The organism is Enterococcus sp. LJL51 (genome assembly GCF_054871795.1).
Genome location: NZ_JBTXLW010000018.1, coordinates 1 through 55,934, shown reverse-complemented (window position 1 = coordinate 55,934; position 55,934 = coordinate 1). Strand labels below are relative to the sequence as shown.

Below are 55,934 nucleotides of genomic sequence, written 5' to 3'. Positions count from 1 at the left end.
TCCGTCGGATGAGCCAATCGTTATTTTGTATGAGGATGAACATTTTTTAGTGGTTGATAAGCCGGCAGGAATTGCGACTATTCCAGCTCAGTATCATCCCAACGGTACAATGGCAAACCGGGTAAAGGGATATTATCAGCGGATGGGCTATAAGGATCAGGTAATCCATGTAGTTACAAGACTGGATCGGGATACTTCTGGAGTTATGCTGTTTGCCAAACATGGATTTGCTCATGCGATGCTGGACCAGCAGCTGCGGCAGAAAAAGGTAACGAAAATCTATCATGCACTGGTTTCAGGCGATATTGCTAAGCTGTCTGCCCATGGTCAGATTATTGCGCCAATCAGCCGGGAGCGGACCTCTTTGCTGAAACGCACAGTTTCTGAAGATGGGCGCTATGCAGAAACTGAATACTGGCTGACTGCAGTGTCTGATAAAAATCAGGGGATTGCCTTTGTGAGAATCCAGCTTCATACAGGTAGAACGCATCAGATACGGGTTCATTTTGAAAGTATCGGATGTTCGCTTCTAGGAGATGAGCTTTACAATGGCGCCTTGGATAAAGGAATAGAGCGGCAGGCGCTGCACTGCAGTCACTTGAGTTTTAAGCATCCATTTACCAATGAAGAGCTGTTTTTTGACTCCCCATTGGCAGAAGATATGCAGCGGCTGATTGATAGAAAATAAGAAAGAAGGAGGTTGGGAAAAGTGAATGAAGGACAGGAAATTGAAGAGCAGTTTGAAAGCTTGCTGGATTACTTGAGAAATGACCAGATGAATGAATTCCGGGAAGCCTTCTTAACGCTCCATATTTATGAACAGGGTCAATTTTACCAATCTCTGGAAGCGCAGCAGCGGGAGCAGATATATAACTATCTATCGCCTAAAGAGCTGGCGGATATGTTTGACGTTATTGAAGAAGATAATGAAGATATGAAAGACTACATCTCGGAAATGCGCCCAAGTTACGCAGCGGAAATGCTGTCTGAGATGTACACAGATAACGCAGTAGACTTGCTGAATATGCTGGATAAAAGTGAAATGGCGAAATACCTTAGCTTGATGAGTACAGAAGACGCTAGCGAGATTAAAGAGCTGCTGCACTATGAAGACGATACTGCCGGCTCCATCATGACGACAGAATACGTATCGATTGTTGCTAATCAAACGGTCCGCTCTGCGATGTATGTGTTGAAAAATCAGGCGGATGTAGCAGAAACTATTTACTACGTGTATGTTGTGGATCAGGAAAACCATCTGGTGGGGGTTATCTCTCTTCGTGATTTGATCGTGAATGATGATGATACACTGATCAGTGAAATTCTAAGCGAACGTGTTATTTCTGTTCACGTGGGAGATGACCAGGAGGATGTTGCTCAAACGATTCGGGATTACGACTTTCTGGCACTGCCGGTTATTGATTATGATGAGCATTTGCTGGGGATTGTTACCGTAGATGATATTATTGATGTTATTGATGATGAAGCAGCCAGTGATTACTCCGGACTGGCTGGGGTTGACGTGGAAGAGGTTAGTGAAAATCCCCTCAAAGCGGCTTCCAAAAGACTGCCATGGCTAATTACCCTGCTGTTTCTGGGAATGTCTACAGCGACTTTAATCAGCCATTACGAAGCTTTAGTTAGTGAAGCAAGTATCCTAGCTGTTTTTATCTCGCTCATTACTGGTACTGCTGGTAATGCGGGAACACAATCGCTGGCAGTAGCAGTACGCCGGCTAGCAGTAGCAGATGACAAGGACAGCAATTTTAACCGCTTGATCATCAGTGAAGTATTGACTGGTCTTGTTACTGGCGCAATTACTGGTCTGACAATAATGATTGTCGTGGGTATTTGGAAGCAGAATTTTCCCTTAGGGTTTGTCATTGGAATGGCGATGCTTTGTGCAATTACAGTCGCAAATCTGGCTGGAAGCTTAATTCCAATGCTGATGGATAAGCTGGGCTTTGATCCGGCAGTCGCCAGCGGACCGTTCATTACAACATTGAGTGATTTAACAAGCGTCTTGATTTATTTTAATATTGCCAGTATTTTTATGGCATACTTTATTTAAAAACTTCTATGTCCAATTGTGTTGGCAGGAGAAAAACTGAATGAAATCTTAGAACTTGAAACAAGAAGCAGGAAATGACTGGTTTTTTTTCAGGTTCTTTTTTGTATAAGAGGTATTTCGCTCCATAGCTGGATAACTAAGTGTTGTTTTACCCAAGTAATGGACGGAATGTGCTGTCGAGATTCACGAAGTTCAGCTGTCAATTTCACCTTTGCCTGCGGAGAGATTGGCAACGTTCTTTCTATTTATATTTAAGTACTTAAAATTTCGCTGGCAAAAATAGTATGTCACTATTTAAAAAACACAGAATCAGTCCGCTCTCGAACTGATCCTGTGTTTTTTAGTTAAGTGAAACGATTTTTGTGCCATGTGCTTCGCTAATAGCCAAAGCGCTGACTATTTCATCAACATTAGCGGCAGTAATTCCGCCGCCCGGCAAAATGATAATACGGCCGTCTGCATAATCAATGAGTTCTTTAAGATGAGCAAGATTTTTGGTGATTGGGGTACCCGCTGGACCGCCATGAGTTAAAATGCGCTGAACATTTCGCTCAGCCAGCCAATCAATTGCTTTGAACTGATTTTCTTTTGAAAGCTGGTCAAAAGCCATATGGAAAGTAATCTGCAGTCCTTCTGAAGTTTCTATCAGAAGATCAAGAGCTTCCTCATCCAGCCAGTTATCATCAGTAAGGCAACCAAAAACCACGCCATCAGTTCCGATTTTTTTTGCTTCAATTAAATCTGTATGCATAATTTTTAGTTCGATATCATTGTAGACAAAATCACCACCACGGGGACGAATCATGGTCATGATGGAAACAGGATGTTCTTCTGCAAAATGAACAGCTTCTTCAATAACTCCTGTGCTAGGTGTAGTTCCGCCTACCGCCAGATTATCACATAATTCAATTCGTCCAGCACCATTTCTCACAGCTGCGGGAATATCCGTAAAATTTTCTGCACAAAATTCTTTAATCACAGGTACCACTCCTTTAATTTCTTCATAGGCATTGTAACATATTTTCAAGTGTTGCCAAAGGAACTCTTCCATTGTAAGATAGAGCAGATGAAACTAGTTGAAGAGAAGGAGCCGGTTATGCTTAAGAAAAGAGATAAGGCTAGAGAATTTCTGGAGGCGAATAGTTCGCTGTTCCGCTGTCCGTTGTGCCATGAAGCAACGGATGTAAATGACTACACATTGACTTGTAGAAAAAATCATCAGTTTGAGCTTTCAAAAAAAGGGACACTGTACTTTTTAAAAACGCATACTCAAACCGAATATAATCAGAAAATGTTTAGTCACCGTCAGGCGATGATTAAAAGCGGTATGTATAAAAATATGCTGGCAGCAGTCTTGCCTCAAACAGCTGAAGGCAAAGTGATTTTGGACGTGGGCTGCGGCGAAGGTAGTTTTCTTTCTGAGTTAGCATTTCTGGGGATGGAAGGAACTAAAATTGGTTTTGATATTTCTAAAGAAGGGGTCTATTTAGCCAGTAATCAGCCAATAGATGCGTTTTGGTGTGCCGCAGATTTAACCAACCTGCCCTTTGCAGATCAGTCTGTAGACTGTATTTTGAATATTTTTTCTCCTTCTCACTACGGAGAGTTCCAACGGGTGCTGACACCAAAAGGACGTGTGATTAAGATAATTCCGGAAGAGGGATATTTAAAGGAATTGAGAGCCGGGTTTTTCCCGGAAGATTTGGAAAAACAACATTATTCCAATCTGAAGGTAGTTGAAAAGTTCTCGCAATCTATGAAGCTCATTGAGAATCAGCGGATTACTACCATTTTTGATGTCCCACAAGAACGTCGCTTAGACTTACTGGAAATGTCGCCATTGGAATGGCAGGCTACAACTGAAAGAAAAGCGCAGCTTCAAGAAAATCCTCTTGAAGAAATAACGGTTGACCTGCGCATGTTAATAGGAGAGATAAGATAACGCTTACAAAAAAGAATTTCACAAAAAACTATTGCAAAGCTCTGATATTGGTGTTATATTACATACAAGTTGTTTTTTCATTGGTTTTTATCAGGTTCCTGTTCTGATAAAAGTTAGTGAAAAGAATCTTCACTAACGTAGTGGCTCGCAGTGATTAACACCGAGACGGTACGTTTTTTTGTTGTTCTAAATAAGTTTTTTAGTGAAGGAAAGGAATAATAAAATGACAAATCATATTGTTTTATTTGAACCTCAGATTCCTGCAAATACAGGCAACATTGCCCGGACATGTGCGGCGGTTAATGCGCCCTTACATCTCATCGAGCCGTTAGGTTTTTCAACGGACGACAAGCAGCTTAAAAGAGCAGGGCTGGATTACTGGCATGATGTAGCAATTACCTACCATAAAAGTCTGGAAGATTTTCTTGCATTTTTAGGAGATCAGCCGCTGCATTTGATTACTAAGTTTGCTAATAAGATATACAGTGACGAGAATTTCTCAGACGGACAAGACCATTATTTTATGTTTGGTAAAGAAACAACCGGATTGCCAGAGACGTTTATGAGGGAGCATTCAGACAAATGTTTAAGAATTCCGATGAATGATGAACACGTCCGTTCTCTGAACCTTTCTAATACGGCTGCTTTAGTCGTTTATGAAGCTCTGCGTCAGCAGTCTTTTCCAAACTTGGAGCTGCAGCATCACTATGATAATGATAAGCTGGATTAAAGGTGTGTTATCAGGACAAACAAGTAAATAAAATTGAAGAGCTTGGAACAAAAGCAGGAAAAATGGCTGATTTTGTTTCAAGTTCTTTTTTCAGAAAAAAAGAGTGAAAGATCTGTGGCTTTAGAAAAGATTTCTTTCATCGGTCAGGCGTTCTCTTATAGTGCTTGAACGCTCAGAAAAGAGCTCCTAGCGTTTTTCTTTTAAATTTTTACTAGAATCTGTCTGAAAAATAGAATGACATCCGAATTTTTCAGGGATTTTTGTGGAAATCAAGCAAAACCACAAGCTAGCTCATTTCAGAGTAGTCACTTTTACTACTATTGATTGAAAAATGACGTTTACTTTCGTACGCATACCATTCTGTTAGCAAGTCTTTAGGCAAACAGAACTGGCAATGTGGTGCATAAGTGAGTATTTCTGCCGACGAGTTCCATAACAATCTCGAAAATATTCGTCGCTAGAGTTTTCAGACACATGCTAATACAAAATAGTATCATTTAAAATTAAAAGCTACCCTAAAGCATTCCATCGCTGGATTCCTTTAGGGTAGCTTTATTTTTCAGTAAAGCAGTTTGACAGCTGCTATTTTTGCAGCTGAGAGTACAGATTACTTAATTCTACGCTTTTTGTCAGCATATCTGTATAGATTTTTAATGCTGCAGAAGCAGTCATGTTGTCGCCCGCATCGCTTATTACACCGCTTAGCTCAGTATACTCAGCCATCAATCCCATATAGTCAGCGGCAAAAGTCAGGCTAGTAGAATCAGTATAAGTACTAGGATTGTCTACATATCCCTGAGCTTTTTCAATCATTTCATCATACTTTTCATCAACTTTTTTGATTGCTGCTTCTACATCTTCGATACTCTTCGTTGAACCAGAACTTTTCTGTTTGGTACTGGAAGGCGTTGTGCTGGAAGAACTGGATTCTTTTGTTTTTGAACTTGAGCTGCTAGAACTGCTGGAACTAGAAGAGCTGGATGAACTAGAAGAACTAGCTTTAGAATTGTTTTTTCCACCAGTTCCGTCAAAATCATGGTCGGAATAGCCAACAATAACTGTTGCTCCTTTGTCGGCGTAAAAACCATGACGATCACCAACTTCTTTTGTACCATAATACGTTACTGCAGGCTGATCGCTTGAAATATCATCACATTCATCCTTACGAAGATAACGCTTGTTTGTTGTTGCTTTGTGGTCAAAATTTGAAACAACAAATTTGACCTTTAATCCAGCAGCATCAAATTTTGCTTCTACCTCTTCTTTTGTATCAAAGTACGTATTAGGCACTTCGGCTTTACCTGCTAGAAGTTCATCTGCCCTTTTTTCTTTTTGCTTCTCAGATTTACTAGCTTCACAGCTGGAATAACTAACAAGAAGGATAATCACCAAAGCAATCCCCAAAACCACTTTCCCCAACCTACCTAATGATTTTTTCATTTTTTTCTCCTCATTTCTATGATATAATTTTTTCATCATATGGCTTCATGTAAATGAGGCAAGCCGGCTGATTAGTATCTCCCATACTAATCAGCTTTTTTGCATTACCAATACTGTAGCATAATTCTATAAGGAATAGAAGCAGAGATTCGTAGCTATAGGATAAGGAGAAAATTATCTATACAATAGATACAGGATTGCCTCAGAGAGAGAATCGTTATATTCGTAACCCCTTTTTTCCTGCTATATAATAAAGATAACAGGCTTGTTAAGGAGGAAATAACTTATGGAAAATCAATTTGATGTAATCATCATCGGCAGTGGTCCGGGAGGAATGGCAGCAGCCTACGATTTGGCAGCGGCAGGGAAAAAAATTGCTGTAGTAGAAGCTGACAAATGGGGAGGAACCTGTCCAAATAGAGGCTGTGATCCTAAAAAGATTCTGTATCATGGCGTTGCTGCCGGAGAAGCTGTTGCACAGCTAAAGGGTGCAGGCTATGCTGGAAAACCTGCTGTAAATTGGGAGGAGCTGATGGCCTTTAAAAAAGATTTTACAGATGCTGTGCCCAAGGAACAGAAAGGCGGTTTGGAAGGTGCTGGAATTACCGTTATTGAAGGAACTGCTGTATTTGAAAACGAGCATACAATTATAGTTTCTGAAAAAAGCTACACAGCGGATACATTTATTTTAGCGACTGGTCAGCATTCAGCTTTGCTTGATATTCCTGGAAAAGAGCATTTAGAAACCAGTACTGAATTTTTGGAACTGCCTTCACTTCCTGAAAAAATGGCATTTATTGGCGGCGGATATATTGCTTTTGAATTAGCAAATATTGCTCACAGCAGCGGCAGTGAAGTACATATCATTCACCATAATCAAAAGCCGCTGAAAGGATTTGAACAAGAACAAGTAAATGCATTGATTCAGCTCATGAAGTCCAAAGGAATTATTTTTCATTTTGATGAAGAGGTTGAAAAAATCGAAAAGACCGATGATCTTCTTGAAGCCACGCTTGCTTCTGGTGATGTGCTGGAGGTCAATCGTATTTTCTGCAGTACGGGGAGAATCGCAAATGTAGAAGGAATGAATCTCGAGGGAATAGGAATTAATTATTCTGCAAGAGGGATTGAGGTTGACAGCCGGCTGCGCACTAGTGTGAAGAACATTTATAGTCTGGGAGATTGTTTGGCAAAGAAAAAACCGAAGCTGACTCCAGTATCCAGTTTTGAGGGCGGCTATTTGGCTAAACTGCTGAGTGGAAAGATAGATGAAGAAATCAGCTATCCTGAGATTCCAACTATTTTATTTGCTTCACCGAAGCTGGCCCAGGTTGGAAAGACAGAGGTTACACCAGATGAAACTGAGCACTATGAGGTGCAGGACTTAGATGTTTCCCAATGGTTCACTTATAAATACAGAAAAGAGCCTTTGGCTATGGCAAAAGTTGTTGTAGATAAGCAAACAGGTTTATTAGCGGGAGCGTCCGTATTGAGTAATGAAGCAGATGAGCTAATTAATTTACTTACTTTAGTTATTAATCAAAAGCTGCCTAAAGAAAACATCAACCAGCTAATCATGCTTTATCCGACCGTTGCCAGCGATATCAGCTATTTGTATTGAAAATTAAAATCCATAAAAAAACGACGAGTTTCCAGTATCTTGGGAAATTCGTCGTTTTTCAAATCATCGTACGTATTGAGCTGGTATTATTCAATAGGCAGTCTTTTTTCAAGATAGTATTTTGTTGTCCCGTGAAAGGGAGAATCAGTTAGTTGACCAAAAACTGAATAGCCGTGCATTTCATAAAATGTTTTTGCCTGATAATCTTGTGTATGGATAGTAATAATCTCTGCGTTCTGGCTCTGAGCAAAAGCTTCGCCCTCTTTTAACAGCAGCGTACCCAAACCGCTCTTACGGTAATTTTTATCCACAGCGAGGAGGGAGATATGGGTAGTGTTCATCCAATTGCTGGCGGTAATGCCTCCAATATAGCGGTCATCATCAAATAGGCCCTTAGAAAAATTGCTTGATTTTTTTTGAGCTATACCAGTATTTTCCAGCTGATGTTCTTCCAGAAAGCGAATCAGCTTATCTTCATTTTCTTTGAGCTCAAGATTTTTAAAGTGAATCATGGTTTACCTCCTTTTATTAAGTATTATATAAAAGGAAGTAATAAATAGGAAGCCGCTTATTTGGAGGTATTTTAGCTAAAAGTTAGTGGAAAGGGAGAATAGCTAGGATAGAAGCACGAAGAAAAAAGAAAGTGAAAAAATATGAAAGACTTTCTTTTCCTGTTGGTAGTAATGAACTAGACTGAAACTATCAACCCAATGTAGAAGGGCGCTTTTCATGAAGGTCCTCTTTGTTTTTTTATCTCAAGTCACCGATTCTTGTCAAGCAAACAAGGTGGTTCATTCATTATCAGCTAGTGTGATGTTTGTTTTTTTCGACCACTGGGCAAATTGTAACGAATGGGAAGAAAGTCATTTTTTCGCTTTGCGTAATAAAACGATTTTGAAACACTTCATTGCTCTGGAAAATGATGCTCCTTCAAAAGACACCATTTGTCGAGTTATGGGAATGATTTATCTTTATCGAGTCCAGTGTTTTCTCCAATAGGAAGGAACCAGTAAAGAATTGAAGCAGCTGTAGAAGCAAATAGGGAATTACTTGCTGTTAGCATAAGAAATACAGCGAGTTTGACGCTATTTAGGAATGGAATCGGCACGATTTTAGCCGAGTCGCTTCCGGCTAGCTGTCTCAATTCATTAGTGTGGTCTCCGGATTTCTGTTTTGCCCTTGACTAAGTATCTATAATCAAGAGAGTTATTTTCATGCTTTTGTCGTGGTGAATGGTCGGGAAACATAGAAATTTTTCATTGAAAATGATAAACTGAAAAGGATTGAAAATCGATAATGTTCATTGATGGAGGTATTTAAGGTATGAAGCTGTACTTTACTAGACATGGAAAAACAGAATGGAATAAAGAATTACGCTTTCAAGGGATGACAGGCGATTCGCCCTTGCTTCCATCAAGTTATGATGAAATAAAAAAATTGGGAGAACAGATTAGAGAGGTGCCTTTTGAAAAGATTTATTCAAGCACTTCCCTGCGTGCTCGTACCACAGCTGAAGGAATCAATGCCGAGCTGATTAAGCCTGTAGAAATAGTGTATACAGACGATTTAAAGGAGCTGGGATTAGGGAAGCTTGAAGGGCAGTCAATTGCCGAAATGCGGAAAATTTATGGTGAACAGCTGGACAACATGAGATATCATCTTGATAAATATGAACCGGAAATCTTTGAAGGAGAGCGGATTGAAGCAGCGATAGAACGTATTTCCAAGGTAGTAAGAGAAGCAGTAAGTAATGGAGAAGGCCCCTATCTGTTTGTGGGGCATGGTGCATCAATGACCGCTAGTGTTCAGCATTTGTCCGGCAAAGAAAAGAAAGAGCTTCGGAGTATGGGCGGGCTGATGAACAACAGTTTGACTATTTTGAAAACTCAGGAACCTGAAAATGGATTTCCCTATGAACTGCTGCTTTGGAACGATGATTCTTTCCTTCAGTAGTAAGAAATCAACGGTAGAAAGGCGGTGAATAGAATGTTGATGCAGGAGGAAGAAGCGAAATTCATAGTCGGAAAAGTTGAGGCAATCTTTTTTCAAAATCCCAGCAATTTTTACAAGGTGATGCTGGTGACGGTAACCGATACGAATACAGATTATTTGGAAAAAGAAATTGTCGTAACCGGCAGCTTTGGAGACATTCAGGAGGAAGAGCCCTATCGTTTTTTTGGTGATTTTGTAGATCATCCCCGCTATGGCCGACAGTTTCAGTCGGAAAGCTACCGGCAGGAACGTCCAACCTCAACAAACGGAGTCATTGCTTATCTTTCAAGTGATAAGTTCCCAGGTATTGGGAAAAAGACTGCTGAGAAAATCGTTGAGCTATTGGGAGATGAGGCTATTGACCGAATCATTGAAAAACCAGAGCTTCTAAAACAGGTTCCGCAGCTAAATGAGAAGAAACGGGCTCAGATACTTGATACGATTCGTCAGAATCATGGTATGGAGCAAGTCATTATTGGCTTGAGCCGCTATGGGTTTGGGAGCCAGCTGTCTTTTACGATATATCAGACATATAAAGAAGAGACGTTAACTATTATTCAGGAAAACCCTTATCAACTAGTTGAAGATATCGAAGGAATCGGCTTCAAGCGGGCAGATACAATAGCTGAGCAGCTGGGGATACGGGCGGATTCTGACCAACGGATTCGAGCTGCTGTTACCCATGAAGTCTTTCAGCATTCTGTACGAACCGGCGACACCTATGTGGAGGCTGAGGAACTGCTGAAGAATACTATCCAAATACTGGAAGCCAGTCGGCCTGTTGAAATTTCGATGGATCAGGCAGCGACACAAATTATTCATCTTGTTGAAGAAGGAAAAATTCAGCAGGAAGGCACAAAGCTGTTTGAAAACAGTCTCTATTTTGCTGAATGGGGGATTGGCAGTTCGATTCAGCGGCTATTGGCAAGAAAAAAAGAAATCTCCTATGACCAAGAGGAAATTGAAAAGACCATCCGAATTGTTGAAAAACAGTTGGGGATTGTCTACGGAGAGTCGCAGCAGAGAGCAATTGAAGCTGCTATAAAATCGCCGCTGTTTATTTTGACTGGAGGACCAGGTACAGGGAAAACAACTGTTATTAATGGGATTGTTTCCTTGTTTGCTGAGTTGAATGGTTTATCTTTGGATATCAAAGATTATACTCAGAATATGTTTCCAATTCATCTGGCAGCACCAACAGGGCGGGCAGCAAAGCGAATGAATGAAACTACGGGACTGAACGCCAGTACCATCCACCGTCTGCTGGGCTTGACAGGAAGAGAAAAGAATCCTTCTACCAGTGCAAAAGAGCTGGAGGGCGGCTTACTGATTGTTGATGAGCTGTCAATGGTTGATACCTGGCTGGCTAATACCTTGTTTAAGGCAATCCCGACTAATATGCAGGTGATTTTGGTAGGGGATAAAGATCAGCTGCCTTCGGTTGGTCCCGGACAGGTACTTCATGATTTACTACAGATTGAAGAACTGCCTAGTGTAGAGCTAACGGAAATTTACCGTCAAGGGGATGGCTCAAGCATTGTGCCTCTAGCTCATGAAATTAGACAGGGACGCCTTCCAGCAGACTTTACTCAAAATCAAAAAGACCGTTCTTTCTTTCCCAGTGATGCCTACCATATTGAAACCTACGTACGGCAAATCGTAACCAAGGCTAAGCTCAAAGGCTTTACGGCTCAGGATATTCAGCTGCTGGCTCCTATGTATCGGGGACCGGCGGGAATTGATGCTTTGAATAAGATGATGCAGGAAATCTTTAATCCCAATGATGGTACAAAGAAGGAAGTAGCCTGGAATGATACGGTTTATCGAATTGGGGATAAGGTGCTTCAGCTGGTGAATACGCCTGAGTTAAATGTCTATAACGGTGATATGGGTGAGGTTGTAGGCATCATTACAGCGAAAGAGTCCGAGGATAAAGTAGACGAGCTGGTTCTGCAGTTTGATGCAACGGAGGTCAGCTATAAGCGGAATGAGTGGAATAAGATTACCTTGTCCTACTGCTGTTCTATTCATAAAGCACAGGGTAGTGAGTTTAAAATGGTTATTTTGCCGATTGTCAAGCAGTACTATCGTATGCTTCAGAGAAATTTGCTCTATACAGCAGTAACAAGAAGTAAGGATTTGCTGATTTTATTAGGAGAAACCAGTGCATTTCAGGAATGTGTCAGCCGGGAATCTGCAAGTCGAAAAACATTATTGAGCAACCGGATTAGTGAAGCTGGTAATATGACAATTTCAACCAGAACTCAGCTTGAAGCATATGAAGAGGGGCGGCTGAAAGACTCGCCTTTTGCTGGAACAGAGCTTCCGGAACTAGTTAATGAAGAGAAAGAAAAAGCACCTGCTGCTCCTGTTATTGAAGAAGCACCATCAGCTTATCAGTCGTCTGCTGTCATAGATAGACAAAAGAATCCGCAAAATACAGCAGCTGAAATGTCATTATTTGAAGTGGATTCAGAAATGGTGGAGCAGCAGATAGAAACAGAAATGGACTGGCTGTTGACACCGCAGAAGGTCACTGAGCAGACTATTGATCCAATGATTGGAATGGACGACCTTAAACCAGAAGATTTTATGTGAAAATTTGACTAACGTGTTGAGCTTTGAGAAAAGAAAGCACATTTGAAAAAGCTTCTTCTTTTTTTGAGTGTGTTAGCTTATCTTCGGGAGGACGGCGTTTACGATTATCTATGCAAACCGCTTTTTTGAGGTCAGCAATACGAATAGCTATTTTATAATAAGAAGATCAGGCGATTAAAAGACAAGAGTGGGAGTTTAAATCCCGCTCTTTTTTTATAAATAAACGGTGAAAGTTGAGACATAGCTACACCTACTTTTGTTATACTTAAAATAGTAAAAAGAAGCTTGTTTTTTTCTGTTGCATTAAGTGAAGATAAATATAAGTAGAGAGGGATGAATATATTGGTAAGTGAATGTCTAATTTGTGAGAAGCATAAGGTAGCTGCTGCTCCTGTTTATCAAAATGATATGCTTTATGTAAGCCATCGTCAGGCGTGGAGAGAAGGAGACGCTGTATATTTAGGCTATTATTTTATAGAACCAAAACGGCATTTTCGCGGGATGTATGATGCAACAGATGAGGAAATGGCGGCACTAGGTATTATGATGAAAAGGCTGGCTCAGGCATTGATTAGCTTGCCTGAAATAGAGCATGTCTATTCGTTTATCATGGGAGAAGGAGTCAATCATTTCCATATCCATCTAGTGGCTCGATACGCAGGAGCACCTAAGGAGTACTTGGGAGCAAAAGTTGATGAGTGGCCAAATGCACCTAAAGGAGATAAAACAGCGATTGCTGTATTTGATGAAAAGGTACGAAGCAATTTGCAGAGATACATTGAAAATGATTTTGCATAAAGAAAGCCGCTAAAAAGAGGAATGAATATGAACCTTGTTATGATGAGTTAATAGAATAAAAAAGCAATGGAAAAGCTGTAAGTATTGTAGCTGCTGTTTGTTCCAAACGCCTATTAGCTGAAATGAAAAGATGAAGTCCTTTGATAAGAAGATGAAGGGCCGTAACGGCTCGATAGAGCTCTGCTTAAAAAACACAAAAAAGGAGCGGGAAGATCCGCTCCAATAAGCTTTATTATAGAAAATGCCTTAGTTGTAATAATTAATCATTTGTAAACCAAAACAACCGTTGATCAAGAGTATAGGTAATATCAAGATTCCGTTGGCCTAATATTTCACCATCTGCATGGACGTATTCGGGAATAGTCGAAACAATTCTAAATTTACTTGATTGATAATGATGAAAATACTTGGATTCCATATGCTTTTTGCGTGTAAGTAAGAAAATCAGCCAAAAGATTTTGAAAATATTAACACGTTCTACTAAAACTAAATCAAGAACTGGTTTTCTAGGGTCAGCTTGCGGAGCGATAGCAACACCGCCGCCAAAATAGGGATGATTCGTGATGGTGCATAAAAATGCCTTGCTAAATTCCACACCTTTGCCATTAATGTCAACTAGAATTGGAAATCCTTTTTGAGTGAATAATACTCTTAAAATAGCAAACAGATAGGATAAAGAACCCATATTGAATTTGTTCAGTGCCTGTTTTGCTTTAGACGTGTTCGCTGCCTGAACAATCGCTGCATCCAGTCCGATGCCAATATTGTTGACTGCGATTCCTTTTTCTTCCTGAACATCATCTTTATAGGCGATTACTTGAATTTTCTGAGGCTCATCCGCCCGCAGAATTTGGGACAGGGCCTTTTCAATTTGACGATCAATTCCTGTACCTCTGGCAAAATCATTTCCAGAACCGCAGGGCAGATAAGCCAGCGGGATTTCCGAGTTGATGTGTGAAAGGGCATTTGCTGCACTATGCAGCGTCCCATCACCACCCATAAGTACGACCAGGGGAAAGAGATCTCCAGCAAAATCGTCGGTCCATGGAATGAGTGTTTCCTCAGCCAGCTGTTGAACAAGTTCCTTCTCGTGTCCGGCGTATTCAGTATAAAATATTGTATGCTGTACATTTAAGAGCTGTAGTTGTTTTTTTAGTTTGGCAGCTGCTTTTTTTCCATTTCCGCTGCCGGCGTGCTCATTAATAATGAGGTATAAGTGCTTATCCATAACAGCCTCCTTCTACAAATCTTTATTATAGCAGACCGGTGGGAGATTGAAAGCAGAAGTTGCTCAGGATATACTTGATTCAGAATAGATAAGAGAGGAAAGTGACTATGATAAGCTTAGAGAAATTTACAGCCTCGGACTTTTCAAAGTACTATCAGCTGGTTTCTGATATTCGGGTAATGGCTCAGATTACTGAGCGTGCAATACCAGAGACTGAAGCAAAAGAAAGATTTGAAAAGCTGTTGAGAAGAAACCAGCAAGTGGATAAATTTGGCTCCTTCAAGATTTATAGTGAACAGACAAATACGTATATTGGCTTAGCTCATATTACACCGGATGAACAGCAGGCAGGCAAAGCTGAAATCGGCTATATGCTGCTTCCAGACTATTGGCGGCAGGGGTATGGGCGTGCAGCAGCGGAAAAATTAGTCGAAATGGCTGTTGCTGCTCAATTAAAAGAAATAACTGCAATCATTGACCCGGAAAATACTGCTTCTAAAAAAATATTGATCCAAAATGGTTTCCACTCAACTTTTAAAGGGGTAATGGATGGATTAGCTACAGAAATACTAACAAAACAACTAATTAGTTAGGAGAAAAGAGAATGGAAATACAGATTCAGTATTATCAAGAAACAAATTGGCCGGACCTGCTTCAGTTGATGATTAATGAAGGACCGGAATGGAACGACTACACAAGTGAAACAAGGCAAGCGGCATACCAAACCGCTGTGAAGGAATCAAAAACATATTTAGCAACAGTTGATGGTAAGACTGTGGGCTTTTGCCGTTGCCGGATAGATGGAATTTTTGGTGTATATATTTGTGATTTATTAGTAGATAAGCAATTCAGAGGGCAAGGAATTGCACAGCGGCTGATGGAGCAGCCTTGTCTGGAATATCCGGAGCAAACAGTGTATGTTATGTCGGATGTGGATGATTTTTACGAAGGAAAAGGCTATCGTAGAGAGGGTTCGATTTTTGAAGTGAGTATTGCTAAACGGTAATAGTTGAGAGAACGGAGCACTTTCAAACCCTAGATTAGATCCCTAATAGTAGTGCTGGATCTGAACTGAACATTTAATTGGTGAGAGACTGCGGCATTTGATTTTAAATTTGTGCAGTCTTATTTGTGTTGCTATTTTATATCATTTGTATTATTATATATAATACAAATGATATAAAAGAAGGTGTAAAAATTGAATGAACTTATAGAGTATCTACCGTATTTAATTCCCTATTTAGCAGTGTCGCTAACCTTGTCGCTTGTTGCACTGGTTCACATTTTAAAACATAAGCGTGTTCGATTTGTGAGCGTCTGGATCTGGTGTCTGATTGTGTTATTCTTTCAGGTCATTGGACCAATCATCTATTTTCTGTTTGGAAGGGAAGAGGAACTATGAATGTATTGGAAGTAAAAGGAATTCAAAAGTCATTTGGGCAAACAAAAGTACTTGAAGACGTTAGCATCACTGTACCGGAGCATGCCATTTATGGCTTCGTTGGAGAAAATGGCGCTGGGAAGACCACTACGATGAATATCATTCTAGGCTTACTTCCTGCGACAAAAGGAGAAATACTTGTTTATGGAAATAAAGTTTCTTACAACGACTCTGCTACAAATAAGGCGATTGGCTACCTGCCTGATGTTCCGGCATTTTATTCTTATTATTCAGCAAAGGAATATTTATTTTTAGTTGGAGAATTGACAGGTATCAGCAAGACTGAATTATCTAATCGAGTAGAGGAGCTGCTCCAGCTAGTGAATTTGCATAGCGGCAATCGCCGAATTGGCCATTTTTCCCGTGGTATGAAGCAGCGATTAGGCTTGGCTCAGGCTTTGCTGAACCGTCCCAGGTTAATTATTTGTGATGAACCGACTTCAGCGTTGGACCCGTTAGGAAGAAAAGAAGTATTGGAGCTGATGTTGTCGCTGAAAAAAGAAACGACTATTTTGTTTTCCAGCCATATTCTGGAAGATGTTGAAAAAATTAGTGACTATGTAGCGATTCTTCACAAGGGAAAAATCCGCTGTTCTGGAAGCATGGATGAAATAAAAAAATCCTACCACACAAAACAGCTGACTATTGCGTTTGCCAAAGAAAACGAAGCGCTGAATTTTATGCATAAATTTTCTAACGACTTCGAAATTAGGCAGCAAGATAACGAACTTACGATTGAGATAAAGGATATTCAGCTGGATGGGCAACAATTTCTTCAGTATCTAACAGCACAGTTGATTCTTCCTAAAACGTTTCAGCAAGTAACACCGTCTTTAGAATCAATATTTATGGAGGTGACAAAAGAATGACTTACTTAATTTTAATTAAAAAAGAAGCTGTGGAGGCCTTTCGAACGTATCGATTTTTTATTATCAGCATTTTATTTCTCTTATTCGGATTGGCGGCGCCAGCTACAGCTAAATTACTACCGGAAATTATTAAAAATCTAGGGACTGGAGAAAGCTTGATGATTCAGGTTCCTACGCCAACTGTTTATGACAGCTGGCTCCAATTTTTCAGTAACCACAGTCAGATGACGTTAATTATTTTTATGATTACCTTTGGCCAATCTTTAGGAAAAGAATTAAGTGATGGTACTATGGTTTTACTGGTAACCAAAGGAATCAATCGAAATACGGCAATGCTGGCGAAGTTTAGCTATCAAGCTGGTTTATGGTTGGCAGGGCTGGCTGGCTCAGCTTTAATTACCTATCTATATAATTTTGTACTGTTCTCAGGAGAAAATCAGCCTGTTGGAACTATACTTTGGTACGTATTTTCACTTTGGTTATTCGGTGTGTTTTTTATTGGTGTCAGCCAGCTGGGTCAGGTTTTGCTTCCAAAGGCATCAGGCGGACTGCTGTTAAGCTTTTTAGCGATAGCAGGTCTTTTGATTTTGAATATTTTCTCAGCAGTTGAGAAGGTGAGTCCGCTCAACTTAATAGGAGTGACTTCCGAAGGTTTGAAAAATGGTATAGATATAAGAAGCAGTCTGCTTCCTTTGCTAATCACACTCGGATTAGTTATTCTTGCGGTGTGCTGTGCCGGCCTGCGCTTTAAAAAAGTGCCTGTGTATTAACAGGTATCTGCAACAGTCTATTAGCAGTTGGTTTTGTGCGGGATATAATGTTTAATCAGTTGTTCAATCAAATAAAATCTTAGTTATTTTTAAACTAAAAGAGTTATCGGAAAGCGACCGATAACTCTTTTGTTTTATTGTAATGGCGGGATGCTTGAATATCGAGCTTGCATATTCTGTGGTTTGCCAGTAAGATTAGCTTGTCATTTATAGGTTAATTTTTTAAAGTTGGATGAAGGAGGAATAATCAGATGTCGCTTGGAGAAAAATTAAAGGAGCAGCGGGAAAACCTTGGCTACACACAACAGGAGGTTGCCGATCAGATCCATGTGTCTCGGCAGACAATTTCAAATTGGGAGGTTGGTAGAAATTTTCCTGATATTCCCACGATTATTTTGCTGAGTGATTATTATGGTATTTCTCTGGATTTATTACTTAAAGGAGATGACCATTTAATGAAAAGAATGAATGAGGATGCAAAAAAACTGGAACAGCTGAAAAAAAGAAAAGTGTTAGACGGTTTCTTGATTAGTGTTGTGCTGCTGCTGTTCCTATTAGGTATCTGGGATAAAATTAATTTTACACCGAATTGGCTGCCGGTTGTTCTAGTTGCTGTGATGTATATTTTAACAGTTGCCCGTTATTTTATTGTGACACCTAAAGATAGCTTAAATAGCGGCTGGCACTCACCAGTTGTTATACCTAAAAGCCTTGGTGTTGGCTGGGCGCTTAATCCTAGAAATCCCATAGGTATGCTGCTATATGTTCTTATTTTTATTGGTTTTATGTGGCTGCTGATTACCGGCTGGAGAGACCGAAGTTTATTTCAATAGGCATAGAAAAACGTTGTTGTGGAAATATTGTGTCTTAAAAAAATTAGACAGATGATATAAAAATGGGAGATACCATTTTTATATCATCTGTTTTTTTTAAGAGTCAGCTTCTGTTTCCAAGGTTCTTGTTTTGTTCTAATCTTTAAAGCATGGAGAATGTCAGCACACCGTTTATTTAGTTTTGTGAGTGGGACATAAGTAAATGCCTGAACTCTTCTTTCTCTAAAATCCAAATAAACGGCGTTCCAGTCTTTGTATGCTTCGAGGATCGCAACATAGTGAGAACCGTAGACGCAAAAGTAGCTCACTACACTTTGTTCCGATAGCATCAACTTCTAAGTGCTAAAAGCACTAAGAGTTGAAGTTCTCGGAAATAAGCCGAACTATCTCAAAAATATGAAAAGCTCCAGGTAGGTATCAATCAACATCTACTCGGTTCCCTCGTAGTGTTTCTTGACAATTTCCGGATAATTCGTCTTATTGCTGTGAAACACAGCGAGGGATGAGCTGATGTTGAACAGTACCTACTTGGTTCTCGGAGCTAAACACTTTTGTCTCGACCTCAATCCAGGCGTGATAATATTCAACATAGCTGGCCGTTTTTGGATCAGCTGCACTCATAAGGTAATAGCCTGCCGTATTCCCAGGTTGATAGCCTTGGCTTATTATATCATTTCTAATGGTCTCGATATTCATTTGCTCTTCTTGTCCTATTTCCAGAAGAAACTCATAATAGTCTACATTTTCAGAGCTTTTTTGCCAGATGTGCGGGATTTCAGCAGCTGGTTCTGTTACTGCATAGCCAAGACTGAGCTGTTTACCGCTTTCATCCAAAAGAAAACCTAAGCGTGCTGGGTTTTTCAGGATAGATTGATGAACCTGATTATCTGTCAAGTCAACCTTATTAATTTGGCTGATAGTCGGGTTAGACAATCTAAGACTACCTGCATCTAGTTCTATGAGATGTGTAATTTGTCTTTTTTTCCTCTGAAGCTGCTCTTGTCTTAATTGCAGCTGAACCATCTGTTTCTTCATTTCATCCTCTGTTTTATCTAATATAGCCAATTTTTCAATAACCGTTTTACTTTCCAAATCCTTGATTTGTTTAACTGGTGTTCCCAGCTTTCTATAGAAATCAATATCGCTAATTAAGATAACATCTTCCAGAGAAAAGAGACGATAATCATTTTCAGGGTGACGGGTGGAATGGATTAATCCCTGATCATCCCAATATCGAATCATAGAGGCAGGCAGTTTCAACATGTCGGCAACTTGACTAACTGTATAAAAATTTCGTTCTTCCATAAAAAAACTCCCTTCAATGGTTGACCTTCAAGGGACTTGAAGGTTTATACTCTCCTTATTCACATGTAAAAGCTGAGGAAAGGGGATTTGAAATGAAAAACATTCAAGAATACATTCAAAAACGACTGAAGCAATCCACAGGAAAGGAGCAGCAGTCTGATTTACTCTTAGGCAGTCATCCTGCCAGTATTCTTCATTTTATCACATGGAAAGAGCTTTTGCTTGACCCTCTAAAACAGCTTAAAGGGGTAAAGGAAATGATTCGCAATCAATCAGTAAAGCTGGTCATTGACGGCAATTTAAGCGATACATTTATTCGTTTATTTATGGAGGCTGCCGTCAAATCCAAACGATTGTTTTCAATTGTTGTTCCTGATGGTTATAAAGGAATGAGGAAGGAACTGGACAACGGTGATAAGCTGGCGGTTTTAATTATAAAACATAAAATTTAACTAAGATGGAAAGAAAAGGAACAGGTGAGGCGAATGCTTCGTAATGATTATGCACAAGAAGTTGATGGAAAGCTGTTGACCGCTTTGAAGCTGTTGACAAAGAGAAAAAATTTTTGGCATATTTCCCAGACTGAGCTGCTAATAAGATCCGGTATTAGCCGTGAACTATTTCAGAAGCTATATGGAAATAAGTATCAATTTTTAGAACAGTTAAATCAGCGGTTTATCCATACGATGATGGTAGAATTTCCAATTGTCGTTGATAAAGAAAGCTCTGATTTGTTTCAAAAAAAATTATCTTTATTTATTAATGCCCCAGAAAAAGTAAAACAATTGAAACAGCTGTTGATTTTTAATGAGGGAGAAAAGCTGCCTAGTTTTCAAGGATTGGACAAGCAACTGATTAAGGGCTTTAACCTGCGTTTAGAACAACGACCAAAAGCGGATAAACATGAAGGACAGGCTGTGCAGGAAACGATGGGAGAATTGATTGCCAACACGCTTATTTATGCTGTGAAAACTGATAATTTACCTATTTTTTTTATTGATTGCTATGTTGGATACATTTTCCAAAGTTTATCAATAGGTGATGAAGTAAACGCTTCTGAAAAATAATTTAAAAAAAAAGATAGAAAAAAGATTTGACAGACTAAAAAAAATTCGATAGAATGCTAATCAACACTTAAATAAAAAAATTCATTGAAGAGAAGAGTATGTTTGGATTATCTTTTTAGAGAGTCTCCGTCTGGTGAAAGGAGATAAGGTAGAAAAGCAGAAGATGGTCTCTGAGAATAAGCTGTTGATAGGTAAGCAGCTGCGGGCGGCACCCGTTATCAATGCAGCAAGTTAAACAATGACTTGAATGGAGAGAGGCAGATAGAATCTGTTTCAAAAAATAAGGTGGTACCGCGATTATTCGCCCTTTTACTGAACAACCAGTAGAAGGGCTTTTTTTATTTTTTTAAGTCCGGCCATAACAGCAATAATAAAAACAAAACAAACGCATCGAGATGGAAAGTACATATGGATGTCATCCAACAGAGAGCCCGAAGAGCTGAGAACGGGTGTTGACAGAATTATGGAAAATGGCCATTGAGCAGCGCCCCGAGTGAGCAATCATAAGACGGCGACGGTTGCACCCGTTAACGTGCCAGGGTATAAGCGAGCAGTTGTCGCCGTACCTGAAGAGGATACTTATGTGAATAAGTATCGAAATGAGGTGGTAACACGCAGAAGGCGTCCTCAAGTGTATGAAAATCATACATTTGAGGATGCCTTTTTTTATTTTTTCTAATAGGATGTATCTATTTTTGAAAAGAGCATAGTATAGCAGATTTTCCGGCGTTCATTGCTATAGCGATTGAATTGCCTGTCTAAATAAACTGAGGGGTGAAAAACATGATTGAATTAAAAAATATTGATGTTGTCTTTCAAGAAAAAAAGAAAACAATTGAAGCAGTGAAAAACGTTTCGCTGCAGATTAATAAAGGAGATGTGTTTGGCATCGTTGGATACTCCGGAGCTGGAAAGAGTACGTTGGTTAGAGTGATTAATCTACTGCAGCGTCCAACTGCTGGAGCAATAACAATCAATCAGGAGAATATACTTACACTTTCTCCGAAAAAGCTTAGAGAACAGCGCAAAAAAATAGGAATGATTTTTCAGCATTTCAACTTGATGAATGAGCGTTCAGTCTTCGATAATGTGGACTTTTCATTAAAATATTCCGGCTTGAAAAAGAGTGAACGCAAAGCAAAGATTGAAAAGCTGCTGCAGCTGGTTGGGCTGGAGGAAAAACAGGAAGCCTATCCCAGCCAGCTGTCTGGCGGGCAAAAGCAGCGGGTCGCAATTGCCCGAGCACTTGCAAATGATCCGGAAATCCTCTTGTGTGATGAAGCAACCAGTGCTTTGGATCCTAAGACAACTGGTCAAATACTAAAGCTATTGAAAAAGCTGAATCAGGAGTTAGGATTGACGATTGTTTTGATTACCCATGAGATGCAGGTGGTAAAGGAAATCTGCAATCGGGTCGCGGTCATGGAAAACGGCAGAGTAATTGAAGAAGACGACATTGTGAGAGTATTTAGCAATCCCAAAGAAGCGTTGACAAAAGATTTTATTCGGACCGCAGCTCATATTGATCAAGCCTTACAAACAATTATTGAACATCCAACGCTGACAAACCTAAAAGAAAATGAAGAACTAGTTGAGCTGTCTTATGTAGGAGAACAAACTAGTGAGCCATTGATTGCGCAGCTGTTCAGTAAATATCATGTCATTACTAATATTTTATACGGTGATGTTGAAATTGTGCAGCAGGTACCGATTGGTCGTCTGATTGTGGTACTGTCCGGAGAAGAGAAGCAGCGGGAAAAAGCCAGAGAATATCTGGAAAAGCAGCAGGTGAAAATTACTACGCTGCAGGCTAAAGTACAGCTGCAGGAAAAAAGAGCCTTTCAGGTAATCTAAGGAGGAGCAAGAATGGGAAGCTTATTACAAAACTATTTTCCAAATGTCATTCAGCTAAAACAGGAATTTATCAGCAGTACTTGGGAGACTCTCTACATGGTTTTCTGGACAGCTTTTGGGGCTGGAATTTTCGGTATACTTTTAGGAGTGGTCCTGGTAACGACTGCACCAGGAGGAATCTTTGCCAATACAGCGATTTATAGTATTTTGGATAAAATCATCAACCTTTGCCGTTCAATTCCGTTTATTATCATGCTGGCGTTGATTCAGCCGATTACTCGCTTTCTAACCGGAACAACCATTGGTACAACGGCGGCATTGGTGCCGTTGATTGTAGGAGTCACCCCCTTTTTTGCCAGACAAATAGAAAACGCACTGCTGGAAGTAGATCAGGGAATCATTGAAGCTGCTGAGGCAATGGGAACCAGTCCCATCGGGATCGTTTTCCGTGTCTATCTGATTGAAGGCCTGCCAAGTATTATTCGGGTATCTGCGGTAACAGTGATCAATCTAATTGGCTTAACAGCTATGGCTGGAGCAATTGGTGCCGGCGGCTTAGGCAACTTGGCAATTACTAGAGGATACAATCGTTTTCAGACCGATGTCACAATAGCCGCAACAGTTATTATTCTATTATTCGTTTTTCTAAGTCAGTTTATCAGCAACGTGTTAATCAAAAAAACATCACATTGAGGAATGGGGAATTTAAATGAAAAAAACAGTAAAAATTTTGGCCGCTTTGGCTTTTGTAGGCTTGGTATTAGCAGGATGTACTTCCGGGAATGCGAAGAGCACTAAAACCGAGGTCGTGAAATTGGGTGTCGTTGGAGCCAATAACGAGGTTTGGGAATCAGTCAAAGAAGAGCTGAAGAAAGAAGATATTGATTTAGAAATTATCGAGTTTTCCGATTATACCCAACCTAATGCCGCATTAGCAGAAAAGGAAATCGATTTGAATTCGTTTCAGCATCAGATTTTCTTAGACAATTACAATGAGGAGCATCATACAGAACTGGTTTCTATTGGAAATACGGTCAGTGCACCTTTAGGTATTTATTCAGACAAACTAAAAAATATTGAAGATATTGAAGACGGCGGTGAAATAGCCATTCCTAATGATACGACAAATGGCGGTAGAGCCTTGCTGCTGTTGCAGAGCGCAGGATTAATTAAAGTAGATCCGGATAAACAGCAGACGCCAACAGTTAATGATATTACCGAAAACAAACATAATCTGAAAATTACAGAGCTGGATGCTGCTCAAACCGCTCGGGCTTTACAAGATGTTGACGCTTCTGTTATTAACAGCGGCATGGCAGTTGACGCTGGCTTCATTCCAACAGAAGATGCGATTTATCTGGAGCCGGTTGATGACACCTCTAAGCCATATGTCAACATCATTGTGGCGAGAAAAGAAGATGAGGATAATAAGCTGTATCAAAAAATAGTGGATGCCTACCAGCAGGATGCAACAAAAAAAGTGATTGAAGATACATCAAAGGGCTCAAGCGTGCCAGCATGGGAAACTTTCGGACGTAAATAAAAAAGGAGATGGACTAAATGAGTATTGTAAAAGAAAAGACAATTAGAGAAGAGATTCTAGACATAGAAGAGGAGATTATTACTCTGAGAAGACATTTTCACCAATATCCGGAAGCTAGTCTAAAAGAATACAAAACAATTGAAAAGATTAAAGCAGAATTAACTAAGCTAGCTATTCCGTATGTAGCGGTGGGCGAGACCGGCGTTCTGGCAACCATTGAAGGGAAAAAGGCTGGAAAAACCATTTTATTGCGGGCGGATATTGATGCATTGGAACTGGCAGACAAAACCGGGAAAGACTATCAATCGAAAAATCCGGGATTAAATCATGCCTGCGGTCATGATGGTCATGCGGCAGCTCTGCTGGGAGCCGCAAAGATTTTAAAGAATCATGAAGAGGATTTTTCGGGAACGATTCAGCTGGCTTTTCAGCCTGCTGAAGAAATTGGAGCCGGTGCTTGTCAGTTTGTAGACGGCGGCTTTGTCGAGCAAGCAGATCGAGTATTCGGCATCCATCTTGATTCCAACGTAGCTGTGGGCAAGCTAGTGGCAACGCCGGGACCAACCAACGCATCCTGTGATATCTTCAAAATAGAAGTGACAGGATTTAGTAGTCACGTAGCTCAACCAGAGGTAGGAAGAGATGCAGCTCTGACCGCAGCGAGCATTGTGGTAGAGCTGCAGAAAATTGTCGCAAGGGAAGTCTCGCCATTAGATCCAGTAGTTGTTGGGATTGGCGTTATCAAGGCGGGGACACGCTACAACATCGTTGCCAATCATGCTGAGATTGAAGGAACAGTTCGGGCATTCACTCATGAGACACGGGCATTTGTTTTGGCAAGGGTCGAAGAGATTGCCAGACAAGTGGCTCAGGCCCATCGAACAGAAGTTTCGGACTTTTCTATTTATGATGCAGCTGCTCCATTGATCAACGAGGCAGAATCCACCCAACTGGCTCAGAAAGTCGCTGCAGACATTGTCGGTTCTGAAAATGTGATTACCAATCATCAAAAAAGCTTGGGAGCAGATGATTTTGCAGACTTTTTAAGTAAAGCACCCGGAGTTTATGGTCGTGTAGGAACCAGAAATCCGGAGAATCCCGCTACTCATTATGGGCATCACCATGAAAAATTTGATATCGATGAAAGAGGACTGCTCTTGGCTGCTGAGTATCATGTACAGTACGCTTTGAACTATTTAGCTGAATGAGTAGCAAAAAAATAGTTTGATAAAAAAGGTTTATAAAAGAGTGCTTATTCGAATTTAGAGTCTGGAACAAAACGAATCTTTCGTTTTATTCCAGACTTTTTTTATTGATAACTAAGTTTAAAAAAATCATAGTTGTAAATTCAGTAATATCACTATCTAACAGTTATTTATAAAAAAACAGCAATTAATTAAGAACTGCCTGAAAATTCTAGTAGTGAAACTTTTCAGACAGGTCTTAATTGCTGACATGAATATTGTTTATTCTTTTACGACAAGAACGGTACATGGCGCATTTTGCACAACATAAGTCGTTGTTGAACCAACGGTTTTTTCGCTGAGGCGACCTTTCCCAGTTGCACCAATTACAAGTAAATCAATATTTTCTTCAGTTGGTATGAGTGTAGCAACCCACTCTTTCGGATTGCCGATTTCAATAATCGAAGTAACAGTTGATAAATCATGTTGAGCAGCATAAGTAAGGTGCTGCTCCATTTCATTTTCAGCTAATTCTTTTTCTTCCTCCATAACTTTAGAAAAAGCAAAGGAGCTATGACTGATTGCCTGTTCATCGATAATTCTCAAAATATACAGTGCCGCTTGATTTTGAGCAGCGATATCAACAGCGTGTTCTAAAGCGAGTTCAGCATTTTTGGATCCATCCACAGCAACTAAAATTCGTTCATAGTTTTTCAGCATGATAAGCATCTCCTTCTTCATAGACTAAGGCATTGAAAATAACGACAAAATCTTAAACTTATCCAGCATAGGAGCTCTCTGGTTCACCTTAAGTATAGCATGAACAAAAAGCAAAAAGAAATGGAAGACCGTGGTTATATTGGAAGTCATAATCACATGTATGAGCAAGTAGCCTTTTCTAAATAAAAGCTGAAACGCTATTTTTTAGTTGATAAAAAAAGCAAGATGTATTAGAATGATTAAAAAGTTAGGTGTGCCTAAAAATAAAAAGAGGTGAAGCTAAATGGACAAGAATTTAGTCATTGAGAATTTAACAATTACTTATAAAAATAGAACTGCTTTAGAAGCGATTGATGTCGTAGTAAAGGAAGAGCAGTTAACTGGAATTCTAGGACCAAATGGTGCCGGAAAATCAACTTTTTTAAAAGGGGTTCTCCAGTTGATTCCAGCCTTAAGCGGAAAAAGTACCTATCTAGGGCAGCCGATTAAGAAACGTCTGAAGCGTTTTGCTTATGTGGAGCAGCGGCAAAATATCGAATTAGCTTTTCCAATTAATGTAATTGATGTCGTTTTATTAGGAACCTATCCTAAACTAGGAATGATTAAACGTCCCGGAAAAAAAGAAAAGCAGCTAGCTTGGAAATGTCTGGAAAAAGTCGGAATGACAGATTTTGCACAAAATCAAATTAGCGAGCTGTCAGGCGGCCAGCTGCAGCGGGTATTTATCGCTCGAGCATTGGCACAGGAAGCAGAGTGGATTTTTCTAGATGAACCCTTTGCAGGGATTGATGCAGCAAGCGAGAAAATAATGATTCAGCTGTTAAAGCAATTAAGGGATGAAGGGATTTCGATGATGATTGTCCATCATGATTTGCATAAGGTTCAGGACTATTTTGATCAGGTGATTTTACTTAACAGAGAGCTGATAGCCGCCGGACCTGTAGCAGAAGTTTTCAATTTAGATAATATGAAGCAGGCATATGGAGAAGAAATCGCTGAAATGCTGAAGTTGGGAGGAAAATAAATGCTATCAAATTTTATTGACGGACTGGTAAACTATCAATTTTTGAAAAATGCTTTATTTACATCTGTTGCAGTGGGAATTATTGCCGGTGTCATCGGCTCCTTCATTATTTTACGGGGGATGTCTCTGATGGGAGATGCAATTTCTCATGCAGTATTGCCGGGTGTAGCGGTTTCGTACCTGTTCGGCTCTAGTTATATTATTGGCGCAACTGTTTTCGGATTGCTCTCTGCTTCGCTGATTGGCTTTGTGACCAAACACAGCCGATTAAAAACAGACACCGCAATAGGGATTGTTTTTAGTTCCTTCTTTGCCCTAGGTATCATTTTGATTTCCTTTGCGAAAAGTGCAACAGATCTTTATCATATCTTGTTTGGGAATGTGTTAGCCGTTCGGGATTCTGATATGTATTTGACCGCTGGGGTAGGAGTGGTTGTCTTGCTGGCTGTGCTGCTTTTTTATAAGGAACTGAAAATCACTTCATTTGATCCGACGATGGCGCAGGCCTATGGTCTGAATGTGGGCTTGATTAACTACCTGCTAATGTTTTTATTGACTTTAGTTGCCGTGACTTCGCTGCAGACGGTAGGAACAATTTTAGTGATTGCGATGCTGATTACACCAGCGGCTGCTGCTTATCAGCTGACAAATAGTTTGTCAAAAATGATTGGGCTATCCATCCTAATCGGTGTAATAAGTTCGATTGTAGGGCTGTTTTTCAGCTATAGCTATAATTTACCTTCAGGAGCGACGATTGTTTTAACAGCAGCAGCAATTTTTATTTTGACCTTTTTATTCACACCGAGTAAAGGACTGCTGTCTGAATGGAGAAGGGGGCAACGATAAATGAGAAAAATAATGAAATGGCTGACTTTGACAGGTGTACTCTTTATCATAGGTGCCTGCGGAAGTAAAACAGCTAATGAAAATAAGAGTGAAGAAACAAAGCAATCAGCGAAGCTTGAGGTAGTTGCGACTAATTCTATTTTGGCTGATATGGCTGAGCAAGTCGGAGGCAGTCATATTGAGCTGCACAGCATCGTCCCCGTGGGAACCGATCCCCACGAATACGAGCCCTTGCCGGAGGATATTCAAAAGGCCAGTACTGCAGATGTTGTCTTATACAATGGCTTAAATCTTGAAACTGGAAATGGCTGGTTTGAAAAGCTGATGGAGACCGCAGGGAAAAAAGAAAATCAAGATTACTTTGCTGTCAGCAGACAAGTAGAACCGCTGTATCTTAGCGGCGGAGCAGACAGTGGTCAGGAAGATCCCCATGCCTGGCTGGATATCACAAACGGTATTGCTTATGTTGAAGCCATCACGCAGATTTTTGTTGAAAAAGATCCAACGAACGCCGCTGAATATCAGGCAAATGCAGAAAAATACCTCAATCAGTTGAAAGAATTAGATCAGAAAGGGAAAAAAGAATTTGCCGATATTCCGGAAGAAAAGAAGCTGCTCGTAACGAGTGAAGGAGCGTTTAAGTATTTTTCCAAAGCATATGGGTTAAAAGCAGCCTATATCTGGGAAATTAATACGGAAAGTCAAGGAACGCCAGATCAGATGAAGACAATCATTGATACAGTTAAAGCTTCTAAAGTCCCCGTGTTATTTGTAGAAACCTCTGTCGATTCAAGAAGTATGGAGCGTCTTGCCAAAGAAACCGAATTGCCTATCTTCAGCAAAATATTTACTGATTCGTTAGCTGAAAAAGGAGAAAATGGGGATACGTACTATGACATGATGAAGTGGAATCTTGAGAAAATCCATGAGGGTTTGTCTAAGAATTAAAGAAAGTAAGACTCTTTGTAGTAGTACAAGGGATTTTGATTTTTTCAGTCATGCATAAAAAAGTTTGCGGCAGAAATGCATACTATTTATAAAAATAAGAAGAAGCATGAGGTAGAGGAGAAGGGTGCGCATCCTAACAAGCAGACATTTTTCTATTTCAGCGTTCTATCTAAAGGGTGTGTACCAGATCTCCCGGGCTCATTTTACTTGAAAAACAGGATTTGACAAACCCCTCTATCGCGTCTACAATAAGCACTGTTGCCAATTATTATTTAGCAGAAGATATAAAGGGTCTAATGCAGATAAAGCTTGGCTGCCTGGGTTCATCAACCATCCCCAGTAAAAAAACTCGGAGAAAGAAGGAGATAGAATGCAATCATCTGTATCAACCGGCAATAAAGTAAAAGTACTAACTCTTAATGCAATGATCGTAGCAGCGTATATCGTTTTATCGATGCTATCCTTTGGTTTTGCATCAGGAGCGATTCAATTCAGAATTTCAGAAAGCCTGAATCATCTAGTTGTGTTTAATAAAAAGCTGATGTGGGGCGTCTTAGGCGGCGTAATTATCTTTAATTTCGTCTACGGCGGTTTTGGAATTGTAGATGTGATTTACGGAGGGGGACAAACCTTCCTGTCACTTGGACTAACAGCTATTCTTTCCTATTTTATTAAGGATAAGAAGACCCTGCTTGTGCTAAATACTATATTCTTTACCATATCTATGGCATTGATTGCCTTAATGCTGATGAATATGGGGGCTGCTGACAAAGGCTTTTGGGAAACCTATTTATTCCTAGCCTTAAGCGAACTGATAATAATGGCAGTTTCAGCACCGATTATGTACTATGTAGACAAAAAGGTCCATTTTGAAGCGAGAACCTAGACAATAAATCAGGAAATGATTTCAACCAGTTATATACAGTCATTGAGACTAGTATATAGCTGGTTTTTTAGTTGTTCAGAATGAGGATTTATAGAGGGACAGTCTGCTGAAAAAATTTGTCTAAAGAGATGTGTGTTTATTCAAAAAATAAATCATGAAGAATGCGCCTTATGCTATACTATTATTACAACGAGTTAGTTGTTGCTGGCGATTACGGAATTAAAAAGGAGTGGAAACAATGAGTAATTTAAATGTTAATCCCTTGGAGGCACAGAATCAGGCAACCAAGCTGTCACAGGCGGCTGATCAGCTGGACATTACGGTACCGATTACGTTTTCCAGTGAGACAACAATCAGCGGTAATGCTGAGGCAAAGAAATCCGTAGAAACACTAAAACGATATACGGAAACTGTACAGGCAGCCGTTCTTCGAGATGTAAGCAGTGTCCAAAGCATAGTAAGCACCTTTGTCAGAAAAGATCAGAAAATGGGACAGAATATACAGAAGTCAATGATTGATTTGCCTGGACCAGACAAGAATTTCGGAGGCAGCTGATGATGACGGAAAAAATAGCGAAAGCACAAAAAAAAGTCCGTCTGCAGCTGGAAGAAAATGAAGACAGGCAACGCCAGTTATCCAAACAGATGGAACGAATTGAGGCTCTTTGTAAGGCAGAGCTGCGTCAGGATCAGCGGTTGACGGAAATGTTTCCAACTAGTGAGACAGGCAGCCATATACAGGATTTGAGTTATGAAAATCAACAATTAGGAAGAGAACTGTTGGGCGATTTGGAAGAGGCACGAGAACAGCTGGTCAAAGAACAGCTGGATTTAGAAAGTGAAGAATCAGAGTTGTATTATCAGGCTCGGTTGGAAGCTGAAAAGGAGGAAAAACATGGTTAAGATGGAGATTGGTCAGGAGCAAACACAAACAAGCGGGATTGTCAGCTATGCTTCAAAGGTACAAAGTGCAACTAGTGGTTTGGCTTCTGCTGGAGCAGGAATGGGGATTGCTGTTGGTCTAAGCGGGGCAGCCTTTGATTCAATAAAAAGCTATATGGGCGAGGTTTATCCTGCTTTAGCCAAAGGCTTGGAGCTGTTGGGGGAAGCTGTGGAAACGGCTAACAAAGAATATACAGAAGGCTATCTAGCGGAAGTAAGTAGTGATTCCTTGGATTCAGAAGAGCTTGATCAGGAAATTACAGAGGCGAAAAGCCGTCTGGATGCCTGGAAGGGTGAGAAGAACAAACTGCAGGCAATGAAAAAGGAAGATAAAAAGTTTGATAGTCTAGGCATCGGTATGGCCATCATCAACCGGATGATTGGAAATAATCAAGACAAAGTGAACGAGTTAGAGAAAAAACGGGAGAAGCTGCTGAATTTTGAAGCAAAATCAACCGCTTATTTCTCAGGCGTCAACGCAGAAATCAGCATAATGACCACTGCCTTAACGTCTATCGGTATGAACGATGATGGTACGCTAGGTGCTGGTGCGTGGAATGGTCAGGGCTTTGATTTGGAAAAAAACTATTGGATTAACGTCATTAATAGAAAATGGGATACGAAGTTTAAGAAAGAAGAAGTTTTTGGAGATACGTTAGGAAAATTTGGTGCAGATCAGGGGAGTTTGGCGAACCGATTAAAGAAATTATTAGAGGATGAAGTTGGGGGAGCAACACCTAAAATCCGACAGAAGGCTAAAGAAGATATAGAAGAACTGTTAGTAATGGCAGAGCGAGTAACTGGTGTGAAAAGAAATAAGGAAGAACTATTCAATTATTTCTCTAAGTTAAAAAGTGAAGGATGTGGCTATGCGGCTGCTACAAATATTATCTTGTTAAAATATAAAGGTCGTGAAGCAGCATTCAAAAATGATTATGGGATTTCATACTATACCTCTGATGGAATGACTAATTTCGAAGAATTACTTCTTTCCTTTTACTACCAAGAAAATGATTGGAGGGATCTGCCCTTTACAACAAAGCAGTTGCCTCTCATCCATCCAGGTGTAATGTCAGGTGATTTGAACTCAAATATCCAACATTTTACTGAGAAACATGGGGAAATAGTTGTTGGAAAAAATCTTTTGTTTTGCGGTGAAGAGGAGATAAAAAATCAATTAGAGGCCGGAAAGCTGATAACAATGACCTGCTATTTTACAAAAATGGATTTGCTTTCTCCAGAAGACGCCTATGACTATGAAGATGAGAGTGCTAAGATGCATACTGTAATGATTACTGGTTATGATCAAGATAAAAAGCAGTTTATAGTTAGCTCTTGGGGGAGAAAATATTATTTAAATACAATTCCTCCAATGGCCGATATTGCAGCTTATTAGGGAGAGAAAGTTATGACAATAATTCTATTAGTAATTCTATTTCTTGTGATAATACTTTTCTTCAGCTTCAAAAATAAAAAAGCGGGATTAATTATTGCCGGAGCTTTGATAGCTTTAGTGATAGGGGGCAGTCAGTATATTTTCTATGTTGAGCCACTGATGGAAAAGAAACAGGCGGTAGAGAACTATTTTAAGTATTTTGAAGAGACGTTTGGTTTCCGTGACAGTGTGGATAATTATGGATGGGAAGATGACTACACAAGGCAACCGGAGTTAACCTTTACTTTTGAAGCGTATGGAAGTAAACGTACACTAAGAAATAGTACAATTGGTACAGTTAGAAAAATTCAAGATGAGTCTGGAATCAGGGTTTTAAGAAATCATATTTATTATCATTATGCAGATTATATAATCGAGCATTTTGCTTATGATGAGAATGTCGGAAATGATTTTTTTAGCGTTAAAGAGTATCTTTCAAGGAAAGGTTATGAATGTGGCTTGGATACATCGCTTTATTTTCCTGAAGAGAATGAGGGTTATGAACTATATGTAGATAAATCGATTCAGCCGAATATCCGAATCAACCGTAGTAATAGAAACGTCTCCTTAGAGGAAGAGATGAACTTCTATAAGGGAAAGTCAATGGAAGATTTTGATTATCAGAAATATATGGAGTATTTTGATTATGGAGTTGTGCTCACTGGATATTATGAACCTAAAGAAGGCAAAGAACCAGAGCCTCTTAATAAAAAAGAACTAGATAAGGTAGTAGAGGAAGCCATGCAGAATGAGCGGATAGAAATTGTTCTGAAAGAATTTGATGAGCAGGAATAACTCCATTTTTTTAATAAGTTGAGATGAAGAAAATAATAGTTTGATTTGTTTTTATCCAACAAATTTGGCAACAAGAAAGAGGTCAAATGGTTATAAGTCTATATTTAGCTATATTGATCGTAATAAATAGATAACGATTTTTTCTTGAGTCTTATGAAGAATAAGTAGCTGAAAAAACTTTGATAATTAAGGAGACAATAAATGATTTTTTTTAATCGAACTTAATCAGTTGAAGAAGGATTCAAAAAAAAGTCTTTTAGCTCTTGGTTTATCAGTTATAGCTATTTCAGCGGTGCTCATTTTCTCAGTAACTTATTATATGAAAATAAGTAATGAGAATAGAATAGATAGCTATTTTCATTACTTTGAAGAAAAATTTGATTTTTCTGACAAGAAAGAAAACTACACTTATGGGGAAAGTAATGGGAGAACCCCAACATTAATATTTAAGTTTTCAGCATATAATAAAGAATGGAGTTTAATTAATCAGTCATTAAATGGTACTACAAAAGAAAATGTAGGTATTGAACGTTTGAGAACCCATATTTTTTCACACTATTCCGCATATATAATAAATGAATTTTCTTTTGAGAATAGTCTGGAAAACAATCTTTTTAACGTTAAAAAATTTTTAGCTGATAAAGGTTATGAATTGAAATGGGATCAAGAGGTTTATGACACAGTAGATAGTAATGAGTTGTATATCGATTCTTCTATAAGCCCAAACTTACGGGTGAATCGCAGCAATAAAACAATTTCTTTAGAAGAAGAAATGGCCTTCTATAAAGGAAAATCGATGGAAAGTTTTGACTATCAGGAATATATGGAGTACTTCGATTATGGAGTGGTACTAACTGGAACGTATGCACCAAAGGAAGGGGAGGAACCAGAGCCTATTAATCAAAGAGAACTGGATAAGGTAGTCGAGGAAGCCATGCAGAATGAGCGGATAACGGTTTTGCTTACACCTAAGGAACCAGAGTAGTAACTGAAAGAGGTATTTATGGAAGTAATCATTATTGTAGTATTATTGCTGTTGTTTATATTTTTACTTAAACAAAAGAAATGGAAAATATTGCTAACTATTGGTGTATTCTTGACTTTTCTTGTGGGTAGTTACTATTATTTTATGCATGTAGAACCATTGAATGCAAAAAAGGAAATGGTACGGAACTATTTTAATTATTTTGAAGAGAATTTTGATTTTCATGATAGTCTAGATAACTATAGTTGGGAAGATGATTATACTAAGAAACCAGAGTTGAGGTTTACTTTTGAAGCATATGGGAGTACACATAGCTTAACAGCTGATTCGATTAGTGAACAAGTCTATCCAAAAAAGCAGGGAATAAAACACTTAAGAAATCTTGTTTATCCACATTATACAGCGTATGTAATGAAACATTTTATTTATGATACAACTGCTGGAAATGATTTTTCAAAGGTTAAAGAGTACTTTTTAGAAAAAGGTTATGAGTGTGGGTTTGATGGAGGAATTTATCAGCCTTACGAAAGTGAGGGCTATGAATTATATATAGATAAATCTATTCAACCTAATGTAAGAATTAACCGAAGGAATAAAGCAGTTTCTTTGGAAGAAGAAATGAGCTTTTATAAAGATAAGTCGATGAATGATTTTGATTATCAGGAATATATGGAATATTTTGATTACGGAGTAGTCCTTATAGGTTATTATTCATCATTAGAAGAAAAAACAGAGCCTCTTAATAAAAAAGAACTAGATAAGGTAGTAGAGGAAGCCATGCAGAATGAGCGGATAGAAATTGTTCTGAAAGAATTTGGTGAGCAGGAATAACTCTATTTCTTATCATGAGATGAAGAAAACAATAAATTGATCTAGTTTTATCCAACAAATTTGGAAACAAGAAAGAGGTCAAATGGTTATAAGTCTATATTTAGCTATATTGATTCTACTAATCTTTTTTGTCTTTCGGAAGTATAAGAAAAAGGGATTAATCATCGTAGGTGTTTTGCTAGCTCTGATTGTTGGGGGAAGTCAGTATATTTTTTATATCCAGCCATTGATGGAAAAGAAGCAGGAGGTTAAGGATTATTTTTTGTATTTTGAGGAAGTATTTGATTTTCATGATAGTTTAGCTAACTACGGTTGGGAAAAAGATTATTCGAATACTCCTGTACTTTACTTCACATTTAATGAGTATGGACAAGAGCAACGGCTGAATAATTATTCAGTTTTGAGAAATACTAAAAAAGATAAAGGCGTTAGGATACTGCGTAACCATATACTTGCCCATTATTTAGCTTATATAGATAATAAGTATGTATATGAAACGGAGTTAAACAATGATTTTTCTCAGGTAGAAGACTATCTTGAAGAGCTAGGCTATATTTGTTACTGGGACTATGGTAAGTATTTTGAGACTGAAGAAGGGTTTAAATTATACTCTGATAGATCTGTTCGCCCAAATTTACGAGTCAATCGTAGTCATAAAACTATTTCTCTAGAAGAAGAAATGGCCTTCTACAAGGGAAAATCAATGGAAAGCTTCGACTATCAGGAATATATGGAGTACTTCGATTATGGAGTGGTACTAACTGGAACGTATGCACCAAAGGAAGGCGAGGAACCAGAGCCTATTAATCAAAGAGAACTAGATAAGGTAGTCGAGGAAGCCATGCAGAATGGACGGATAACAGTTTTGCTTACGCCTAATCAGGAAGTAAAATGATTGTTCACAAAAAAACTTGAGAAAATTTTCTCAAGTTTTTTTACGTATATTACTTTACAGTACTAGTTCAGTATTAGATATTTCTGGAATTTGTGGTAATTCCCTGCTTAATAAAAAGACTATTTAAATACTTGGACACTTCTTTTTCATAGGCCATATAATTTTCCGGATAAATTCCGTCGCCATGTGCTCGTAAGAGTTGCTTTTCGTCTTCAATGATTTCTAAAGTAAAGCCGTGAGAGCCATCCATTTGCTTTGATTCTTCAAAGTTATTCCAAGACCAAATTTTATATTTATCAAAAATAGCTTCCAGTTTTTCATAGTCTTTTGAGGAAATCGTTATTGTCTCCTCTTGTGAAACCCCACCATTAAACAAGGTCATTGCTAATAGCCATTGTTCTTCAGATTCAGTGAGAATGAAACAAGTAGAAATACTGCTGCTGCCGAAGCGGATAGTAATCTGTTTATCGATATTTGGATAGGTGATTTCAGGGATTGATTTTGGGCTGTTTTTTGGTGAACTTTTGAGATTCATAACAAAGAGAAGTGCGCCTAAAGCAACTACAACCATTACAACAATTTTTATTTTTCCTTTTATTTTCATATATCTTCTCCTTTTTATTTCTCCTTTCATTATACTGGATAATAGTCGATGTGATAATGTGATAACCTAAAAATGCCTAGTTAAAGCTCTTATTTGGAGAAAGAATGTTTTCAATTCTTTACAAAGAGCATGGGAAGGGTTAAAATTAATGCTTGTGGATTATCGTTTCTAGGGGCTGTAAAAAAAGCTATTATTTTATGACTACAGCTGATAAGTGAATGAATAATATCTAGTGGAAGAGAGACTTTTTCCGACTGGCAGTTTATGATAAGCTAATGGGTAAGAAGAAGTAGAGGGGATTAGCAAATGTACGAATTTAAAATAGGTATTAATCCAACTGAACATGACCGATTTGTTCAGGGGCATCCATTGTGTAACCTGCTGCAGTCCGCTTCATGGGCTAAGGTTAAGGACAATTGGGGTTCCGAAATTGTAGGGGCTTATAAAGATGGCGAGCTTGTGGCCTCTAGTCTGGTATTGGTGCGACCATTGCCGGCTGGATTTTCAATGCTGTATACGCCGCGAGGTCCAATCATGGATTACTCAAATAAAGAACTGGTTCAGTTCTTCATGGATAATTTAAAAAAGCTTGGCAAGCAAAAGCGGGCTTTATTTGCGAAAATGGATCCGACGATTATCTATAAAGATATTCAAATGGATCGGGAAGAAATTCCTAATCCGTTAGCCCAAGAGGTCATAACAAATTTAGAACAAGCGGGAGCAAAATATCAGGGGCTGACAATGGAGATGAGTGCAACGATTCAGCCGCGTTTTCAGGCGAATATTTATAAAGCTGATTTCAGTGAAGAACAGCTATCTAAAAGCACTCGGAAAATGATGAAGCAGGCACAGAAAAAAGGTGTAACAGTTCGTATGGGACATGTAGAATTGGTCGAGGACTTTGCTAAAATGATTCAGCTAACGACTGAACGTCAGCAGATATCCTTGCGTGACAGCGACTACTTCAAGAAACTGCTGAATATTTATCCTGAGCAATCCTTTATTATGCTGGCTGAGGTGGACTTGAGGGCTCGCTATGACGAAACGAAGGCTCGTCACGATAAGAATCAGCAAGATTTAGCAAATCTGAAGGAAAATCAGGTTAAAAAACGTCATAATCTGGAAGAGCTGGAATTTTCATTAACGAGGGAATTAGCTGAGCTGGAGGAGAATATTGCTGCTTCAGGTGAAAAAGCAGTAGTTGCCGGTGCACTGGCGATTACCTTTGGAACAACTAGTGAAATTCTTTATGCTGGAATGGATGACCGTTATAAGCGCTATATGCCGGCGTATCTGACTTGGTATGAAGCGATTAACGAGTGCTTTGAACGAGGCTGTGAGTCTTGTAATATGGGCGGCTTGGAAGGTAGTTTAAACGATGGACTGATTAAGTTTAAGTCCAATTTTAATCCTACAATCAATGAGTTTATCGGTGAGTTTGATTTGCCGGTGAATAAGCTGTTGTTTAAAGCCAGCGAGTACGCATATAAGCTGAAAAAAGGGAAAAAATAAAAAGATATGCAGATGGGACCTAGGCTCATCTGCATATCTTTTTTATAGTTTTTGGGTGGCGTTGCTTTTAGTTAGGCGCAATAGGACAGCGGCTACTGCCGCAGTAGCTAAGGCAGCCACAACAGCTTCTACAGCTCCGCTGGTAAAAACGATTCCGGCGATTACTGAGAAAACGGCGTTGATGCTGATATCCATTGCTTGAGCGTAAGCGTCTTTAAATAATAGGAAAATTCCGCCCATAACTAAAATAGTATTAACCGCTGATCCGCAGAAACCGGCTACAAACAGTCCAACTGGTTGAACAGCAGTCTTACTTTTGAAGAGCTTGTATACATAATAAGGAACAATCCCAATCAAAATTCTTGGAAGCACCGCAATCAGTATAGCTTTCCAGCTTCCCTGATCCGTTCCGATTACTGGAATGAACGGAGAGAAAACAAAGGACAGGGGTGTGATGACTATCGTACTACGTATCATACTGATAACACCGAACACGCCGCCTAAAAATCCGCCAATTTTTGGTCCTAAAACGATTGAAGCAATGATGACAGGAATATGCATAGTTGTTGCATTAATTGGACCGATTGGAATGAATCCCAAAAAAGGGACTGCTGCTAGTAAAATTAAGATAGCCAGAAACATGGCAGTCAAAGTAAAATTTTTCGTATTCTTCATAGATGAACTCCTTTATTTGGGACTGGATAATACTCGGTTCACTTCGGCAACAATGGTATCTACATCTGCTAGTGCACCTTTGCCGAAATCTCCACAGGCAAGTAAAGCTTCCCGAGGTTCAATTTCTTCGTAGCCTGCTTCTATTAAGAGCTTCAGATTTCGCTGCATGATTGGGTTTTGATACATATACGTGTTCATTGCTGGGGCTATCAGCTTAGGCACCTCTGTTTTTAAAGCAAGTGCTACTGTAGAAAGCATGTCATCAGCAATTCCGTTTGCCAGTTTTCCAATGATATTTGCGGAAGCCGGAGCTACCAGAAAAAGGTCTGCTTTTTTTGCCAGTTCAATGTGATTAATCTGCTCAGGATAAATTTCCTCCATTACATCTGTATGAACTGGATTTTTTGAAAGAGCCTGTAGAGTTAGCGGTGTAATGAACTTAGTACTGTTGTTTGTCATAATTACTTCTACTTCATAGCCCATTTTGGTAATCCGGCTGGTAATATCCGCTGACTTATAAGCGGATATACTACCGGAAACACCTAATAAAATAGTTTTCATTCATTCATCCGCTCCATTTCCTCAACATTTTTTACAATCAATTGAGCAATCTCTTTTTTTGTATCCGCAGCTTCTATCTGTCGGTCAGCATGGAGCAGCAGGCCATGATGCTGCTGTCCATGAATTTTTTCTAAATCATTGGCTAAAACAAAGTCACAGTGGTTTTGTTCTAAGGTATCCATCCCTACTTGAATCAGCTGATCTTCTGAAACACCAACTAATAATTTAAAGCCGATTAGTATGGTCTGCGGCTGTTTCTCTCGAATCATAGCAATTATTTTAGGGTTTTTCTTTAGAAAAAGCAAGAGCCGTTCTGTCTTTGAAGAAATTTTCTTGGCTTCAGTTTTTTGATTGCCAATGGCATCTAAGGCTTTACGAATGGTTTCTGCAATACTCTCTCTTGTGTAGGTTTGCATAGCCAGCAGCTGTTCAGTCACTTTGTCGATCAGCTCTTCTTCAGGCAGACTGGTCTCGCTTGAAAAATCACTGACAGCCATACTATGAATCACTGCTGAAAATGTCTGTTCCTCCAAAAGCTGTGCCATTGTCCGCTGGAGCTGAGCAGTGGTTTCAATTTCAAAGACTGTCAGCTTGCTATTGGCAACAGGCCGCAGAGCAGTGGCGGTTGTCAGGTAGGTCACCTGATGTCCGCGGGACAGAAAGGCTTCGCCAATTTCCAGTCCTAGCTTTCCGGTGGAATGATTCGTAATTGATCGGACATTGTCGATTCTTTCTGAAGTTCCCCCTGCGGTAATCAAAATATTCATTTATCTATGCTCCTCAGGAAAATTTGATAATTGTTCTGCCGATATGGGCACCCTGCTGTAGTGCAGCAAAGGTTTGTGGTGCTTCTTGCAGCGTAATCTCATTGACCAGTGCAGTGTCTGCGATTGCCCATTCCGCTGCCATTCGTTTCCAGATAGCTTTTCTTTTTGTCATTTCTACATTAACAGAGTCAATTCCTAAAAGGTTAACACCTCTCAAAATAAATGGAAGAACCGTTGTGTTTAAACCGATGCCGCCCGCATTGCCGCAAATTGCCGCACTTCCGCCATAACTGATTAAAGGTAGTGCGGCTGCTAAAACTTCACCGCCTACAGTGTCTAAAACAAAATCAAAATCTTGTTTTCCTAAGGGTCTGATTTTTTCCGGCATAAAGTCTTCTAAAAGCAAAACTTCAGAAGCTCCTAGTTGTTTTAGAGCTGCTTCAGATTCTTTTTTTCTAGTCAAAGCTGTAATATTTGTATATCCTGCTTTTTTAAGCATGCCAATGCTCAGACTAGCAACACCGCCGGAAGCGCCGGTAACTAAGATGCTGGCATTTTTATTTTCTGACAAGCCATGCTGCTCAAGTCCATCAATACATAAGGCTGCAGTAAACCCAGCAGTTCCTAAAACCATTGCAGCTTTTTCAGTTAGTTCAGCGGGTAAAGGGACCACCCATTCAGAAGGCACACGAACATACTCGGAAAAACCGCCCGTATGGCTAACACCAAGACCATAGCCGGTAACAAGTACACTGTCTCCTGGTTTGAAGCTGTCATTGCTGGAAGAAACAACGGTACCACTCACATCAATTCCGGGAATCATTGGGTAGCTGCGGATGACGCCGCCTTTTTTTTGAACGGCAAGAGAGTCTTTGTAATTGATAGAAGAGTAGCTGGTTTTGATTAACACGTCGCCTTCGGATAACTGATCCGTTGTGATTTCCTGAATACTATGTGTAACGTTTTCATCAGTTTCTTGAAGTAATAGTGCTGAAAATTTTTCCATAATAATCCCTCCATAAATTTCCTGTTTTTATTACTACTATCATATCATATTATTCTTTTTTTGATGGCGGATTTCTGCTTATTCTTCTCATTAAAATTTTATCTGTTAAAATCCCGAAAAAATCTAAAAAATAGTTGCTATTTCTTGAAAAATTCGTATACTGAAAAAAGATGAAATTAAACTCTTGGTTTAGTATAAGTAAACTTAGGTGCTATGTTTTTATATATTTTGGGTGAGGTGATAAGATGGACATCGGTGAGAAGCTGAAAAACCTGCGGATTCAAAAAAATCTAACACAGGAAGAGCTTGGTGAACGAACGGATTTAACAAAGGGCTATATTTCTCAGCTGGAAAGAGACCTCAGTTCTCCGTCTATGGAGACTTTTTTCAATATTCTTGAGGTTTTAGGCGTGACGCCGGAGGAATTTTTCAGTGAAGAGGCTGCTGAGCAGAAAATTGTTTATGATGAACAAGATGCGACCTATTATGCGGATGAGGAAAACGGCTATACATTGAAATGGCTGATTCCCGAGTCAAATGAAAATGATATGGAGCCAGTTCTGTTAACCTTCGATAAGGATGGAGAATATAAGACCTTTGAGCCATCTTTATCAGAAACCTTTATCTATGTACTGGAAGGCACAGTCTCCTTGATGCTTGGAGAAAGCACCTATACAGCAAAAAAGGGCGAGGCCATTTACTATGAGGCCGCCGAGCCGCACCAATTAAAGAATAAATCTAAAGGCAGAAGCAGAGTGCTGGTAGTAGTAACGGACTCTTATCTATAATTCGGAGGGATGAACGAGTGGGGAAAACAATTATTTCTTTTGAAAATGTTGTCAAACGGTTTGACGATGACGAAACAGTATTGAAGAAAGTCAGTTTTGAAATCGAGGAAGGGAAATTCTATACCTTGCTGGGTCCTTCCGGCTGCGGTAAAACAACCATTTTACGTATTTTAGCAGGTTTTACAGATGTGAGTGAAGGGGATGTCTATTTTGAAGGAACGCGAATCAATGACGTGCCAGCGAATAAGCGGCCGGTAAATACGGTTTTCCAAGACTATGCGCTGTTTCCTCATATGAATGTGTTTGACAATGTGGCTTTCGGATTAAAGATTAAGATGATGCCAAAGCAGGAGATTGAAAAGAAGGTAAAAGGTGCCCTGAAAATGGTTCAGCTGCCCGGCTATGAAAATAGAGAAATCAGCGAGATGTCCGGCGGTCAACGTCAGCGGGTAGCAATCGCCCGAGCGATTGTTAATGAGCCAAAGGTTTTACTTTTGGACGAGCCATTATCAGCATTGGACTTGAAACTACGGACAGATATGCAGTATGAGCTACGGGATCTGCAGCAGCGCTTAGGCATTACGTTTATTTTCGTAACCCATGATCAGGAAGAAGCCTTGGCAATGAGCGATGAAATTTTCGTGATGAACAAAGGAAAAATTGTTCAAAGCGGCAGTCCTGTTGATATTTACGACGAACCGATTAATCATTTCGTAGCTGATTTTGTTGGAGAAAGCAATATCGTTGATGGAACGATGCTTGAAGATAATCTGGTAGAATTTGTCGGTGAGCGTTTTGAATGCGTGGATGGCGGAATGCGTCCAAATGAACCGGTGGAGGTTGTTCTTCGTCCAGAAGATTTAACCATTACGACGCCAGAAAAAGGTAAGCTGACAGCAACAGTAGACACACAGCTGTTTCGCGGCGTTCATTATGAAATCATCTGTGTTGACGAGCAAAAAAATGAATGGATGGTCCATTCAACTAGAAAAGCAGTGGAGGGTTCTCAAGTAGGATTATTTTTTGAGCCGGAGGATATCCACGTGATGCGCTTTAATGAGTCGGAAGAAGACTTTGATGCCCGTCTGGAAAGCTACGAGGAATAGGAGGCAAAAGAATGAAAGCAGTACGTCGAATTTATTCGATTCCTTATACATTGTGGTTGCTTCTTTTTGTAATCGCACCTGTATTGATGATTATTTATCAGTCGTTCTTTGATATGAACGGTCAGTTTAGTCTGGAAAATTATCAGACCTATTTCACCTCGGGAACGTATCTGGCAATGACCTTTAACTCAGTTTGGTATGCTTTTTTGATTACACTGGTTACCTTGTTGATAAGCTATCCTACTGCCTTTTTTTTAACAAAGCTTAAGCATAAGCAGCTGTGGCTGATGTTGGTTATTTTACCCACTTGGGTAAATCTACTGCTGAAAGCTTATGCATTTATTGGAATTTTTAGTGTCCATGGAACAGTCAATCATTTTCTGAATTTTATGGGTATCGGCTCCCAGCAGATTTTGTTTACCGATTTTAGCTTTCTGTTTGTAGCTGCCTATATTGAGCTGCCCTTTATGATTATGCCGATTTTTAATGCTTTGGAGGAAATGAATCCTTCCTTGATTAGCGCCAGCCGTGATTTGGGTGCTAATAGTGCAGAGACTTTTCGCCGGGTAATTTTTCCCTTGTCTTTAAACGGAGTGAAAAGCGGTGTCCAGGCCGTCTTTATTCCGTCCCTGTCCTTGTTCATGCTGACGCGTCTGATTGGGGGAAATCGGGTAATCACCTTAGGGACAGCGATAGAGCAGCATTTTTTAGTTACTCAGAATTGGGGCATGGGCTCAACGATTGGTGTTGTGCTGATTGTGGCTATGGTTGCTGTGATGTTTCTAACAGGTGAAAAGAGAAAAGGAGGTCGGGCGAAATGATTAGAAAGAAATTTAAATGGTCAAACCTTTATCTGCTGCTGGTTTTTCTGCTTCTATATGCACCGATTTTTTATTTGATTTTTTATTCTTTTAACAGCGGCGGCACGATGAATGAGTTTACTGGCTTCACTTTGGATAACTATTTTGCGGTTTTTGAGGATACCCGGTTATTGATTATTGTACTAAATACATTTTTACTGGCTTTTCTATCTGCATTAATCGCAACAATTATTGGAACGTTCGGAGCAATGGCTATCTATTATACGAAAAGCCGCCGAAGCCGGACAGCCCTGTTGAGCTTTAATAATATTCTACTCGTGTCGCCGGATGTTATTATTGGCGCCAGCTTTCTGATTTTTTTCACGGCAGTTGGTTTTATTAGTTTGGGCTTTACCAGTGTTTTGCTGTCTCATATTGCTTTTAGTATTCCGATTGTGGTGTTGATGGTGCTGCCGAAGCTGCAGGAAATGAACGATTCGATGGTTGATGCAGCAAGAGATTTGGGTGCGAATAATCTACAGGTTATTAAGAATATTGTACTGCCGTATTTGTCGCCGGGAATTATTGCAGGGTATTTTATGGCGTTTACGTATTCACTTGATGATTTTGCGGTTACCTTCTTTGTTACAGGCAATGGCTTTTCTACACTTTCTGTAGAAATCTATTCTCGTGCCAGACAAGGAATCAGCTTGGAAATCAACGCGCTGAGTGCATTAGTCTTTCTATTTTCCATGATTTTAGTTATTGGCTATTACTTCATCAGTCAGGACAATACGTCTAAGCGGCTGAAGAAGCTCCGTCGTGAACAAAGAGAGGTGGCGAAGCTGTCATGAAAAAGTTAAACTCTTTATTTGCGGGAATTATCGTCATTATTATCATTTTGTTTCTAGGAGCCGGACAGCTTGAACGTGCCAGCGGTATGGCTGGTGCGGATGTTTTGACAATCTATAACTGGGGAGATTATATCGATCCGGCATTGATTAAGGCCTTTGAAAAGGAAACCGGTTATAAGGTGAACTATGAGACCTTTGATTCAAATGAAGCGATGTTTACCAAAATCCAGCAGGGTGGAACTGCGTATGATATCACAATCCCATCAGAGTATATGATTCAGAAAATGATAAAGGAAAACATGCTGCTGCCGATTGATCATTCAAAGCTGAAGGGTTTGAATAATATCGATGAGCGATTTTTAAATTTGGATTTTGATCCAGCAAATCAATATTCTATTCCCTATTTCTGGGGAACCTTGGGAATTATCTATAATGATAAGTTTATTGATGAGGAAAGCATGCAGGAATGGGATGACTTGTGGCGTCCGGAGCTAAAGGACAACTTGATGCTGATTGATGGTGCTCGGGAGGTAATCGGTTTGTCGCTGAACAGCTTGGGCTATTCTCTGAATAGCAAAGAGGATCAGGAGCTAAAGGCTGCATCTGCTAAGCTAAACACATTAACTAGCAACGTTAAGGCAATTGTAGCTGATGAAATCAAAATGTATATGATTAATGAAGAAAGTGCAGCCGCTGTATCCTTTTCAGGAGAAGCCGCAGAAATGCTGGACGGCAATGAGCATCTTCACTATGTGATTCCTTCTAAAGGCTCTAATCTATGGTTCGATAATATTGTTATTCCGAAAACTGCAAAAAATGTCGAAGGAGCATATGCCTTCATCAATTATATGCTGCGTCCGGAAAATGCGGCGCAGAATGCAGAGTATATCGGCTATTCGACACCAAATAAGGAAGCAAAAAAACTGTTGCCAAAGGAAATTTCTGAGGACGAACAATTCTATCCAAATGATGAAACAATCGCCCATCTAGAGGTATACGAGGATTTAGGCTCAGAGTATCTGGGGATTTATAATGATCTGTTCTTAGAGTTTAAGATGTATCGTAAATAAGGTGAAAACTCAGTTAAAGTAGCTTTGAGAAAACAACAAAAAACGGAAATAAATCTATAGTTTAGCTAGGAGTGTTTCTGAGTAAAAGCGGCAGTTTTGTCGCTTTTTTTTGTTTTTTGATACCAATATACAGTTACTATGGAAATAAGTATAAGAAGAGTGTTGACGATGATTGTTCCAGTCCAATTCATTGTTGTGGTTCCAAATACTGGGGATGAGGCATTAAACAACGTATGAAACAACACACTCATAAAGATGTAGCCTTTCCCTGAAATAGTGTAAAGCGCACCATGTACAAAACGAAATGAAAATAACTGGATAGTAAACATCCAAAAATTGATATGACCATCACCATGATTTGTACCTGGTATAAAAAATAATGGAATGTGCCAAAGAAACCATATAAAACCAACTTGTAGGGAAGAACGAAGAAATCCATATTTTTTGTATAAGAACGGCTGTAATACATACATCCACCCAGCTTCTTCCAAACCGCCAATAATTAATGCTCCTGGCAAAGATAATAAGATAGTATAAAAAGGCATGCTTAATATGAAATTACCGCTAATAAGGACGTGAAGACCAAAGTAGAGAATCAAGATGAAAAAAACATATAGATAAAGAAGTGGATTATTTTTTAGATAAAAGACAGTCTTTATCCAGTCCTGTGGACGAAGTATCACATTATTCTTTCTTAAAATAATGTAACAGGCAATTGCTGGAGATAGAATGTAGATAGAAAAAGGGATGTTCATAAAAAATTGTTGTATATTATCCACCCAGTTATGGACAGAATAACCAAAATTACCTCCAAAAATCAGCATAGCCGCTATCAAATAAGCAATAAAAAAAGTCAATAAGGTGAATTGTATTACGATTTTACTTGTTATATTCATTTTATTTCCTCACAATTATTTACAATAGTTTTTGTATTTAGATTTCTTTGATTGTTGAAGAATACATGTTAAGCATAACAGACAGAAATAGTTGAAACAATATTTTTCAGATAAGCGGTAGGATAAGTATCCTAGTAGCTGATGCTGGTTTCAGTAGATAGTAAACGTAGTTTTTGTTAGATTAGAATATGAAATGTCACTGACTGATTTGACTAAGTATGTTTTGATAGAAAAAGTAAAAATGAAAGATAGTCAAAAAAGCATCAATTTACTATCTTTTATTTGAATGAATAGATTAAAATGAAGTGGAGCTAATTTTATCAACTGTTTGAATGGCTAATGATTAATGTCTGCAGACTGGTTATTCCAGATTTGGTGCAGTGAATAAACAGTTATTTCGAGGAACATATATAGCAGATTTTTTCTTTTGTATATAGAATTAGCAGCAAAAAAAGCTTGACCTGGGACGCGTCCCAGAGATTATACTTTACATAAATCATATTAGGTACTGGTTATGGAATCAGTATGTTTTTGCAATCAGTCTTACGCGGCTGTTTAACGAATGGAGGTGAAGCAGTTGATTAATATTAGAGATATTGCTGAAATGACTGGTGTCTCAAAATCCACAGTATCGAGGGTAATCAATAATCAAAAATATGTATCCGATGAAATCAGAAAAAAAGTCCAGCAGGCAATTGATGAGACCGGATATGTGGCAAACGGCAACGCAGTGAAGCTGAGTAACGGTAAAAACTATACTTTAGGTGTCACAGTTCCCTACAATAGTGCCTGTTATGATACGTTGGTCAATAGTATTTTGTTTCATGCGAAAGAAAAAGGGTATCAGGTATTACTTTTGCCGACGTATTATGATCAGCATGCAGAAAACGAGTATTATTCTTTACTGGAACGGCGGATGATTGACGGGCTTGTTCTGACATCCAGAGCCAGTCGTTTAGCTGACTGGGAAAAGCTCAGCAGCCGGGGACGCATCGTATCAACAGAAAAAATTGATAGTAAAGAGATAGCGATGATTTATCCAGACAGAAAAAAAGTCTATCATACATTATTTAATGATTTATCAAAGCAGGGATATTCCAAAATTATTTTTACAGCTAAAAGAGGACCTTCTCAAAGTGTGAGCGCAAAGGATAAATTAGATTGCTATCAAGAATACTTTGGCGATGCGTTCGAAGGAGCAAACTTTTTTACAGGAATTGAAGGATATCAAAGCGGGGTTGAATGGGCAAAGGAAACGTTTAAAAAAGTAGCAGTTCCTGAAATCATCTATGCTAATGCAGATGATACCGCAGCAGGAATTATTGTGGGACTAAAGGAAGCTGGATTTATTCATAAAAAAGATTACCAGATTATAGGAGAAGGAAACTTGCCCTATAGTCAGGCCTTAGGCTTTTCCACGATTGATTTTCGGCCAACAGAAATTGGTTCAGAGGTTATAGAATACATTACATCTGACCAAGAATTGGTGCAAAGGGCTAAAGAACCCCAGCTTATTAAGCGATAAACGATTAATCAATAGCTGAGAAAATAAAGAAGTAACAAGAAAGGGAAGAATAACGATGCATATCGAACATGTGGCGATTTGGACGAAGGATTTAGAAAAGATGAAGGAATTTTATGAAAAATATTTTAACGTAAGCAGTACGGAGCTCTATCATAATAAAAAGACCGGTTTTAAATCGTATTTTCTAAGCTTTGATTCCGGCAGTAGATTAGAACTGACAACCAAGCAGCATCTTTCAAATAGAGTTGCTGAGAGCTTAGGCTATACACATATGGCTATTTCAGTTGGCAGCAAAGAGGACGTTGACCGCTATACTGAAAAATTTGTGGCAGATGGGTTTCCATTGTTGAATGGTCCTAGAACTACAGGGGATGGTTATTATGAAGCCGTAATTCAGGATCCGGAAGGCAATCTGATTGAGCTGACGACAGATTAGTAACATTGGGTAACGGGTCTAAAAATAGTTATGGTTGTAAACATAGGGGGCTCACGAACAAGCCCTCTTTGGAAATAAGCTGAGTTGAGTCTGGGAGATAGATAAATTCCCAGACTTTTAGTATGTCAAAATCTGAATAAGCAATGGGATAATCACACATATTAGCACTTAACCGCAGGAGTATTTCTTCAACAATCAGCCGAAATTCAGAAAAAACTTTGTAAAGCACCAGGTGGGAATTAGTCAACTCTAATCTGTTTGATATTTTTTGATAGATGATAGATAAAAAGTGCTGCTGGTAGGACGAATGACGAAGCAGAGTCTGACAGACAGAGATAAGGAGGGAAATAGCGCTTGCTATTTGCTGGGCTTATTGTATAAGATAAATAAAGCGAAGATTAGTAGAAGAAAAATGGATGATTTCAAAAAGGAGGGTATCTGATGAAGAAAAAAGAGTTTGTTGCTGAGGACTTGTTGAGTAAGATTTATCAAAAAAAATATCTGCCGAAAACAGCAATTCCTTCTGAACGAAAATTAATGGCGGAATATCAGGTCTCACGAAATACAGTTAGAAAAGCGATTGAGAAGCTTAAGGATGCGGGGCTTCTAGTATCAATCCCTGGCAAAGGAACAATCGTGAATAAAACAGCTGCCAATCCTAGTTTGATCTACAGCTCAATTACTGAAAAGAAGTCCAGTCAAATTGTTTCCAAGGTTCTTTCGCTAACAAAACGTCCAATGACGGAAGAAGAAAAACGAATCTTTGACAGCAGCCATAGAGGGGCGGTTTGGGAGTTAAAAAGAGTGCGAATTGTTGACCAAAAGGTGATGGAACTTCAAGAATCAATTTTTCCCAAAAAAATCTTTCCCTACTTTGATCAAGAAATGGGGCAAGGCTCGCTGCAAAAGCTGATTTTAGACACTGGACTGTCTATTTCACATAGTCTGGCAAGCTTTGAGGCAGTGAACCTTTCAGAACAGGAAGCCCGCTTATTCCATGAGCGCAAAAATCACGCCGGAATGAGCATTACGAGCCGAACCATTTCCAGAGACGGTTTAGTTGTAGAATATACGAAGCGTCTGGTGATTGATTACATAGGAACTTTCAGGCTGCCTTTCAGCAAAGACAGTTTTAACTACCGCCATCAAGAAGATGGATTGAATGATTTTTTATAAATGACCAAAAACTGGTACTTATTTTTACGGAAAAAACTGTAGAAAAAGGTACCAGTTTCTTGTTGTTTTTGTGGATAAATATTGATATATAAGCGTTTGAAAGCCTTTTTATGACTTTTCACAATTCACTAAAAAGATGCTATATTTCTGCTATCAAACGAGGGAGGCTGGAATTTATGAAAAAGCTGTTTCCAGACAATTTTCTTTTTGGCGGAGCAATAGCAGCCAATCAGGCAGAAGGTGGATATTTAGAAGCAGGAAAGGGCTTAGGTATCTGCGATGTATTGCCGGCTGGCAAAGAACGGCTGCTGCATATAGCAAAAGAGCTTGATCCGGCTTTATATTATCCATCTCATCAAGGGATTGATTTTTACCATCACTTTAAGGAAGATGTTGCTTTACTAAAGGAAATGGGGCTGCGCTGTTTTCGTTTTTCGATTAACTGGCCGAGAATCTTTCCAAAGGGAGATGAACAGCAACCAAATCAAGAAGGTTTAGCCTTTTATGAAGAACTGATTGACTTATTATTGGAGGCTGAGATTGAACCGATTGTGACAATTTCTCACTATGAAACGCCATTATATCTGGTTGAAAAATACGGCGGCTGGAATCATCGGGAGATGATTGATCATTTTATGCGGTATTGTACAGTTCTTTTTGAAAGATTTGGTGAAAAAGTGACTTACTGGATGTCCTTCAATGAGATTAATAACATCATTAAAATTCCGTGGTTTGCTGGGGCAATGGACCTTTCGGGAGTGGAAAACCCTGCACAGCAGCAGTATCAGGCTGCTCATCACATGTTTGTCGCTCATGCACTAGCTGTAAAAACATTAAAAGAATACAATACCCAAGCTTTGATGGGTTGTATGTTGTCATTAAGCGGGGTTTACCCAGAGACACCAAAGCCTGAGGATATTTTCGGCAGTTATCAATTTCGCCGCAATTCTCTTTTCTTTTCCGATGTGATGATTCGAGGCACATATCCAAGCTATTCAAAACGGCTTTTTGAAGAGTTAAAGGTCACATTAGACATTGGTGAAGAGGATTTGGCGCTCATCAAGAAACATACCAGTGATTATTTGGCTTTTAGCTATTATCTTACAACGGTCTATTCAGATGAATTGGTGATGATGACAGGAACAGGAGGACCTCAGGGCAAGAAAAATCCATACTTGGAAAGCTCACAGTGGGGCTGGCAGATTGACCCGCTGGGCTTGCGTTATGTGTGTAATGAGCTATATGACCGTTATCAGATACCACTGATGGTTGCCGAAAATGGATTAGGTGCGAGGGATAGTAAAAGTGAGGATGGGCGTTTTAATGATGTTGAGCGGCAAAACTATTTGAAGGAACATCTGCTGGCTTTGTCAGAAGCAGTGCAGGACGGCTGTGAAATAATTGCCTATACCTGGTGGGGCATCTTGGATATTGTCAGTGCAGGAACAGGAGAAATGGAGAAGCGGTATGGCATGATTTATGTAGACTGCGACAATCAGGGAAGGGGAACCTTGAAAAGGGAGCGGAAGGAAAGCTTTTATTATTATCAAAAAATTATTGCAGACAACGGAGAAAAGCTAAAGGAACTATAAGGGGGAAAGAGTTATGTCAAAATTAGACAGCTTTGCAATGAAGGTCGGTAAATTTGCCGAGGTTGTGAATCAAAACAAATATCTATATAGTATCAAAACAGCATTTACTATTTACATGCCATTTATTATTGTGGGTTCTTTTGCCACATTGTTTAATACGATTCTCTGCTCAGAACAGGTGGGCTTAGCACAAGTTGAACAGCTTAGCTTTCTTAGCTCGTTAAGCCCGGCGTTCACAGCAATTAACTATGCAACGATGTCTACGATGAGTCTGGCGCTGGCATTCTTAATTGGTAAACTGATTGGACAGAGAAACGAGATGGACGGAAATTATACAGCATTAGTTGCGCTGATTTCTTTCATCACGATTGTTCCTCAGTCGATTGTAACGGTGGTTGAGGGGCTGGAGGATATTGTGACGAGCGGTATTGCAACCTCTAGTATTAATGCCCAAGGTCTGTTTGTGGCAATGCTGATTTCGATTTTATCTGTTGAACTATTTTCAAAGCTGATGCAGATTGACCGTTTAAAAATCCGCATGCCGGAGGCGGTACCATCGGGAATTGCCCGGTCATTTAATTCACTGATTCCAATTTTATTGGTATTACTGATTTTTTCAGTAATCAGCACAATCATTTATAATATTTCTGGCGATTATTTGAGTGATATTATCTACAATACACTACAGGCTCCTCTTCAAGGCGTTATGCAGGGCGGTCCAGTCGGAATCATCCTGCTAGCTTTTGCATCGGCGATTTTCTGGATATTCGGTCTTCATGGAAATATGGTTATTATGCCGATACTTAGTCCTTTGGCGTTAGCAGGTTTAGCAGACAATATTGCTCAGACACAAGCAGGAGATGTAGCTACTAATCCGTTGACAATGACCTTTTTTAGAGTCTATGTTGTAATGGGCGGAGCAGGGATAACGATTGCGTTAGTCCTTGCCCAGCTGATTTTTTCAAAGCGGGAAGATCAAAAAATGATTTCTAAGCTTGCGCTTATCCCGGGAATTTTCGGTATCAACGAGCCATTAGTGTACGGGCTGCCAATTGTCATGAATCCGATTTATGCAATTCCATTTATTCTGTCTCAGCTAATGGCGACAGCGGTTGCGTACTTTGCTACAGTGACCCATATTATTCCGGCTGCAACAGTAGAGGTTCCTTTCGGTCTGCCTTTGTTCGTCAATGCCTTTGTTGGCTATCAAACTATTTCAGCTATCCTGGTTCAACTGGTTATTTTAGTTCTAGCCTTTCTTATTTACACACCATTTGTGCTGGCTTCAAATAGATTAGCTCCAGCATATGTAGATTCTGCCGATGATTCGGTGAAAGAACGCTGAGGCTGCTGAGTGAAGCTTTGTCGGCGGGAAGAGTATTGCCGGAATTTAGTCAAAACACACTCGCTGACAAAAGCAGACTGATATAAAAGCATCAATTGCTCCAAGCAGGTTTGATAAAGAATGGACTCTATCCAAAACTGGATAGGGTCTTTTTTCGGTAACGGTTAATAAATGTATGAACCGATTGCTTTTATGTTAAAAAAGTGTTCGGTATAAAGCAAAATTTTGGTATACTTTTCTTATAAACAGTTTTTTGACATTTGGAAGTGAAAAAGGAGGAGTTTAAATGGGTGTTTCTAACAATACGTCTGTCGCCGGTCAACTGGCAACAGGTATTATGCAGGGGGTTCAGGAGCTGGGGACTTCACGAGCTGTGACAAGAGATACGCAAAGTACGGTTTCCGGTAATCAAGCTGCCCAGGGTGCGATTGATGAGATTGAGAGTATGATGGCAGCTATCCGTAGTGCAGTACTGACTGACGCAAATAACATCAAGAATACAGCAGCAGAGTTTGCGGCGAAGGATGTTAAGCTTGGCCAAACAAGAATTATTGCCCCATAAGGAGAAATTGAATGGCTGAGAAGGAACAGTGGGAAGAACTAGCAAGAGCTGAACGACAGCTCGTTTATGAAAAGGAAGAGCTGGAGGACAAGAAACGGTCAATTGACCGTTTAGATGAAGCCTATCAAGAGCATTTTTTTCAAACAGCAGCTCTTTTTCAAAGTGCGTATGACTTGATTGCTGGAGAAAAAGAGGACCAGTATTTAGTTGAAGAATGCGCAGAGCAAATTCAACGAAAGCAACGGAATCTATCAGAAATGATGGAGGAAGAGCAGGAGAATATAGCAAAAGAACACTATTCGTTAAATGAAAAAGAAGACGAATTATTTTATCAGAAAAAAAGGTGGATGACGGAAAAAGAGGAGGAGAGCCGTTGAGTATCGATATGTATCTAGGGGCCTCGCAGACACAGGCAGACAGTACTAAAACAATGTGCCATGAAGCCCAGCAGGGATTAGAAACTCTCCAGTCAGGAATCAAAGACTTTGTTGGGGATCAGGTGCTAAGTGGAAAAACCTATCGTACAGCAAAGAGCTATTTTGAAGCGGTCTATGTGCCGCTGATTCAGGGAGCAATCCTTGTTTCAGAGGCGACTGCTGAAGCAGTGAGTAAAATACCTGAACAGTACCGTGCTGATGTAGCGAATGTTGACTTGAAATCTTCCGAGCTAGAAGAAGAAATTGAGAAATGGGAACAGCAAATTCAGGCAATGGAACATCAAATTGTTGAAGTTAAGCGGGTGCTGCCGGTATCTAGTGAACGCGTCCAGCATATCAATGAGATAAATAATGTCATTACCAGCTATCAGGAAATAAAGCGTATGCTGGAAAAGAAACTACAAAAGCTGTTGACCTTCCATGCGTTTTCTTCTATGCTATTTACAGAAGTGAATGCTCTAAAGGCAGCGGTGAATACTGGTTTGGCGCAAATCAAAAGCGGCAGTGCCTACAATGCAGAATACGGTGTCTTTGATATGTCCCGTATGAATATGGACTGGGCGACAACGATTGCAGAAAAGGCAGCCGACTGGCGCAAGCGCAAACTAAAAGAAGAAGGCATGGACCTTGATGAGAAGCTGAAAACCAGAAGATACGTTCAGGTTGATTTATATGGAATGAAAAGCTGGATGTGGCTGGAAAATCCGCCGTATATTTCTGCGGATGATTATAAGGTAAACGAAGCCTATAGGGAATGGGCGGAAAAAGAATTTGATTTGTATGGCCGTGAAATTAAGCGGGGCAACGATATAGATGAAATGAGCCGCTTAGCCATAGAGCTGCGTGAAGGGGTGGATTACGACACCGGACGTCCTCTAACTGATGTAGAAAAAGCCCAGCGCTGGTCCATCGTATTGAGTAGTATTGCTCAAGTGAGTATCGCAGCGTATTATGCAGGGCATCCATTGACTGTGGATGAAGTGGTGTTGAAGGATAAGAAAGTCAGTGGATTTGGGAAGAAATTGGATGTTAATATTAAAAAATTTGAAATTAAGAATAAACATTTGAATAGTTCAACTGCCAAGCGAGCTAGAAAGTTTAATGTTTCTTCAGCAGAAGAAGCTAATAAAATAGTTCAAAACGCATTAAAAAATGGTAAACTTGTAGAAACTATACCAAATGGAGTAGGGAGTCAAGGACAAAATTCCTTTTCTAGTATTATTGATACAGGGAAAGTTATTGGAACCAAAGGAGAAACACATATAAAAATAGTTTATGATGAACTAAAAAATGTATGGACTACCTATCCTGTTCCAAAACCCTAAATAGGAGGTAAGCAAAGTGATTGATAAGCAAATAACCAATATTTTGCAATCATATGAAAAACAACAAATATTTAAAATAGAGGATTTCTTACTTTCAGAAATTGATAAAGATAATTTACAAGAAACAATAGATTTTGTAATTTCTGATGATATTAGTCAGAAAACTAATTTTAGTGATGAATTATATGAAGGGAACCAGTACGAAGGTATATTTTTAGAAGGTAATCAATATTTATTATCTAGCTCAGAAGGAAAAGTAACGATAATCGACATGTTAAGTGAGGCTCATGGTGTTAGTATAAAAGATACTCGAGTTCAATTTGAAGAAGAAAATTTTGTTAAGCTAATCACGAACAAAAAAGAAACACTTTATTGGATTAAAAATTATAAAATTGATAAATAAATATAATAAAAAGGAACTTAACTATCTGATTTGGCGTCAGATAGTTAAGCCTTGTTAGAGAGTATAGGCTCACTAATCAAGTTTCCAATAGCTAACAAAAGCTAGCTGTATTTATCGTACAAAAGTATAGTGTTTTTCTATTAATGGAATTAGTATTTAGCAAATTTCTAGTGTTATTGAGGAGGTATTAGCGAATCAAAAGCTAATACCTTTTGCTATGTAAAAGCAAAGTATTTATATTGCTCCTAATAAACTCAGTGCTGGTCACTAGAATCAGAAGCGATTGACCTTTCATGCTATTTACAGAAGTGAATGCTCTAAAGGAAGCGATGAATACTGGTTTGGCTCAGATTAAAAGCGGCAGTGCCTACAATGCAGAATACGGTGTCTTTGATATGTCCCGTATGAATATGGATTGAGCGACAACGATCGCAGAAAAGGCAGCTGACTGGCGCAAGCGCAAACTAAAAGAAGAAGGTATGGACCTTGACGAGAAGCTGAAAACCAGAAGATATGTTCAGGTTGATTTATATGGAATGAAAAGCTGGATGTGGCTGGAAAGGGAGTGGGACAATAGTCAGAAGAAAATCTGATTATTTTCTCACTTTTTTAATTTTAGGGTACACAAAAAGCACGCAACCGTGTAAGATTAAAGTGACTAAACCAAATCAAAAGGAGCGTGCTTTTATGTTTAAAGATTATACCATTAATCAAACGATTTTACCATTAGAGTTGGAACAGTTTATTCCTGAAACGGATGTCGCTTTTGCGGTTAATGCCTTAGTCGAAGCCATGCCGCAAACACTCTTTAATAAATTAGAAGAACAATTAGGCCGACCGGCCTACCACCCGAAGATGCTATTAAAAATTATTCTGTATGCGTATACTCAGCGTGTCTTTT

At 39.3% G+C, this 55,934-nt stretch carries 61 protein-coding genes and 2 other annotated features (1 of these 63 running past the window's edge); of the genes, 49 read left to right on the top strand and 12 right to left on the bottom strand.

What is annotated here, in order from left to right; genetic code table 11:
* A protein-coding gene (locus tag ACYSNQ_RS14905; RefSeq protein WP_426084375.1) for an RluA family pseudouridine synthase crosses the window boundary here: on the top strand, positions 1-688 show its 3' portion. 215 nt of this gene lie to the left of the window's left edge; only the last 688 of its 903 coding nucleotides appear in the window; its start codon lies off the left edge, out of view; the stop codon is at positions 686-688.
* 21 nt (positions 689-709) lie between these two features.
* A complete protein-coding gene (mgtE, locus tag ACYSNQ_RS14900; RefSeq protein ID WP_426084374.1) occupies positions 710-2,071 on the top strand; it encodes a magnesium transporter in 1,362 nt (453 codons plus the stop codon).
* Between the two features lie 340 nt (positions 2,072-2,411).
* Here the strand turns inward: mgtE and ACYSNQ_RS14895 are convergent, their stop codons facing one another.
* Complete coding sequence (locus ACYSNQ_RS14895; protein ID WP_426084373.1) at positions 2,412-3,050, bottom strand: copper homeostasis protein CutC; 639 nt, start codon at positions 3,048-3,050, stop codon at positions 2,412-2,414.
* A gap of 117 nt (positions 3,051-3,167) precedes the next feature.
* On the opposite strand from ACYSNQ_RS14895, the gene ACYSNQ_RS14890 reads away from it, so the two are divergent.
* Both ACYSNQ_RS14890 and trmL read left to right on the top strand, forming a co-directional pair.
* On the top strand, positions 3,168-4,013 hold the full coding sequence (locus tag ACYSNQ_RS14890) for a methyltransferase domain-containing protein (RefSeq protein WP_426084372.1): 846 nt from the start codon (positions 3,168-3,170) through the stop codon (positions 4,011-4,013).
* Positions 4,014-4,236: 223 nt separating this feature from the next.
* Positions 4,237-4,743, top strand: a complete 507-nt coding sequence (gene trmL / locus ACYSNQ_RS14885) for a tRNA (uridine(34)/cytosine(34)/5-carboxymethylaminomethyluridine(34)-2'-O)-methyltransferase TrmL (RefSeq protein WP_426084371.1) — start codon at positions 4,237-4,239, stop codon at positions 4,741-4,743.
* 582 nt (positions 4,744-5,325) lie between these two features.
* Here the strand turns inward: trmL and ACYSNQ_RS14880 are convergent.
* Complete coding sequence (locus ACYSNQ_RS14880) at positions 5,326-6,183, bottom strand: hypothetical protein (RefSeq protein WP_426084370.1); 858 nt, start codon at positions 6,181-6,183, stop codon at positions 5,326-5,328.
* Between the two features lie 286 nt (positions 6,184-6,469).
* On the opposite strand from ACYSNQ_RS14880, the gene ACYSNQ_RS14875 reads away from it, so the two are divergent.
* Positions 6,470-7,804 (top strand): dihydrolipoyl dehydrogenase family protein, encoded by a 1,335-nt coding sequence (locus ACYSNQ_RS14875; RefSeq protein WP_426084369.1) that lies wholly within the window; start codon positions 6,470-6,472, stop codon positions 7,802-7,804.
* Between the two features lie 86 nt (positions 7,805-7,890).
* Here the strand turns inward: ACYSNQ_RS14875 and ACYSNQ_RS14870 are convergent, their stop codons facing one another.
* Complete coding sequence (locus ACYSNQ_RS14870) at positions 7,891-8,316, bottom strand: GNAT family N-acetyltransferase (protein ID WP_426084368.1); 426 nt, start codon at positions 8,314-8,316, stop codon at positions 7,891-7,893.
* 217 nt (positions 8,317-8,533) lie between these two features.
* Here ACYSNQ_RS14870 and ACYSNQ_RS14865 point away from each other — a divergent pair, with 217 nt between their 5' ends.
* The 4 genes from ACYSNQ_RS14865 to ACYSNQ_RS14850 all read left to right on the top strand — a co-directional run bounded on the left by ACYSNQ_RS14865 (position 8,534) and on the right by ACYSNQ_RS14850 (position 13,192).
* The gene (locus ACYSNQ_RS14865; protein ID WP_426084367.1) at positions 8,534-8,803 is read left to right on the top strand and encodes a transposase family protein; all 270 of its coding nucleotides are present in this window, start codon (positions 8,534-8,536) and stop codon (positions 8,801-8,803) included.
* 324 nt (positions 8,804-9,127) lie between these two features.
* A complete protein-coding gene (locus tag ACYSNQ_RS14860) occupies positions 9,128-9,757 on the top strand; it encodes a histidine phosphatase family protein (RefSeq protein ID WP_426084366.1) in 630 nt (209 codons plus the stop codon).
* A 33-nt stretch (positions 9,758-9,790) separates the two neighbouring features.
* Positions 9,791-12,394 carry an SF1B family DNA helicase RecD2 gene (recD2, locus tag ACYSNQ_RS14855; RefSeq protein WP_426084392.1) on the top strand — a complete coding sequence of 868 codons (2,604 nt, stop codon included), beginning with the start codon at positions 9,791-9,793 and terminating at the stop codon, positions 12,392-12,394.
* A gap of 333 nt (positions 12,395-12,727) precedes the next feature.
* Positions 12,728-13,192: an HIT family protein gene (locus ACYSNQ_RS14850; RefSeq protein ID WP_426084365.1), complete on the top strand. Its 465-nt coding sequence runs from the start codon at positions 12,728-12,730 to the stop codon at positions 13,190-13,192.
* A 259-nt stretch (positions 13,193-13,451) separates the two neighbouring features.
* Here the strand turns inward: ACYSNQ_RS14850 and ACYSNQ_RS14845 are convergent, their stop codons facing one another.
* A complete protein-coding gene (locus tag ACYSNQ_RS14845) occupies positions 13,452-14,420 on the bottom strand; it encodes a diacylglycerol/lipid kinase family protein (protein ID WP_426084364.1) in 969 nt (322 codons plus the stop codon).
* Between the two features lie 107 nt (positions 14,421-14,527).
* Between ACYSNQ_RS14845 and ACYSNQ_RS14840 the strand changes: the two genes are divergently transcribed.
* The 6 genes from ACYSNQ_RS14840 to ACYSNQ_RS14815 all read left to right on the top strand — a co-directional run bounded on the left by ACYSNQ_RS14840 (position 14,528) and on the right by ACYSNQ_RS14815 (position 18,333).
* A complete protein-coding gene (locus ACYSNQ_RS14840; protein ID WP_426084363.1) occupies positions 14,528-15,013 on the top strand; it encodes a GNAT family N-acetyltransferase in 486 nt (161 codons plus the stop codon).
* 11 nt (positions 15,014-15,024) lie between these two features.
* Positions 15,025-15,426: a GNAT family N-acetyltransferase gene (locus tag ACYSNQ_RS14835; protein WP_426084362.1), complete on the top strand. Its 402-nt coding sequence runs from the start codon at positions 15,025-15,027 to the stop codon at positions 15,424-15,426.
* A gap of 192 nt (positions 15,427-15,618) precedes the next feature.
* Positions 15,619-15,822, top strand: a complete 204-nt coding sequence (locus tag ACYSNQ_RS14830; RefSeq protein WP_426084361.1) for a PLDc N-terminal domain-containing protein — start codon at positions 15,619-15,621, stop codon at positions 15,820-15,822.
* Positions 15,819-16,730, top strand: coding sequence for an ABC transporter ATP-binding protein (locus ACYSNQ_RS14825; RefSeq protein WP_426084360.1), 912 nt, complete (start codon positions 15,819-15,821; stop codon positions 16,728-16,730). The genes ACYSNQ_RS14830 and ACYSNQ_RS14825 overlap by 4 nt, the downstream gene beginning before the upstream one ends.
* Complete coding sequence (locus tag ACYSNQ_RS14820; protein ID WP_426084359.1) at positions 16,727-17,500, top strand: ABC transporter permease; 774 nt, start codon at positions 16,727-16,729, stop codon at positions 17,498-17,500. Before ACYSNQ_RS14825 ends, ACYSNQ_RS14820 begins: the two co-directional genes overlap by 4 nt.
* A 251-nt stretch (positions 17,501-17,751) precedes the next feature.
* Positions 17,752-18,333, top strand: coding sequence for a helix-turn-helix domain-containing protein (locus ACYSNQ_RS14815; RefSeq protein ID WP_426084358.1), 582 nt, complete (start codon positions 17,752-17,754; stop codon positions 18,331-18,333).
* Between the two features lie 477 nt (positions 18,334-18,810).
* Here the strand turns inward: ACYSNQ_RS14815 and ACYSNQ_RS14810 are convergent, their stop codons facing one another.
* The gene (locus ACYSNQ_RS14810; RefSeq protein ID WP_426084357.1) at positions 18,811-19,638 is read right to left on the bottom strand and encodes a MerR family transcriptional regulator; all 828 of its coding nucleotides are present in this window, start codon (positions 19,636-19,638) and stop codon (positions 18,811-18,813) included.
* A gap of 92 nt (positions 19,639-19,730) precedes the next feature.
* Here ACYSNQ_RS14810 and ACYSNQ_RS14805 point away from each other — a divergent pair, with 92 nt between their 5' ends.
* From ACYSNQ_RS14805 to ACYSNQ_RS14780, 6 genes are all read left to right on the top strand, one after another.
* A complete protein-coding gene (locus ACYSNQ_RS14805) occupies positions 19,731-20,090 on the top strand; it encodes a hypothetical protein (protein WP_426084356.1) in 360 nt (119 codons plus the stop codon).
* A 33-nt stretch (positions 20,091-20,123) separates the two neighbouring features.
* Positions 20,124-20,705: a hypothetical protein gene (locus ACYSNQ_RS14800; protein ID WP_426084355.1), complete on the top strand. Its 582-nt coding sequence runs from the start codon at positions 20,124-20,126 to the stop codon at positions 20,703-20,705.
* Positions 20,706-20,780: 75 nt separating this feature from the next.
* Positions 20,781-21,017, top strand: a binding site (T-box leader).
* A gap of 69 nt (positions 21,018-21,086) precedes the next feature.
* Positions 21,087-21,337 (top strand) — a binding site (T-box leader).
* 151 nt (positions 21,338-21,488) lie between these two features.
* Positions 21,489-22,559 carry a methionine ABC transporter ATP-binding protein gene (locus ACYSNQ_RS14795; RefSeq protein ID WP_426084354.1) on the top strand — a complete coding sequence of 357 codons (1,071 nt, stop codon included), beginning with the start codon at positions 21,489-21,491 and terminating at the stop codon, positions 22,557-22,559.
* Positions 22,560-22,571: 12 nt separating this feature from the next.
* Positions 22,572-23,252 (top strand): methionine ABC transporter permease, encoded by a 681-nt coding sequence (locus ACYSNQ_RS14790; RefSeq protein WP_426084353.1) that lies wholly within the window; start codon positions 22,572-22,574, stop codon positions 23,250-23,252.
* 16 nt (positions 23,253-23,268) lie between these two features.
* The gene (locus ACYSNQ_RS14785; protein WP_426084352.1) at positions 23,269-24,102 is read left to right on the top strand and encodes a MetQ/NlpA family ABC transporter substrate-binding protein; all 834 of its coding nucleotides are present in this window, start codon (positions 23,269-23,271) and stop codon (positions 24,100-24,102) included.
* Positions 24,103-24,119: 17 nt separating this feature from the next.
* Positions 24,120-25,310 (top strand): amidohydrolase, encoded by a 1,191-nt coding sequence (locus ACYSNQ_RS14780; RefSeq protein ID WP_426084351.1) that lies wholly within the window; start codon positions 24,120-24,122, stop codon positions 25,308-25,310.
* A gap of 258 nt (positions 25,311-25,568) precedes the next feature.
* Here ACYSNQ_RS14780 and ACYSNQ_RS14775 read toward each other — a convergent pair whose 3' ends face one another.
* Positions 25,569-26,006 (bottom strand): universal stress protein, encoded by a 438-nt coding sequence (locus tag ACYSNQ_RS14775; RefSeq protein WP_426084350.1) that lies wholly within the window; start codon positions 26,004-26,006, stop codon positions 25,569-25,571.
* Between the two features lie 283 nt (positions 26,007-26,289).
* On the opposite strand from ACYSNQ_RS14775, the gene ACYSNQ_RS14770 reads away from it, so the two are divergent.
* The 11 genes from ACYSNQ_RS14770 to ACYSNQ_RS14720 all read left to right on the top strand — a co-directional run bounded on the left by ACYSNQ_RS14770 (position 26,290) and on the right by ACYSNQ_RS14720 (position 35,593).
* Positions 26,290-27,030 carry a metal ABC transporter ATP-binding protein gene (locus tag ACYSNQ_RS14770; protein WP_426084349.1) on the top strand — a complete coding sequence of 247 codons (741 nt, stop codon included), beginning with the start codon at positions 26,290-26,292 and terminating at the stop codon, positions 27,028-27,030.
* Positions 27,031-27,876, top strand: coding sequence for a metal ABC transporter permease (locus ACYSNQ_RS14765; RefSeq protein WP_426084348.1), 846 nt, complete (start codon positions 27,031-27,033; stop codon positions 27,874-27,876).
* Complete coding sequence (locus ACYSNQ_RS14760) at positions 27,877-28,824, top strand: metal ABC transporter substrate-binding protein (RefSeq protein WP_426084347.1); 948 nt, start codon at positions 27,877-27,879, stop codon at positions 28,822-28,824.
* Between the two features lie 370 nt (positions 28,825-29,194).
* Positions 29,195-29,710, top strand: a complete 516-nt coding sequence (locus ACYSNQ_RS14755) for a QueT transporter family protein (protein ID WP_426084346.1) — start codon at positions 29,195-29,197, stop codon at positions 29,708-29,710.
* A gap of 238 nt (positions 29,711-29,948) precedes the next feature.
* Positions 29,949-30,266, top strand: coding sequence for a TIGR04197 family type VII secretion effector (locus ACYSNQ_RS14750; protein WP_426084345.1), 318 nt, complete (start codon positions 29,949-29,951; stop codon positions 30,264-30,266).
* Positions 30,267-30,268: 2 nt separating this feature from the next.
* On the top strand, positions 30,269-30,613 hold the full coding sequence (locus ACYSNQ_RS14745) for a DUF3958 family protein (RefSeq protein WP_426084344.1): 345 nt from the start codon (positions 30,269-30,271) through the stop codon (positions 30,611-30,613).
* A complete protein-coding gene (locus ACYSNQ_RS14740) occupies positions 30,606-32,048 on the top strand; it encodes an LXG domain-containing protein (RefSeq protein WP_426084343.1) in 1,443 nt (480 codons plus the stop codon). Before ACYSNQ_RS14745 ends, ACYSNQ_RS14740 begins: the two co-directional genes overlap by 8 nt.
* 12 nt (positions 32,049-32,060) lie before the next feature.
* A complete protein-coding gene (locus tag ACYSNQ_RS14735; RefSeq protein WP_426084342.1) occupies positions 32,061-32,882 on the top strand; it encodes a hypothetical protein in 822 nt (273 codons plus the stop codon).
* 319 nt (positions 32,883-33,201) lie between these two features.
* The gene (locus tag ACYSNQ_RS14730; RefSeq protein WP_426084341.1) at positions 33,202-33,867 is read left to right on the top strand and encodes a hypothetical protein; all 666 of its coding nucleotides are present in this window, start codon (positions 33,202-33,204) and stop codon (positions 33,865-33,867) included.
* A gap of 18 nt (positions 33,868-33,885) precedes the next feature.
* Positions 33,886-34,698, top strand: coding sequence for a hypothetical protein (locus tag ACYSNQ_RS14725; protein WP_426084340.1), 813 nt, complete (start codon positions 33,886-33,888; stop codon positions 34,696-34,698).
* An 82-nt stretch (positions 34,699-34,780) separates the two neighbouring features.
* On the top strand, positions 34,781-35,593 hold the full coding sequence (locus ACYSNQ_RS14720) for a hypothetical protein (RefSeq protein ID WP_426084339.1): 813 nt from the start codon (positions 34,781-34,783) through the stop codon (positions 35,591-35,593).
* Positions 35,594-35,666: 73 nt separating this feature from the next.
* Here ACYSNQ_RS14720 and ACYSNQ_RS14715 read toward each other — a convergent pair whose 3' ends face one another.
* Positions 35,667-36,197 (bottom strand): hypothetical protein, encoded by a 531-nt coding sequence (locus tag ACYSNQ_RS14715; protein ID WP_426084338.1) that lies wholly within the window; start codon positions 36,195-36,197, stop codon positions 35,667-35,669.
* A gap of 306 nt (positions 36,198-36,503) precedes the next feature.
* Here ACYSNQ_RS14715 and ACYSNQ_RS14710 point away from each other — a divergent pair, with 306 nt between their 5' ends.
* Positions 36,504-37,709 carry an aminoacyltransferase gene (locus ACYSNQ_RS14710; protein ID WP_426084337.1) on the top strand — a complete coding sequence of 402 codons (1,206 nt, stop codon included), beginning with the start codon at positions 36,504-36,506 and terminating at the stop codon, positions 37,707-37,709.
* 42 nt (positions 37,710-37,751) lie between these two features.
* On the opposite strand, the gene ACYSNQ_RS14705 is transcribed toward ACYSNQ_RS14710, so the two are convergent.
* Genes ACYSNQ_RS14705 through ACYSNQ_RS14690 form a run of 4 tightly spaced genes read right to left on the bottom strand, consistent with a single transcriptional unit; the run spans position 37,752 to position 40,718 of the window.
* Positions 37,752-38,384: an ECF transporter S component gene (locus ACYSNQ_RS14705; protein ID WP_426084336.1), complete on the bottom strand. Its 633-nt coding sequence runs from the start codon at positions 38,382-38,384 to the stop codon at positions 37,752-37,754.
* A gap of 12 nt (positions 38,385-38,396) precedes the next feature.
* A complete protein-coding gene (gene coaC, locus ACYSNQ_RS14700) occupies positions 38,397-38,945 on the bottom strand; it encodes a phosphopantothenoylcysteine decarboxylase (RefSeq protein ID WP_426084335.1) in 549 nt (182 codons plus the stop codon).
* Positions 38,942-39,712, bottom strand: a complete 771-nt coding sequence (gene coaB / locus ACYSNQ_RS14695) for a phosphopantothenate--cysteine ligase (RefSeq protein WP_426084334.1) — start codon at positions 39,710-39,712, stop codon at positions 38,942-38,944. Before coaB ends, coaC begins: the two co-directional genes overlap by 4 nt.
* 13 nt (positions 39,713-39,725) lie before the next feature.
* The gene (locus tag ACYSNQ_RS14690; RefSeq protein ID WP_426084333.1) at positions 39,726-40,718 is read right to left on the bottom strand and encodes a YhdH/YhfP family quinone oxidoreductase; all 993 of its coding nucleotides are present in this window, start codon (positions 40,716-40,718) and stop codon (positions 39,726-39,728) included.
* Between the two features lie 245 nt (positions 40,719-40,963).
* Here ACYSNQ_RS14690 and ACYSNQ_RS14685 point away from each other — a divergent pair, with 245 nt between their 5' ends.
* The 5 genes from ACYSNQ_RS14685 to ACYSNQ_RS14665 are packed head-to-tail and all read left to right on the top strand — an operon-like array spanning position 40,964 to position 45,336.
* Complete coding sequence (locus tag ACYSNQ_RS14685) at positions 40,964-41,506, top strand: helix-turn-helix domain-containing protein (protein ID WP_426084332.1); 543 nt, start codon at positions 40,964-40,966, stop codon at positions 41,504-41,506.
* A gap of 17 nt (positions 41,507-41,523) precedes the next feature.
* Positions 41,524-42,612, top strand: a complete 1,089-nt coding sequence (locus ACYSNQ_RS14680; RefSeq protein WP_426084331.1) for an ABC transporter ATP-binding protein — start codon at positions 41,524-41,526, stop codon at positions 42,610-42,612.
* 11 nt (positions 42,613-42,623) lie between these two features.
* Positions 42,624-43,433, top strand: coding sequence for an ABC transporter permease (locus ACYSNQ_RS14675; protein ID WP_426084330.1), 810 nt, complete (start codon positions 42,624-42,626; stop codon positions 43,431-43,433).
* Entirely contained in the window at positions 43,430-44,266 is an 837-nt protein-coding gene (locus ACYSNQ_RS14670; RefSeq protein ID WP_426084329.1) for an ABC transporter permease, read from the top strand. The genes ACYSNQ_RS14675 and ACYSNQ_RS14670 overlap by 4 nt, the downstream gene beginning before the upstream one ends.
* Positions 44,263-45,336: an ABC transporter substrate-binding protein gene (locus ACYSNQ_RS14665; protein ID WP_426084328.1), complete on the top strand. Its 1,074-nt coding sequence runs from the start codon at positions 44,263-44,265 to the stop codon at positions 45,334-45,336. The genes ACYSNQ_RS14670 and ACYSNQ_RS14665 overlap by 4 nt, the downstream gene beginning before the upstream one ends.
* 65 nt (positions 45,337-45,401) lie before the next feature.
* Here the strand turns inward: ACYSNQ_RS14665 and ACYSNQ_RS14660 are convergent, their stop codons facing one another.
* Positions 45,402-46,232 (bottom strand): CPBP family intramembrane glutamic endopeptidase, encoded by an 831-nt coding sequence (locus ACYSNQ_RS14660; protein ID WP_426084327.1) that lies wholly within the window; start codon positions 46,230-46,232, stop codon positions 45,402-45,404.
* A gap of 577 nt (positions 46,233-46,809) precedes the next feature.
* Here ACYSNQ_RS14660 and ACYSNQ_RS14655 point away from each other — a divergent pair.
* The 11 genes from ACYSNQ_RS14655 to ACYSNQ_RS14605 form a co-directional block, all read left to right on the top strand.
* Positions 46,810-47,757, top strand: coding sequence for a LacI family DNA-binding transcriptional regulator (locus ACYSNQ_RS14655; RefSeq protein WP_426084326.1), 948 nt, complete (start codon positions 46,810-46,812; stop codon positions 47,755-47,757).
* 55 nt (positions 47,758-47,812) lie between these two features.
* Entirely contained in the window at positions 47,813-48,193 is a 381-nt protein-coding gene (locus ACYSNQ_RS14650) for a VOC family protein (protein WP_426084325.1), read from the top strand.
* 441 nt (positions 48,194-48,634) lie between these two features.
* On the top strand, positions 48,635-49,369 hold the full coding sequence (locus ACYSNQ_RS14645) for a GntR family transcriptional regulator (RefSeq protein WP_426084324.1): 735 nt from the start codon (positions 48,635-48,637) through the stop codon (positions 49,367-49,369).
* A gap of 176 nt (positions 49,370-49,545) precedes the next feature.
* Complete coding sequence (locus ACYSNQ_RS14640; RefSeq protein ID WP_426084323.1) at positions 49,546-50,961, top strand: glycoside hydrolase family 1 protein; 1,416 nt, start codon at positions 49,546-49,548, stop codon at positions 50,959-50,961.
* 13 nt (positions 50,962-50,974) lie between these two features.
* The gene (locus tag ACYSNQ_RS14635; RefSeq protein ID WP_426084322.1) at positions 50,975-52,306 is read left to right on the top strand and encodes a PTS sugar transporter subunit IIC; all 1,332 of its coding nucleotides are present in this window, start codon (positions 50,975-50,977) and stop codon (positions 52,304-52,306) included.
* Positions 52,307-52,592: 286 nt separating this feature from the next.
* Positions 52,593-52,868, top strand: coding sequence for a TIGR04197 family type VII secretion effector (locus ACYSNQ_RS14630; protein ID WP_426084321.1), 276 nt, complete (start codon positions 52,593-52,595; stop codon positions 52,866-52,868).
* A gap of 11 nt (positions 52,869-52,879) precedes the next feature.
* Positions 52,880-53,245: a DUF3958 family protein gene (locus tag ACYSNQ_RS14625; protein WP_426084320.1), complete on the top strand. Its 366-nt coding sequence runs from the start codon at positions 52,880-52,882 to the stop codon at positions 53,243-53,245.
* Positions 53,242-54,630: a T7SS effector LXG polymorphic toxin gene (locus tag ACYSNQ_RS14620; RefSeq protein WP_426084319.1), complete on the top strand. Its 1,389-nt coding sequence runs from the start codon at positions 53,242-53,244 to the stop codon at positions 54,628-54,630. Before ACYSNQ_RS14625 ends, ACYSNQ_RS14620 begins: the two co-directional genes overlap by 4 nt.
* Positions 54,631-54,646: 16 nt before the next feature.
* Positions 54,647-55,033, top strand: coding sequence for a hypothetical protein (locus ACYSNQ_RS14615; RefSeq protein WP_426084318.1), 387 nt, complete (start codon positions 54,647-54,649; stop codon positions 55,031-55,033).
* Positions 55,034-55,326: 293 nt separating this feature from the next.
* The gene (locus ACYSNQ_RS14610; protein ID WP_426084317.1) at positions 55,327-55,452 is read left to right on the top strand and encodes a hypothetical protein; all 126 of its coding nucleotides are present in this window, start codon (positions 55,327-55,329) and stop codon (positions 55,450-55,452) included.
* Between the two features lie 268 nt (positions 55,453-55,720).
* A partial coding sequence (locus ACYSNQ_RS14605; protein WP_461731384.1) for a transposase occupies positions 55,721-55,934 on the top strand: 214 nt, incomplete at its 3' end.

Coding starts and splice junctions, on each gene's coding strand:
- ACYSNQ_RS14810 (WP_426084357.1), bottom strand. CDS start 19,638: ATGGAAGAACGAAATTTTTATACAGTTAGTCAAGTTGCCGACATGTTG.
- ACYSNQ_RS14640 (WP_426084323.1), top strand. CDS start 49,546: ATGAAAAAGCTGTTTCCAGACAATTTTCTTTTTGGCGGAGCAATAGCA.
- ACYSNQ_RS14760 (WP_426084347.1), top strand. CDS start 27,877: ATGAGAAAAATAATGAAATGGCTGACTTTGACAGGTGTACTCTTTATC.
- ACYSNQ_RS14765 (WP_426084348.1), top strand. CDS start 27,031: ATGCTATCAAATTTTATTGACGGACTGGTAAACTATCAATTTTTGAAA.
- ACYSNQ_RS14670 (WP_426084329.1), top strand. CDS start 43,430: ATGATTAGAAAGAAATTTAAATGGTCAAACCTTTATCTGCTGCTGGTT.
- ACYSNQ_RS14785 (WP_426084352.1), top strand. CDS start 23,269: ATGAAAAAAACAGTAAAAATTTTGGCCGCTTTGGCTTTTGTAGGCTTG.
- ACYSNQ_RS14775 (WP_426084350.1), bottom strand. CDS start 26,006: ATGCTGAAAAACTATGAACGAATTTTAGTTGCTGTGGATGGATCCAAA.
- ACYSNQ_RS14710 (WP_426084337.1), top strand. CDS start 36,504: ATGTACGAATTTAAAATAGGTATTAATCCAACTGAACATGACCGATTT.
- ACYSNQ_RS14725 (WP_426084340.1), top strand. CDS start 33,886: ATGGAAGTAATCATTATTGTAGTATTATTGCTGTTGTTTATATTTTTA.
- ACYSNQ_RS14685 (WP_426084332.1), top strand. CDS start 40,964: ATGGACATCGGTGAGAAGCTGAAAAACCTGCGGATTCAAAAAAATCTA.
- ACYSNQ_RS14890 (WP_426084372.1), top strand. CDS start 3,168: ATGCTTAAGAAAAGAGATAAGGCTAGAGAATTTCTGGAGGCGAATAGT.
- ACYSNQ_RS14780 (WP_426084351.1), top strand. CDS start 24,120: ATGAGTATTGTAAAAGAAAAGACAATTAGAGAAGAGATTCTAGACATA.
- ACYSNQ_RS14800 (WP_426084355.1), top strand. CDS start 20,124: ATGCTTCGTAATGATTATGCACAAGAAGTTGATGGAAAGCTGTTGACC.
- ACYSNQ_RS14790 (WP_426084353.1), top strand. CDS start 22,572: ATGGGAAGCTTATTACAAAACTATTTTCCAAATGTCATTCAGCTAAAA.
- ACYSNQ_RS14805 (WP_426084356.1), top strand. CDS start 19,731: ATGAAAAACATTCAAGAATACATTCAAAAACGACTGAAGCAATCCACA.
- ACYSNQ_RS14870 (WP_426084368.1), bottom strand. CDS start 8,316: ATGATTCACTTTAAAAATCTTGAGCTCAAAGAAAATGAAGATAAGCTG.
- ACYSNQ_RS14740 (WP_426084343.1), top strand. CDS start 30,606: ATGGTTAAGATGGAGATTGGTCAGGAGCAAACACAAACAAGCGGGATT.
- ACYSNQ_RS14720 (WP_426084339.1), top strand. CDS start 34,781: ATGGTTATAAGTCTATATTTAGCTATATTGATTCTACTAATCTTTTTT.
- ACYSNQ_RS14630 (WP_426084321.1), top strand. CDS start 52,593: ATGGGTGTTTCTAACAATACGTCTGTCGCCGGTCAACTGGCAACAGGT.
- ACYSNQ_RS14835 (WP_426084362.1), top strand. CDS start 15,025: ATGGAAATACAGATTCAGTATTATCAAGAAACAAATTGGCCGGACCTG.
- ACYSNQ_RS14610 (WP_426084317.1), top strand. CDS start 55,327: ATGCTATTTACAGAAGTGAATGCTCTAAAGGAAGCGATGAATACTGGT.
- recD2 (WP_426084392.1), top strand. CDS start 9,791: ATGTTGATGCAGGAGGAAGAAGCGAAATTCATAGTCGGAAAAGTTGAG.
- ACYSNQ_RS14645 (WP_426084324.1), top strand. CDS start 48,635: ATGAAGAAAAAAGAGTTTGTTGCTGAGGACTTGTTGAGTAAGATTTAT.
- coaB (WP_426084334.1), bottom strand. CDS start 39,712: ATGAATATTTTGATTACCGCAGGGGGAACTTCAGAAAGAATCGACAAT.
- ACYSNQ_RS14845 (WP_426084364.1), bottom strand. CDS start 14,420: ATGGATAAGCACTTATACCTCATTATTAATGAGCACGCCGGCAGCGGA.
- ACYSNQ_RS14850 (WP_426084365.1), top strand. CDS start 12,728: ATGAATATATTGGTAAGTGAATGTCTAATTTGTGAGAAGCATAAGGTA.
- ACYSNQ_RS14660 (WP_426084327.1), bottom strand. CDS start 46,232: ATGAATATAACAAGTAAAATCGTAATACAATTCACCTTATTGACTTTT.
- ACYSNQ_RS14755 (WP_426084346.1), top strand. CDS start 29,195: ATGCAATCATCTGTATCAACCGGCAATAAAGTAAAAGTACTAACTCTT.
- ACYSNQ_RS14650 (WP_426084325.1), top strand. CDS start 47,813: ATGCATATCGAACATGTGGCGATTTGGACGAAGGATTTAGAAAAGATG.
- ACYSNQ_RS14665 (WP_426084328.1), top strand. CDS start 44,263: ATGAAAAAGTTAAACTCTTTATTTGCGGGAATTATCGTCATTATTATC.
- ACYSNQ_RS14770 (WP_426084349.1), top strand. CDS start 26,290: ATGGACAAGAATTTAGTCATTGAGAATTTAACAATTACTTATAAAAAT.
- ACYSNQ_RS14865 (WP_426084367.1), top strand. CDS start 8,534: ATGAAGGTCCTCTTTGTTTTTTTATCTCAAGTCACCGATTCTTGTCAA.
- ACYSNQ_RS14880 (WP_426084370.1), bottom strand. CDS start 6,183: ATGAAAAAATCATTAGGTAGGTTGGGGAAAGTGGTTTTGGGGATTGCT.
- ACYSNQ_RS14860 (WP_426084366.1), top strand. CDS start 9,128: ATGAAGCTGTACTTTACTAGACATGGAAAAACAGAATGGAATAAAGAA.
- ACYSNQ_RS14690 (WP_426084333.1), bottom strand. CDS start 40,718: ATGGAAAAATTTTCAGCACTATTACTTCAAGAAACTGATGAAAACGTT.
- coaC (WP_426084335.1), bottom strand. CDS start 38,945: ATGAAAACTATTTTATTAGGTGTTTCCGGTAGTATATCCGCTTATAAG.
- ACYSNQ_RS14795 (WP_426084354.1), top strand. CDS start 21,489: ATGATTGAATTAAAAAATATTGATGTTGTCTTTCAAGAAAAAAAGAAA.
- ACYSNQ_RS14815 (WP_426084358.1), top strand. CDS start 17,752: ATGTCGCTTGGAGAAAAATTAAAGGAGCAGCGGGAAAACCTTGGCTAC.
- ACYSNQ_RS14745 (WP_426084344.1), top strand. CDS start 30,269: ATGACGGAAAAAATAGCGAAAGCACAAAAAAAAGTCCGTCTGCAGCTG.
- ACYSNQ_RS14750 (WP_426084345.1), top strand. CDS start 29,949: ATGAGTAATTTAAATGTTAATCCCTTGGAGGCACAGAATCAGGCAACC.
- ACYSNQ_RS14715 (WP_426084338.1), bottom strand. CDS start 36,197: ATGAAAATAAAAGGAAAAATAAAAATTGTTGTAATGGTTGTAGTTGCT.
- ACYSNQ_RS14625 (WP_426084320.1), top strand. CDS start 52,880: ATGGCTGAGAAGGAACAGTGGGAAGAACTAGCAAGAGCTGAACGACAG.
- ACYSNQ_RS14735 (WP_426084342.1), top strand. CDS start 32,061: ATGACAATAATTCTATTAGTAATTCTATTTCTTGTGATAATACTTTTC.
- trmL (WP_426084371.1), top strand. CDS start 4,237: ATGACAAATCATATTGTTTTATTTGAACCTCAGATTCCTGCAAATACA.
- ACYSNQ_RS14875 (WP_426084369.1), top strand. CDS start 6,470: ATGGAAAATCAATTTGATGTAATCATCATCGGCAGTGGTCCGGGAGGA.
- ACYSNQ_RS14820 (WP_426084359.1), top strand. CDS start 16,727: ATGACTTACTTAATTTTAATTAAAAAAGAAGCTGTGGAGGCCTTTCGA.
- ACYSNQ_RS14675 (WP_426084330.1), top strand. CDS start 42,624: ATGAAAGCAGTACGTCGAATTTATTCGATTCCTTATACATTGTGGTTG.
- ACYSNQ_RS14730 (WP_426084341.1), top strand. CDS start 33,202: ATGAAAATAAGTAATGAGAATAGAATAGATAGCTATTTTCATTACTTT.
- ACYSNQ_RS14825 (WP_426084360.1), top strand. CDS start 15,819: ATGAATGTATTGGAAGTAAAAGGAATTCAAAAGTCATTTGGGCAAACA.
- ACYSNQ_RS14705 (WP_426084336.1), bottom strand. CDS start 38,384: ATGAAGAATACGAAAAATTTTACTTTGACTGCCATGTTTCTGGCTATC.
- ACYSNQ_RS14840 (WP_426084363.1), top strand. CDS start 14,528: ATGATAAGCTTAGAGAAATTTACAGCCTCGGACTTTTCAAAGTACTAT.
- ACYSNQ_RS14635 (WP_426084322.1), top strand. CDS start 50,975: ATGTCAAAATTAGACAGCTTTGCAATGAAGGTCGGTAAATTTGCCGAG.